Raw genomic sequence first — 53595 nt, forward strand, 5'->3', positions numbered from 1 at the left:
GGGCCTCGATCGACCCGGGGTCGGCCATGTCGAGGGCCAGGCCGACAGCATGGGTGCCGAATTCGGCGGTGAGGCTCTTGGCCGCGTCAGCCGCGGCCTGCTCGTCCCGGCCGGTCAGGAGAACGGTGGCGCCGGCTGCCGCCAGTCGCCGTGCCGTTGCTCTGCCGATGCCCCGGGTGCCGCCGGTGACCAGGGCTGTGCGTCCGTGTAACTCGTCGATGGGCATGCAGAAACCTGCTTTCCGTACACTCGGCCGGTTCGGTCTCAGCGCGGACAGCGAAGCAGCGGATGCCGCTGGTTTCAGGAAAGCATGCGGCGGCGGTCACGCCAAGTAGCCCTCCGGACGCGGTCGGAGAGCATGTCCCGAGGGACGGCGGCGCGAGCTGCTGTGGTTACCTGGTCCTGGAAGTGCCTGATTGGGGAAGGGGGTGGCCATGAGCGACGGATCAGCGGAAGAGGAGTACCGGATTTCGGCACGGGCGCACTGGGAGCAGGCCATGGAGGCGGCCGCCGAGGCGCGCAAGCTGCTGACACCGCCCGCGGGCGGTTCGGTCAGCGAGGAGCGGCGGGCGGAGGCGGAGTCGTTGATGCGGATGGCGGAGTCCTACACCAGGCTGACGGAACTCGCGCTGCGGCTGGGGGGAGCGGAGCTGGAGGGCTGACCCCGGCTGCCGCCCCCGCTGACATCTCCTACCCGTAGGTCGGGTGCTGCGGCCAGCCGGGAGGAGAGTCCTCCCAGTCCTCCTGGCGGCCGTACGGGGTCAGGTCGGCGACGCTGTTGCTGAAGACCAGCCGGTCCACCCCTCGGGAGGTGGTGCTGTAGGTCCGGTAGACGTCCTCGCCGTCACGCAGGAACACGCTCAGCATGAACCCGCCGCCGGCGCCGCAGTCGTCCGCGAACGAGGTGCCGCGGGAGGACACGAAGGGCAGCGTCCAGCCCTTCTGCTTCTTGTAGCCCTCGATCTGGGCGAGCGGCATGTTCGAGACGTTCACCCAGCTGACGCCGTGGTCGGCCAGCCCGGTGAGCCCGCCCTCGGGGAGGTTGGCCGTGAAGCCGGTGCAGCCGGGACAGTAGTGCTCCGGACCGTTGTCCATGAATTGATAGACGACCAGCTGCCCCCGGCCGTCGAACAGCTCGACCAGGGATTTGGGGCCGGCGGACGTGTCGAACGCATACGGGCCCGGGAACGCGACCATCGGCAGACGGCGGCGCCGCGCGGCGAGGGCGTCCTGGGCGCGGGTGGCTTCCTTCTCGGCGACGAGCAGCTCGTCGCGGGCCAGCTGCCATTCCTCGGCTGAAACGATCTGAGGCTTTTCCATGCCCCTGATTGTCTCCCCGAACACTGACAATCGGCCTGCGCGGGGGCCTCAGCGCAGCGAGTCGGTGCCGGCTTCCGTCGTTGCCGATGCCGCCGCTGATGCCGCCGCCGCTTGGCGGAGGGCGACCGGGCGGCAGGAGACCGGTCGTCGCAGGACCTGCCGTGAGCTGGTGGCCAGCATGCGGACCTCGAAGCGGTCGCTGATCTCGGCGCGCACGATCCCGCTGATGTCGCTGTAGATCGGGTGGCCGCCCGGGCCCAGCATGTCCAGGCGGCGCAGGACCACCGTTTCGGGCTTGGCGGACACCGCACCTCGCAGCCCCGCCGCGAATTTCAACTCGAACGCCGTCTCCACGTCACTGGCCATGCGCACCGTCCTTGTGCTGAAGTCTGCTTCCCATCATCACCCCCGGTTGCTACGGGCGTGCGTCCGGAATGTGTCCAGGCGCCCACAGTCCGCAGGCGAAGGGGCGTTGCGTCATAGACTCAGTCGCCACCCACCCACCCACCCACCCACCAGCTCAGTGAAGGCAGCCCCCGTGCTCGACGCCGATGACGTCCGCCGTATCGCCCTGTCCCTGCCGCAGACGGTGGAGAAGGAACTGTGGAGCCATCCCACCTTCCACGTCGCCGGGCGCATGTTCGTCACCGTCCCCGACGACGGGACGTCCTTCGCCGTGCGCTGTCCCAAGCAGGACCGGTTCGAGCTGATCGCCTCCGAGCCGGCCAAGTTCTGGGTGCCGCCGCACGAGGCCAACTCCTCCTGGGTACGGGCCAGGCTGGCGGCTCTGGACGGGCTGGACGAGCTGCGTGACATCCTGGTCGACTCCTGGCGCCAGGCCGCCCCCGAGCATCTCGGGGACAGCCTCCCCGCTGCGGGGACGGATTGACGCGTCGGCACTTTGACGCAACCACGCATTGAGGTGGAGATAGGAATCGAACCCATCTGTACGGCCTTGCGGGCCGCTGCCTGACCACTCGGCCACTCCACCGGGCAACAACTCGACCATATGAATCGCCACCGCGTCCGCGAAGCCGACGCACTGGTGCACGGTTCAGGTTCATCCGTTCGGACCCCTGCCACCTTCGGCACATCGCCGGGGGTTCGGCACATCGCTGGACGTTCCGCCGATTGCCGGGGGCGGCAGCGATGAGTTCGTGCCGTGGCGGCGGTCAACCCTGCGTAGACACTGACGCTCGAACAGGGAGAACCGCCATGGCTCAGACATCCACCGCACCCGCCGCCACTGCCTTCGTCAGCACCACCGTCGCCACCAGGGTGGTCTGGACGCTGCAGATCCTGATCGCGCTGTTCTTCGCGGTGGCGAGTGCGCTGCCCAAGCTGCTCGCCCTGTCCTCGGCCGTCTCCTCCTTCGACACGATCGGGGCGGGCAGCTGGTTCATGTACCTGACCGGGGCCCTGGAGCTGTCCGGGGCGGTCGCCCTGGTGCTGCGGCCGCTGGCGGGCTCCGCCGCGCTGGCGCTGATCGGGTTGCTGGTGGGGGCGTTCATCACCCAGATGGTGGCCTTCCACGGCGACAACGCGGCGTTTCCGGTGATCCTGATGGTGCCGCTGGCGGTCATCGCCTGGAGCCGTCGCCGACAGACCGCGACCCTGGTCTCAGGACTGCTCCGACTCAACCGCTAGGGTCTGCGGGATGATGGCTGCTGAAGAGGTGCTGTCCCTGCTGGCGCTGCTGCGGGGGGCCGGTGCCGAGGTCTGGGTCGGCGGGGGCTGGGGCATCGACGCGCTGGTGGGGCGGCAGACCCGGCCGCATCGAGACCTGGATCTGATGCACCGCCAGGAGCAGGAGGGGGCCCTGGTCGAGGCCCTCGCCGGGGCCGGCTTCGCCGAGACCCTCAGCTGGCGGCCGGTGCGGTTCGTGGTCACCCACCCGGCGGGCCAGGAGATCGACTGCCATCCGCTGGCCTTCGCGCCGGACGGCTCCGCGGTGCAGTCCTCGCTGGACCCCGGCCAGCCCTTCGTCTACCCGGCCGAGTGCTTTGTGACGGGGACGATCGGCGGGGTGGCGGTGCCCTGCCTGTCGGCCGCGCAGCAGGTGTACTTCCACCAGGGCTACGACCCGGCCGACCACGACCGCCAGGACATGGCCCAGCTCCGTCAGGCCTTCGGCATCGCCACACACTTCTGACGCCTCGTCCGGGCCAACGTCCGGGGCTTCGGCGGGAAAACCGGGGGGCGGGGCGGGTGGTCGGGTCGGTAGCCTCGCGGTATGGACGAGGGGGAGCCTGCGGGCCGGGGCGGCGTTGTGGTGATGATGTGCGGGCTGCCGGGGTCGGGGAAGAGCACCTACGCGCGCGGCCTGGAGCGGCGCGGGTATGCGCGGTTGTCCATCGACGAGGTGGTCTGGGAACGGATCGGCCGGGACGCGGCGGAGCTCGACCCCGATGAGTACGAGCGGCTCAGGGCCGCGGTCGAGCAGGAGCTGTGGCAGGAGCTGATCCGGCTGATGGAGGCGCGGCGGCCGGTGGTGATCGACTACAGCTTCTGGAGCCGGGCCAACCGCGACCGCTACAAGGCGCTGATCGAGAGCCACGGCTGTCGCTGGGAGCTCGTCCGGCTCCAGGCGGACCGGGAGACCCTGCGCCGTCGGCTGGCGGTCCGCAACGGTCAGCAGGGTGCCAACAGCGTCACCGTCTCCGAGGAACTGCTGGACCGCTACGCGGCCGCCTTCGAGGAACCGGTCGGTGAGGGCGAGCAGGTCATCGTGCAGGAGGGCGTCACCGGCCGGGGTTGAGCAGCGCCTGTTCCTCCTCGGCGGTGAAGCCGTGCCGCAGCGGCGGCTCGCCGCGGGCGCGGTCCCAGGCCAGGACGTCGGCCGCAGTCACCTCCAGCGGGGTGGCTGGCATGCCCGCGGCCCGGGCGCGGGCCGGGCTGCGCTGCTGGGTGGGCCAGTTCGTCCGCACCAGCGGGAACATCGGCGGCGCCGACTCGGGCGGGACCGGGACGACCTCGACCTCGGTGCCCGCCACCCGCGCGCAGGTCTCGATGAGGTCGCCGAGGGTGGTCGGCTCGGCCGGCCCCACCGCGTGGAACGCGCCGGGGCGGTCGTCCGCCAGCAGTTGCACCACGAGCCGGGCCAGGTCGCGGGAGTCGATGATCTGCACCGGCTGCAAGGGGTCGGCGGGCAGCGCCACCCGTCCGCCGCGGGCGGCCCGGCGCACCCAGTAGGTGAACATGTCCGAGGGGTCGTGCGGGCCGGCCACCTTTCCGGGGCGCACGATCGTGGCGCGGGCGCCGTACCGGGTCGTGACGTCGTCCTCACAGGCCACCTTGGCCGGCCCGTAGGTGTCGTTGTCCAGTTCCTCGGTGTCGCGTCGGCCCGGACGGCGCGGCGTGTCCTCGTCCGAGCCCGGTGCCACGTCGGTGAGCTGGTAGACGGCGTGGCTGGAGAGGAAGAGATAGCGGCCGACCCGTTCGTCCAGCGCGTGCATCGCCTGCCTGACGTGGCGCGGGACATAGCCGCTGACGTCCACGACCGCGTCCCAGCCGCCCGCGCGGCCGGCCTCGCGCAGCGCCGCGTAGTCGCCGGTGTCGCGATCGCCGATGAGCCGGGTCAGCCCGGGGAACAGTTCCGTCCCGGTCTTCCCCCGTCCGAACAGGGTCACCTCGGCACCGGTGTGCAGGGCGTCCTCGACGATGGCCCGGCCGACGAAGGAGGTACCGCCGAGAACAAGAATGTGCATGGTGCACACACTAGTCCCGGCCACTTGGGGGGTTTGCTGTCGGCTGTCCACCTGCTTAGCTTGTAATATATGCGTACCAATAGTGACCATTACCTGATCCGCACCGGACCTCCCTCCGTGGAGACCTGTCTGCGGTTGCGTTCCGTCTCCGGCTTGCCGCACACCTGGCACGGGGTGGTGGTGCTGGACGGGGACGAGCCGGTCGGGGAACTCGACCGCCGGGCGCCGGCCGGGGCCTATGTCTCCCTGATCGCCGACGGGGAGGCCGGATTCCTCTACGAGAAGTTCGGCTTCCGGCAGACGGCGCCCGCGTCCGTCGGTATGTACCGCGTGGTCTGACGCGCTCTCAGCGACAGCTCTCCCGGATGGCAGCAGCCGGAGATCTGAGTGACGATCAGAAATCTGAACACCATTGATCCAGCAGCCGGAGAAGCACGATGTCCGATGAGCCCATGCCCGCGCGATCGTCCCGCATGTCCCGCCGGAGGCCCCGCGGGCTGCGGCGGGTGATCGTGTGGGGGTCAGCGGCGATCTGCACGGCCGCGCTGGTGGCGGTCGGGGTGCCGGTGATGCGGCACTACGAGATCCCGCCGTTCAGCCAGAAGGGCGACCCGATCACCTACGGCGCCCCCCTCGCCCCCGCCGCGGCCGGCAGCGGCGGCAGCAGTGCCGGCAGCGGGGACGGCAAGACCACCTCCTCGGACTCCGGGACGCTGCTGCCCACCGGTCCGCAGGCGGCGTTCAAGGTCGCGCACACCCTGGACGACGGCACCCACATCGGCGTGGTCACCCTGCACGGGAAGAAGTCCGGCTACACCGGCAAGGTCTGGGTCTGGGCCCCCAAGGCCTACGACGACCCCAAGTTCGCCGAGAGCGGCTTCCCGGTGCTGATCGCGCTGCCCGGGGGCCCCGGCTACCAGGACAACTACTGGATGGACCCCAGCCTCAAGCTGGAGCAGAGCATCAGCAGCTGGTACAAGTCCGGCAAGAGCAAGCCGTTCCTGCTGGCCATGCCGGTGCTCAACCCCGGTCCCGACGACCACGGCATCTACTGGGACGGCAGCGACATCCCCGGCCAGCCCAAGATGGGCACCTGGCTGACCAGCGACGTCCCCGACCTGATGCGGGCGAACTTCCGCACCCTGAAGTCCCGCGACGGCTGGGGCTTCCTCGGCTCCTCCAGCGGGGGCTTCGCCGGTCTGAAGGCCGTGCTCAAGTACCCGGACCGGTTCAAGGCGGTGCTCGCCTCCGGCCCGGACATCGTGCCGGACTCGCCGCTGTGGAAGGGCCACGAGAAGCAGGAGCAGGCGAACAACCCGAAGCTGCTCGCCAGCCAGCTGATCGCCCGCAAGGGGCCGGACGTGTATCTGGCCTTCCAGGTCGGCACCCGGGAGAACCCGGAGACCGTCGCCGCGGTGAAGAACTTCGTCGCGACCTACACCAAGGGCCCGATCCACACCGACCTCAACCTGATCCAGGGCGGCAAGCACGACGCCTACACCTACGTCCCGGCCATGGGCGACGGCCCGATCGAGTGGCTCAGCGAGCACCTCGCGGGCCCCACTCCCGCACCCGCGCCTCCGTCCTCCTCGCGCGGGGTACGGCCGTGACCCAGTCCCCGGCCGTGAGCCTGCCTGCGGCCCTGAGCGGTTCGTCGAGCCGGTGCCGACCGGGCGGCAGCGGATACGCTGGTCGGGACTCCGGCCGGAGCGTCCGGGCGGCGTGAAGGAGCAGCAGATGAGCCAACGGGTCGTCGTCACCGGAGGCAGCGGGAAGCTGGGCCGGGCCGTGGTCCGGGACCTGGTCGCGCACGACTGGCAGGTGGTCAACCTGGACGCGGTCCCGCCGGCCGAGCAGGTCTGCCCCTTCGTCAAGGTCGACCTCACCGACTTCGGCCAGGTCGTCGCCGCGCTCACGGCGGTGGACGACCGCTACCCCCGGGTGGACGCGGTGGTGCACCTCGCCGCGATCCCCGCGCCGGGCCTGCGGCCCAATCCGGTGACCTTCGCCAACAACGTCCCGGCCACGTACAACGTCTTCGCCGCCGCACGCCTGGCCGGCATCCGCAATGTGGTCTGGGCCTCCAGCGAGACCGTGCTCGGCCTGCCCTTCGACACGCCGCCGCCGTATGTGCCGGCCGACGAGGAGTACCCGCCGAGCCCGGAGAGCACCTACTCCCTCGGCAAGCACCTGGAGGAGCAGATGGCGGCCCAGTTCTGCCGCTGGGATCCAGAGCTGAAGCTGATCGGACTGCGCTTCTCCAATGTGATGGACGTGGCGGACTACGCGGACTTCCCCTCCTACGACGCCGACCCGACGCTGCGCAGCTGGAACCTGTGGGGCTACATCGACGCCCGCGACGGGGCCCAGGCCGTGCGCCGGGCCCTGGACCACCAGGGCAGCGGCTTCGACGTCTTTGTCATCGCCAGCCCCGACACGGTGATGTCGCGACCCAACGAGGAACTGCTCAAGGCGGTGTATCCGGAGGTGCCGCTGCGCCGTGAGGTGGGGCCGCACGAGACGCTGCTGTCCATCGACAAGGCCCGGCGGGTGCTGGGCTATCGTCCGGTCCACAGCTGGCGCGACGAGCAGGACGGGCCGGACGGGCCAAGGGCAACATGAGAGCGGGGGCGGCCATGGAGCAGCAGGCGGAGCAGCAGCCGGAGAAACAGGCACAGACCACGATCATGACCGTGGACGACGATCCGGCGGTGTCCCGGGCCGTCGCCCGGGACCTGCGGCGGCGCTACGGCGCCGAGCACCGGGTGGTGCGCGCCGAGTCGGGCGAGTCCGCCCTGGAGGCGCTGCGGGAGATGCGGCTGCGCGGCGAGCAGGTGGCGGTGATCCTGGCCGACCACCGGATGCCGCAGATGAACGGCATCGAGTTCCTGGAACAGGCGATGGACGTCTACCCGCAGGCCAAACGGGTGCTGCTGACCGCCTACGCGGACACCGACGCCGCCATCGACGCGATCAAACGTGGTCGACCTGGACCACTACCTGCTCAAGCCCTGGGATCCGCCGGAGGAGAAGTTCTACCCGGTGCTGGACGCGCTGCTGGACGCCTGGCGGGCGTCCTGCGTGCGCCCGGTGTACGAGACCAAGGTGCTGGGGCACCGCTGGTCGGCCCGCTCCTCCGAGGTCCGGGAGTTCCTGGCGCGCAACCAGGTGCCGTACCGCTGGTACACCCCGGACGACCCGGAGGGGCAGCAGCTGCTCACCGCTGCGGGGCTGGACGGCCGGCGGCTGCCGGTGGTGGTCACCGCCGACGGGACGGCGCTGGTCGAGCCCGACAACGAGGAGCTGGCCCAGCGGGTCGGCCTCTCCACCACCCCGGCCGCCGACTTCTACGACCTGATCGTGATCGGCGGCGGCCCGGCCGGTCTCGGCGCGGCCGTCTACGGCGCCTCCGAGGGGCTGCGCACCGTCCTGATCGAGCGCACCGCGACCGGCGGCCAGGCCGGGCAGAGCTCGCGGATCGAGAACTACCTGGGCTTCCCCGACGGGGTCTCCGGCGCCCAACTGGCCGACCGGGCCCGGCGCCAGGCCGCCAAGTTCGGCGCGGAGATGCTCACCGCCCGCGAGGTGACCGGCTTCGAGGTCAACGGCTCGGCCCGGTCGGTGCGCTTCGCGGACGGGTCGTCCATCGCCGCGCACACCGTGATCCTGGCCACCGGGGTCTCCTACCGCCAGCTCACCGCCCCGGGCGCGGCGGAACTGGTCGGCCGCGGGGTCTTCTACGGCTCGGCCCTCACCGAGGCGGCCGGCTGCGACGGCGAGGACGTCTGCATCGTCGGCGGCGCCAACTCGGCCGGGCAGGCCGCGGTCTTCCTGGCCCGAGGGGCCAAGTCGGTGACCATCCTGGTCCGGGGCGAGTCGCTGGCCGCGTCCATGTCGCACTATCTGATCCAGCAGGTCGAGGGGAACCCGGCGATCCGGGTCAGGACCGGCACCGAGGTGGTCGCGGTGCACGGCGAGGACCGGCTCAGCGGGGTGACCCTGCGCGACTCCGCCACCGGGCAGACCGAGGAGCTGGACACCCAGTGGCTGTTCGTCTTCATCGGCGCGGCCCCGCTGACGGACTGGCTGGACGGGGTGGTGCTGCGTGACGGCCACGGCTTCGTGCTGGCAGGACCCGACCTGGCGGCCGGGGGCCGGCGGCCCGACGGCTGGCCGCTGGAGCGCCTGCCGTACCACCTGGAGACCAGCGTGCCGGGGGTGTTCGTGGCCGGGGACGTCCGCTCCGAGTCGGCCAAACGGGTCGCCTCGGCGGTCGGCGAGGGTGCGATGGCGGTGATGTTCGTGCACCGCTACCTGGACAAGTCATGACCGGGCTGCCGCTGTGCGACCCGGAGCAGCTGCGGAAGCTGTTCCTGTTCGAGCACCTGGAACAGGAACAGCTGGAGTGGCTCTGCCGCTCCGGCCGGGTCGAGGAGCACCCGGCCGGCACCGTCTACACCCAGGGCGAGCCGGCCACGCGCTTCTATGTGCTGCTCAGCGGCACGGTGGTGATGTCGCACCGGGTCGGGCCCGATGACGTCGAGGTGACCCGCACCTCCAGCCCCGGGGTGTACGGGGGCGCGTTCCAGGCCTACATCGGCGACCGGGTGCCGCAGATCTACACCAACACACTGCGGGTGCCGGTCGCGTCCCGGTTCTTCACCCTGTCGGCGGAGGACTTCGCCTGGCTGATGAACGAGTGGTTCCCGATGCCGGTCCACCTGCTCGAAGGGCTGTTCTTCGGCGGCCGGGCCACCCAGCAGGCGGTGCGCCAACGGGAGCGGCTGCTGGCCCTGGGCACGCTCTCGGCCGGGCTGACCCATGAGCTGAACAACCCGGCCGCGGCGGCGGTCCGGGCCACCTCGGCGCTGCGCGAGCGGGTCGCCGGGATGCACGGGGCGCTCGGCGCGCTGGCCGGTGCCGGAACCGGGGACGGGGCGGTGGAGCACGCCGCCGCGCTGGAGTGCCTGGTCCGGCTGCAGGTGAAGGCCGTGAAGCTGATCGCCGAGGCCCCGGTGCTCGGCGTCCTCGAAACCGCCGACCGGGAGGACGAGGTCGCCGACTGGCTGGACGGACACGGCGTCAGCGACGGCTGGGAGCTGGCCCCGGTGCTGGTCCAGGCCGGCCTGGACACCCGCTGGCTGGAGCAGGTCGCCGCGGTCACCCCGGAGGCCACCCTGCCGAAGGCCCTGCGCTGGCTCGGCCACAGCATCGAGACGGAGCTGCTGCTCGGCGAGATCGAGAGCGCGACCTCCCGGATCTCGTCCCTGGTCGGGGCCGCCAAACAGTACTCGCAACTGGACCGGGCCCCGTACGGGCGGGTCGACGTCCATGAGCTGCTGGACAGCACCCTGACGATGCTTCAGGGCAAGGTGGCGGCGGGGGTGCGGGTGGTCAAGGAGTACGACCGGACCCTGCCGCGGATCCCCGCCTTCGCGGCGGAGCTCAACCAGGTGTGGACCAACCTGATCGACAACGCGCTCTACGCCATGGGCGGCGCGGAGGGGTCGGGCGTGCTCACCGTCCGCACCGGTCTGGACCGGGAGCGGGTGGTGGTGTCCTTCCACGACACCGGGTCCGGGGTGCCGGAGGACATCCGGGAGCGGATCTTCGAACCGTTCTTCACCAGCAAGCCGGTCGGCGACGGCACCGGGCTCGGGCTCGACATCTCCTGGCGGATCGTGGTGCAGCGGCACCACGGGGATCTGACGGTGGAGTCGGCGCCGGGGGACACCACCTTCCGGGTCGGCCTGCCGCTGACGGCGCCCGAACCGGACGACACTGAAGTTGAGAACCCGAACGCAACTGAGAACTCGCCGGCAGCTGAGAACTGAGGAGAGCAAGATGACAGGCAACGCGTCCATCGATCCCACCGTCCCGCCCAGTGGCCACGGCTGTGTGGAGTGCGACAGCACCGGGGGCTGGTGGTTCCACCTGCGCCGCTGCGTCGAGTGCGGGCACATCGGCTGTTGCGACAGCTCGCCCTCGCAGCATGCCAGCGCCCACGCGGCGTCCGAGGGCCACCCGCTGATCCGCAGCTTCGAGCCGGGCGAGGAGTGGTTCTGGAGCTACCCGGAGAAGCAGATGTTCGAGCGCGGACCGGCCCTGGCCGAACCGCAGCACCACCCGCTGGACCAGCCCACGCCCGGCCCCGAGGGCCGCGTCCCGGCGGACTGGACCGAGCACCTCAACGCCTGAGGCGCTTGTGCGGGTGGGGGAAAGTCAGTCGGTCAGGCCGGTGGTGCGCATGGTGATGTTCAGGCGCCCACCGGCCAGGCCGCAGGCCGGATCGGCGGTGCCGGGGGAGACCTTGGGCACGCCGTGGTGGGCGAAGCGGGACGGGCCGCCGAAGACGAAGAGATCCCCTGAGGCCAGCTCGATATCGGTGTAGGGGCGGTTGCGGTGCTCGGTGTTGCCGAAGCGGAAGGTGCAGCTGTCGCCGATGCTGAGCGAGACCACCGGGGCGCTCGACCGCTCGTCCTTGTCCTGGTGCATGCCGAGCTTCGCGTCGCCGTCGTAGAAGTTGATCAGCGCGGTGTCCGGGGTGTAGCCCTCGGCAGTAAGTGGATCCTGGTAGGCGTCGGCCAGGGCGCGGCGGCCCAGGGCGACCAGCCAGTCGGGGAACGGCGCGACCCGGCGGCCGTTCACGTCGCCCGCGGTGCGGGTGTAGCGGTAGGGCTGCCAGTGCCAGCCGATGCACACCGTCTGCACGGACATCACCCCGCCCCGGGGCAGCGCGGTGTGCCGGATCGGCACCGGGCCGGTGGCCCAGGCACGGCAGGCGGCGACCAACTCGCGCTGCTGCTCCAGGCTGAGCCAGTCGGGGACGTGGACGGCCCCGGGGGCCGGACTGAGTCGCGGGCGGGGGATCAGCGCGCTCACCGGCCGGCTCCGGTCACTGCGGGTCGCCGGTTGCCCCAGGCCACGGTCACTGTGGGCCACCGGTCACTGCGGGTCGCCGGTCCAGGAGGCTTCGGCGAGCGGGTCGCCGGAGGCGTTGACGTCGCGCCAGACCCGGACGGTCACCCGCTGCGGCACCGGGCCGTCGCCCGCGGTGTGCGCCGGGGCCAGGGACTGCAGCAGCCGCTCGGCGATCTGCTCCGCCGTCTCGTCGGAGACGTAGGGATTGGGGAAGGTCGCGTCCTCCACCGGGGCGCTGTGACCTCGGCTGTCGGTGACCTCCACGGTCCACACATGCTGCGCCGACATGGCACTCCTCCTCGCTCGAACGGCCTGCCTGACCACCGGGTATCCCTCCCCGCCCGAGGTGATCCCACACCACATGATCCCTTGGGCGGCCCGCCGGCGCACACCGCCGGATCCCGGCGGGTGAGGCGTCCGTGGCAGGGGTCTGGATCTGAGATCATCGGGGCATGGTCGAACGAGTCATCGCTGCGTGTGACGGAGCAGCAAAAGGCAACCCTGGCCCAGCTGCCTGGGCCTTCGTGGTCGCGGACAGTACCGGGACCCCGCAGCGCTGGCAGGCCGGTCCGCTGGGGCACAGCACCAACAACATCGGTGAGCTGACCGCGTTGGAGCAGCTGCTCGAGGCGACCGACCCGGCCGCCGCGCTGGAGGTCCGGCTGGACTCGACCTACACCCGCGACGCGGTCACCAAGTGGCTGACGGCCTGGAAGCGCAACGGCTGGAAGACAGCGGGCGGCAAGCCGGTGGCGAACCGTGAGCTGATCCAGCGGATCGACGGGCTGCTCACCGGTCGGGACGTCACCTTCGTGTATGTGCCGGCGCACCAGGTGGACGGGGATCCGCTGAACGCGATCGCCGACGCGGCGGCCAGCGACGCCGCCCGGACCCAGGAGGCCGCCGGCGGTACCGGCGCGGACCTGCCGGTGCCTGCTCCGTCGAGGACCGCGCCGGCCCGGGCGGCCCGGCGTTCCGGCGGTGCGGGTGGTGGCGCCGCTGCCTCCAAGAGCGCGGGTGCGGGCGCGGCGCCGGCTTCGGGGCGGACTCGGACCATCGCCGCTCGGTTCCCGGGGACCTGTCCGTGCGGGCGCTCCTATCCCAAGGGGGATCCGATCACCAAGGTCGGCAAGGGCTGGGGCCACCCGGAGTGCGCGACTGCGGCCTCGGCTTCTGCCGCGTCCGCACCTGGGTCCCAACCTGGGTCCGATGTCTGACCAGCCCGCCAGCCCCTTTGACGGGGTCGACGCACTGCTGGCGGCCGTCGCGTCCGGCCAGATCCTGCCGCCGCCGGCCGAGCGGGCCCGGCTGCGCGAGGCCGCCGGGCTGACCCAGGCCGCGGTCGCCCAGGCGCTGGGGGTCAGGGTGCCGAGCCTGCAGGCATGGGAGGAGGGCCGCTCCGAGCCCGCCGAACCCCGCCGCGAGGCCTACCGGCGGTTGCTGGACGGCCTCGCGGCCCGCTACCCGGCGCCTTCGCCTTCGCCTTCGCCGCATGGCTCCGCGCTCGCGCATGGCTCCGCGCCTGCTTCCGCCCCCGCCCCCGGCCCGACCTCGCCTCAGGCCCCCGCCGCGGCTGCTGCGCCCCCGCACCCGGCGCAACCCCCGCACCCCCGCCCCGTCGCCGATCGGCGGATCGTCCCCCGCAGGGGCGTGGAAGCCCCCAGGGCCGCGGCCGCCGAGGCCGATCCGCGCTTTGCGCACGGGCCGCTGCTGGTGCTGGACGGGGACGGCAGCGCCTACGGCCTCGGCGGTCTGGTCCTGGACTGTCCGGCCAAGACCGTCCCCGCCCTGGTGGAGTGGACGCTGGCAACAGCGCAACTCGGCTCGCCGCGGCTGCACCCGTCCGGCAAGGAAGGCGACCCGCTGGTGGTGCTGACCGCGAGCGCGGCCGAGCGGCTCGGGCTGCCGCCGGCGCTGGAGGACCGGGCCGGTCTGCGGCTGCCCGACAACCACCCGGTCGTCAAGCAGCTGCTGAAGGCCAAGTGGCAGCTGCCCAAGCGCGGCTTCGGGCCCTGGCCGCGGATCTACCGCCCGGCCACCGGCGGCCTGCGCCGCTGCGTCCAGCTGGCGGTACTGCCCTGGGGCGCGCTGGACGCCCGCACCTGGGGCGGCGCCGACCAGTTGCCCGCGCCGGAGCTGGCCAAGCTGCTGACCGACTTCGCCACCCGGGTGATCACCCCGCGCGGGGCGATGGCGGTCACCGGCCAGGAGCTGATGTCCGCGCTGCGGCCGCCGACCCGGGCGGTCCGTGACGAGCAGGGGGTGTGGCGGCCGGGGCCGATGCCGGGCTCCCTCGTCCTCGCGGTGGATCCGGCGCCCCCGGAGGCGCCGATCAAGCACCCGCTGGTCGCCCCGCTGTATCCGCGGGCCCACAAGCCCACCCCGGACGAGTTCCTGTTCGAGGAGGCGTACGAGTGGATCCGCGACGCCGAGCAGCTCACCGACGCTGAGTGCGCGCTGCCGATGTGCGTGGGCCTCGACGTGAACATGGCCTTCGCCGCGGCGACCAACCGGCTCACGGTGGGCCTGGGCGAGGCCGTGCACGTGCCGCGTCCGCGGGGGTTCGACAAGAAGCTGCCGGGGAGCTGGCTCTACGACCTGTCGGCGATTCGGCTCGACCCCCGGCTCCCCTCGCCGTTCACCCCGCACGGCGACACCCCCACCGGCCCGGCCTGGTACGCCACCCCCACCATTGCCTACGCCCATGAGTTGGTCGACACGCTGGGCCTGCGGGTGGAACTGTTGCCGCTGGAGGCCTGGGTGCGCCCCAACGCCCAGCAGCTCGGGCAGCTGGGCGTCCCGGTGCCGCCCGCCCCGTGGGAGGGCGGTGACCTGGCGCAGCTGACCCGGCTCGGGCTGGCGGAGCGGTCCCCGGATCGGTCGGCAGACCCGTCGCCCGAGCGGGAGGCGTTCCTGCGGACGGTGCCGCGCTTCGACAACGGCGCCTACCTGGATCCCTGGTACACCCGGCTGCGGGACGCCTACCTGGCCACCATGGCCGAGCTGGGGGTGACCTCGGACCTGGCCCCGCCCGCGTTCCTGGCCGCGATGGAGCGCCACAAGCAGGTCGATCCGGCCCAGGCCGCACTGCTGTCCGCGATCAAGGCGGTGGTCAAGGGGGGCGTGGGCAAGCTGCGCGAGGGCCCGCAGGGCGCCTCGCACGCCCCCGGCGATCCCTGGCCCGCGCTGGCCCGGCCGCTGTGGCGGCCGGACATCCGAGCGGCGATCATCTCCGCGGCCCGGGTGAACATGCACCGCAAGATGTTGTCCTGGGCGGTCAAGGCCGACCTGTGGCCGATCGCGGTGCTCTCGGACTGCGCCGTCTATGCCTCGGCCGGCCCGTCACCGCTGGACTTCATGCCGTTCACCGAGGACCGCAAGCCGCTGCCGGGGGGTTTCCGGCTCGGCGTCTCCCCGGGCATGGTGAAGCTCGAGGGCACCCAGACCTTCCTCTGGGCGGCGCAACTGCTCGACCAGGGCCTCAACCCGGCCAGGCACATCAAGGGCGGCGACGCCGTCGCCGACGGAGAGTAGGAGCGGATGGCGGGGAAGATCGGGGACAGCCTGCGGCGGGCGGCGGAGGCGACCTTCACCAGGAAGCCGCCGGTGTCCACCCGGGCCCGGGCCCAGTTCCTGGTGCAGCAGCTCAGGGGCACCAGGGCCGTCGCCGCGCTGCTGGGGGTCTCCCAGCGCACGGTGGAGCGCTACCTGGACGGCACCCGCAAGACCCCGCCCAAGGGTGTGGCCGAGGCACTCGACCGGGAGGTCAAGGCCCGTTGGCAGCCGGTGGTCCGGGCCCGGGCGGAGAAGCGGGCGACCGAGTCCCGCGGCATCACCGTGGAGACCCGGGCCCAGTTCGGCTACAACGCGGCCGTCGGCAGCACCGACGACAGCCGCGAGCGCCGCATCACCGAGAACCTGCCCGCCGCGTACGCCGCCCGGCTCTTCGAGGCCCGGCAGGCCGGCGGCAGCGAGGAGGACCTCCAGGCGATCATCGCCGAGGGCCTGCAGGAGACCTACTTCAAGGACGGCGGCCGCCGCGCCAACGGCCTGCAGGTGACCTTCACCAGCATCGACTACATCGAGGTCGACTACCACTGACCGCCACTGACCGCGGTGGCCTGTTGACATCATGCAGGTAATTGCCTGCATAATTGGGCATGAGCCTGGAAGCGAGCGCGCTGGACGCGGCTTTCAAAGCGTTGGCCGACCCTACCCGACGACTCCTGCTGGACCGTCTGCACGAGCACAACGGCCAGACGCTGCGCGAACTGTGCGAACGCCTGGACATGGCGCGCCAGTCGGCGACACAGCACCTCGACGTCCTGGAGAAGGCCAACCTGGTCACCGTCGTCCGGCGCGGACGGGAACGGCTGCACTACCTCAATCCGGCGCCGATCCACGAGATCGAGGAGCGCTGGATCTCGGGGTTCGACAGGCCCCGCCTCCAGGCGATCCATGCCATCAAGCAGCAGGCCGAGGAGTACGCGATGACCAACGACCCCACACCCGTGCCGACCTACGTCTATGTCACCTACATCCGCGCCGGCGCGGAGCAGGTGTGGCAGGCCCTGACCGACGCGGACCTCACCGCGCGCTACTGGGGGCACGCCAACGTCTCGGACTGGCAGCCGGGCTCGACGTGGGAGCACCGACGCGCCGACGGGTCAGGCGTCGTCGACGTCGTCGGCAAGGTGCTCAAGGCCGAGCCCCCGACGCGCCTGGTCATCACCTTCGACGACGCCCCTGACCCCGAATCGCCGCGGGAGCCGTCGGTGGTGACCTTCCTGGTCGAACCGCACCAGGACATCGTCCGGCTCACCGTGACCCACGAGAATCTCGCGAACCTGGAGATGCTCGGCGGCATTTCGCACGGCTGGCCGGCCGTGCTGGCGAACCTCAAGTCGCTGCTGGAGACCGGTGAGATCCTTCCGCAGGCGCCGTGGGAGATGTCCCCCAACGCGCACGCCTGAGCCGGCAGCGTCCGCAGCCCGTCCCCTCCTCACTCCGCCCCACTCCGCGTACCACCGCACAGGGAAGAGAGCGCCATGGACACCACTCCGCTTCGGGACGCCTACCGCGCACTGCTGGACGCGGCGACCGCTGTGGCCGACCGCGGTGACCTGAACCCGGCTCCGCCGACCGGCGAGTGGAACGCCGACCAGATCCTCGCACACGTCGCCCTCATCAACGCCACGACCATCGCCACCGTCTCCGCCGTCGCCGCGGGAGCGATGGCGGCGTACGACAACCGCCCGGCGCTCGACACCTGGACCATCGACCGTGTCACCGCGCGCGCCGGCGGCAACAAGGGACTGCGGGAACGCATCCGTGTGCAGGGAGACGCCCTGTGCGCACTCGGCGGGCCGATGCTGAGCGAGGCCGAACTCGACACACCGGTGCCGACTCTGCTCCTGTCCAACGGCACGCTGCTGGTCGACCAGCCCGTGCCGTTGCGTGATCTCCTCACCGGCCTCGCGGACGTGGAGCTGCCCGGTCACACCAAGCAACTCCTGGCCCTGCTAACGCGAGGCGCCGAGGTCTAGGCCACCACCTGATCCTCCCGCGTGCCACGGGTGACGTGGTGTCAGATGGTGACTGGCGGCAGGAGGGGGGCCTCCAGGTGATCATTGCCGAGGGGCCTGTAGGTGACCCTTCGGAGCCGGCACCGTTCTGAGCTCTCTTGGTGCGGATACACACAGAGTTTCGAGATGGGCCCACTGGTGCGGGAGGTGACTGATACGTTCCTGACAGGACATTGCTTATCCGGGGGGTGCGGCCACATGGGATCCGCTGCGAGTCGACGGGACGGCCAGGTCAGCCACTACCGGATGGGCCAGGGCGGGTTGGCCAGGCCGCAGGGATCGGGTGCCACGGGCACCGGAGCGCAAGCTAGGCCGGGGAGATGACGCAGACGCAGGTGGGACGGCGGTTGAAGCGGCGGCGCAGGGCCGGGGGAGTGCTGGCGGGGTGTGTCGCGATCGCTTCCCTGCTGGCGGTATTGGCGATACGCCTCGACCATCCGGTCGTTGCGCCGGATTTTCGTTCGCTTGCCTTCTCCTGGGGCTGGTGGCTGGGAACTCCGCTTGCCCTGACCGCTGCCGCAGTACTGATTCCCGCGCTGCGGTGGCAACTGCCGCCAGCGGTGCGCTGGCCACTGTCCGTAGCACTGGCTGGGGCTGCCGGCTATGCCCTTTCCATCGACCTCACGGGTGGGCCTCTTTTCCCTTCCGGAGGCACCGGGATCGCAGAGCGGGCATTGCTGCTCGTCGCGGCGGCCGGCATGGCCTCTCTAGCTTCGCACCTTTGGGCTTCGCCGGTATCGAGGGACTACTAGTCGGCCATTGAGTCGAGAAGGGGGTTGGTGACGTGGAATCCATCGTTCAGGGCTTGGAAGCCCTTCAGTCCCATATGAAAGCAATGCAGGAGGTCCTGGCCGAAGCCCGGCAGACGGCTCCGCAAAGGGTCGAGGGGAGGGACCACAGCGGTTCGGTCACGGTGGCCGTGGGGCCGGACGGCCTGCCTGACACGGTCACCGTTGCTGCGGGATGGCAACGGCGTATTCGACCATCTGATCTCGGTGCAGCGGTGCGCGAGGCGTGCGGAGCCGCAGACGAGAAGCGGTTGGCCGACTGGGCGGTCGCGTTCTCCCAGGTGGACGTGCCCTCGCGACTCGCGGCACGGCAGTCGGCCGCCCAGGTTGTCAGCGAAGGCCCGAACCTGCTGGTCGGCGGGCTCGGGCAGTCGCGGCAGGATCCGCCGCGGGCACTCGATCTGGTCGTAGAGGATGCGCTGACCGTGCTCGACACGGTCACTGGTGATGTCGCTCAGGTCCCGCAGGTTCCCCAGGGCGGGGGATCGGACAGTCTCGGCAAGGTCTCAGTGGTCCTGGCACAACACGGTTTTGTCTCCTGCGAGGTGGATGAGCAGTGGGCGGCGCAGGCAGGCGAGGGGCGTATCGGTGGTGCCCTCAACGAAGCCTTCGCCGTCGAGCGGTCGACGACCTGAGCGACGACGGAGTCGTTCGCCGCAGTGATCATCTGGAAAATCCCGGAATTGAGTCGCCCCAGGCTGAGAAATCCCGCCTCAGTGGCGATCGTGCGCATCTGTCCAGCCTGCTGACCCCAGAGCCGTCCTTCGGCGCGTAGGGTGTCGACGGTCGACAACACCGCCTTCCCCGGTGCTCACTGGCCGAAGGCGACTGGGGTTTAGCCTGGTCTCGAGGTTCCTGGCGGTCCGTTGGTTCTCAGCCGGGCCGGTTCGGCTTGTCGGGGCCATGGTGGGCATACCGATGCCATGTTCCTGTCGCGGATCGAGCGGCAGTTGCTGGACACGGGGGCTGGAGCGGCTTTGCTGGAAGCGCTGATCACGACCGCTGCCGGAGCGGTATCGGCGACCGTGGGAGTGGCTGGTCGGTGGGATCGTCACCAGGCGGGGCCAGGACCAGCAGTGGTCGCGGGGGAAAACCCGTTGAACGCTCTGCCTGCCTCGGGCATGATCCGCCCCGTGGACATTTACCTGGAGACCGAGCGGCTGACCCTGCGCCAATTCACGGCCGACGACGCGGACCTGCTGATCGAGTTGGACAGCGACCCGGCGGTGATGCGCTACCTGACCGGGGGCGAGGCGACCGCTCCGGAGGTTGTCCGAAACGGCTACATACCGCACATCATCGGCGGATACGAGAAGTGGGACGGGAGGCTCGGGCTGTTCGCCGCGCAGGAGAGGGACGGTGGCGCGTTCATCGGCTGGTTCTGCCTGCGTCCCGAGCCTGACGGCCCGCGGGACGAGGCCGAACTCGGCTACCGGCTGCGGCAGGCGTCCTGGGGCAAGGGCTATGCCACCGAGGGCTCGCAGGCTCTGCTGCGCAAGGGGTTCACCGAGCTCGGCGTGCGCACGGTCTGGGCGGAGACGATGGTGGTGAACCGCGCTTCGCGTCACGTCATGGAGAAGCTCGCCATGAGCTTCGCGGGCAGCCTCCCCACTCCTCCCGATATGGAGATGGTCGAGGGTTCCGAGCACGGGGGCGTACGGTACGAGATCACCCAGGAGCAATGGGCGGCGCAGCGTTGACCGTGTCCCCGGCGCTGATGTTGGGGACTCCGCGGTGTCGTCAATCAACCGGCCCGGTACGGGCGTAGCGGCCCGGGGTGACGCCGACGACGCGTTTGAAGTGCCGGGTGAGGTGGGACTGGTCGTAGAAGCCGGCGGCGGTCGCGACCCCGCTCGGCGGCTGGCCGTCCAGTAGCAGGCGGCGGGCCAGGTCGACCCGGCGGGACATCAGGTACTGGTGCGGGGCGATGCCGAAGGCGCCGCTGAAGGCTCGGACCAGATGCGTGGGGTGGGCGTGGACCAAGCGGGCGGCCTCTTCCAGGGCGATGCCTTCCAGCAGCCGCTCGTCCAGGAGGTCGCGCAGGCTCTGCGCGATGCCGGGGTCGGGCCGCACGCTGTCGACGGCGGCCCCCGCGCCGCCGCCGCCGACCGCCCTGGGCCGCAGGTGCGTACGCAGTTGCTCGCTGATCAGGGCCAGCCGGCTCTCCGCCTCGAACTCGTCGCCCCGGTTCGCGAGGGCCGCGTGCAGCTGGTCCACGCGCCTGCGCAGCAGGGGCTCGGCGAGGTCGGGGCCGTCCACCGCCGGACCGATGAAGGTCTCGTCCAACTGGGTCAGGTCGAGGTAGAGCACGCGCTTGTGGAAGCCCTGCGGGGTGGCCGGTGAGCCGTTGTGCGGGACCTGCGGCGGGAGCAGGCTGACCGTGTCGCCCGGGGTGCCGCGCTCATGGCGGTCCAGGTCGTAGCGGACCGCGCCGTCGTCGACGATCAGCAGGGTCCAGGCGTCGTGCACATGCATGGGGTACGTGTGCTCGGTGAAGTGGGCGTGGAAGACCTCCACGACACCCGCGACCGGCGGGCGCCAGGCGAAGATCTTCTGCTGCGGCGTCACGCAAAGAACGTACAAGACCGGGACGGCGGGCACGGGGAGTCTCGAAGCATGAGAACTGACGATGCGCCTGTGCGATTCGACAACAAGATCGCCGTTCTGCTCCGCGACGACCTGGAGCCCTGGCAGCGGCTGAATGTGACGGCTTTCCTGGTCAGCGGGCTCGGCGCGGCCGCGCCCGAGGTGATCGGCGAGCCCTATGCGGACGCCGACGGCACCGCGTATCTGCCGATGTTCCGGCAGCCGGTGCTGGTCTTCCAGGGGACCAAGGAGCTGCTGACCACCGCGCACGGCCGTGCGCTCTCCCGCTCGCTGCCGAGGGCCGTGTTCACCTCCGACCTGTTCGGCACCGGCAACGACCAGGACAACCGGGCGGCGGTGCGGGCCGTGCCCGGCGACCAGCTCGATCTGGTCGGCATCGCCGTCTACGGGCCGCGCAACGCGGTGGACAAGGTGCTCAAGGGCGCGCAGATGCACCCCTGAGCGACAGGACAGGCGACTCACCGACAAATTTTCCTGTCTTGACAATTATTTTGGTCCGAGCGATCCTGGAGTGGTGCTGGACATCGCTGTGATCGAAGAACCCTCCGCGGCCGCGGCATCCCTGGACCCGATACGGTCCCGGATCCTGGCCGCCCTGGCCGAGCCCGGCTCGGCCTCCATGCTGGCCGTCCGGCTGGGCCTGCCCCGGCAGAAGGTCAACTACCACCTGAAGGAGCTGGAGCGGCACGGGCTGGTCGAGCTCGCCGAGGAGCGTCGCAAGGGCAATGTCACCGAACGGGTGTACCGCGCCACCGCGGGCTCCTATGTGATCTCCCCCAGCGCGCTGGCCGCGGTCAGCCCCGACCCCTCCCGGGCGCCCGACCAGCTCTCCGCCGGTTGGCTGCTGGCGCTGGGCGCCCGGCTGGTGCAGGAGGTCGGGGCGCTGCTGACCGGAGCCACCCGGGCCGGGCGGAAGCTCGCCACCCTCGGCATCGACGCCGAGGTCCGGTTCGCCACCGCGGCCGACCGGACCGCCTTCGCCGACGAACTGGCCCGGGCCGTGGCGGATCTGGTCGGCCGCTATCACGACGAGGCCGCCCCCGGCGGGAGGAGCCATCGGGTGGTGGTCGGCCTCCACCAGATCCCCAGCGGGGTCCGCGCGACCGAAACCGACGCAGGACAGGAGCCCCGAGGATGACGCACCCCTTCGAGATCGAGCAGGAGCTGACCCTCCAGGCGAGCCCGGAGCAGGTCTGGGCGGCGATCGCGACCGGACCGGGGATCGACTCCTGGTTCATGGGACGCAACGCGGTCGAGCCGCGCGAGGGCGGCGTCGCCGCCATGGAGACCGGAGGCCACCGGGAGGAGGCGGTGATCACCGCCTTCGACCCCGGCGAGACCTTCGCCACCCGCACGGCCGCCGCCGAGGACGGCCGGTTCATGGCCTTCGAGTACCTGCTCGAGGGACGGGACGGCGGCAGCACCGTGCTCCGGGTCGTCCACAGCGGTCTGCTCGGCGACGACTGGCAGGACGAGTACGACGCCCTGCGTCGCGGCTGGCCCTTCCACCTGCACACGCTCCGCGAGTACCTGGCCCACTTCCCCGGACGCACGGCGGTCCCGGTCTTCGCCTTCGCGCCGGCGCAGGGCCGTTCGGCGCGGGAGATTCGGGCGGCACTCACCGCTGGGCTGTCGCTGCCGACCCCGGTCGCCGTCGGCGACCGGGCCCACGCCCAGCCGGCCGGGCTGCCGCCGCTGGACGGCGCGGTGGTCTGGTCGGACGACGAGCGCATCGGGGTCCGAACCGCCGACGCGCTCTACACCTTCCACCAGGGCCCCGGCGTCGCCCTGATGTTCCATCACCTGTTCGGTCCTGATACGTCCGAAGCAGAGGCCGCCTGGCAGCAGTGGCTGACCGGTCTTTTCAGCTGACCCCCACCACACACCACACACCCAAGGAAACCACCATGCGTACTCTGATCAGCTCCGCCTTCCTCTCGCTCGACGGCGTCATGGAGGGCCCGGGCGGCGAGCCCGGCTACCGCAACTCCGGATGGACCTTCAAGGACGTCGAGTTCCTCCCCGAGGCCTACGACATCAAGGGGCGGGAGCAGGAGGAGTCCACCGCCGTCCTGCTGGGCCGGGCCAGCTACCAGGCGTTCAGCCCGGTGTGGCCGGACATGGTGGAGTTCGCCCAGTACAAGACGATGCCCAAGTACGTCGTCTCCACCACCCTGACCGACGACGAGCTCGTCCCCCACTGGGGCGAGACCACGATCCTGCGCTCGCTCGACGAGGTCTCCGCCCTCAAGGAGACCGACGGCGGGCCGATCATCGTCCACGGCAGCGTCGGCCTCAACCACAGCCTCGCCGACGCCGGCCTGATCGACCGCTACCACCTCCTCGTCTACCCGCTGCTGCTCGGAGCGGGCAAGCGGCTGTTCCCCGCCACCGACCAGGACACCCGGAAGCTCACGCTGGTCGAGCACGCCGTCTACGGCAACGGCCTGCAGTTGAACGTCCTCGACGTGGTCCGCTGACCGGCCGCCGCCGTCCACACGAAGGGCGCCGGAAAGGAATGCCCGTGTTCGGCTGAATACTGTGCGCTGCGCTGCATTGTGCGGAAAGTGATTTCGGCAGCCCCGGTGAAATGCGTCGACGGTGAAAGAGGTGGGCGAGGGGTTCCCTTTATTACCGTGCCGTGGTTTCTTGCATGCATGGACAATCGCAACAGTGCGGAACGCCCGCGGCGCGTCACCATCAACGACATCGCGGCGGCCACGGGTTTCGCCGCGTCCACCGTGTCCCGTGCGCTGTCGCGGCCGGGCCGGGTGAACGTGGTGACCAGGGAACGCATCGAGGCAGTGGCCCGGGAATTGTCCTATGTGCCCAACACGCACGCTCGTGCGCTGACCTCGGGCCGCACCGAAACTGTCGCGGTCCTGGTCTCCGACGTCACTAACCCGTTCTATTTCGGACTGATCCGGGGGACCCAGCACCAACTCAAAGCCGCAGGGTATGCCAATCTGCTCATTGACAGCGAGAATTCCAGCGAGCTGGAGTTGCACCTGCTGTCCAAGGTGCTGCAATCGGTCGACGGGGCGATCCTCGCCGCCTCCAGGCTGACCGGGGTGCAGCTGGTGCACCTGGACGCGCAACTGCCGCTGGTGGTGATCAACCGCAGGGTGCGCGGCGTCCATAGTGTGGTGATCGACTCTCCGTTCGGGGTGGTGCAGGCGGCCGAGCATCTGATCTCGCTGGGGCACCGCGAGATCGTCTATATGTCGGGCCCGCAGAACTCCTGGGCCAATGAGGCCCGTTGGCGTTCGCTGGTCGAGGCGGCCGGCCGGCACGGGCTGCCGGTGCGTCGGCTCGGACCGTTCCCGGTCGGCCGGAAGTCCGGTTCCGCTGCCGCCGACGCGCTGATCAACACCCGGGTCACGGCCTGCATCACCTTCAACGACCTGCTTGCCATCGGCATGCTGAGCCGCCTCCGCGAACGGGGCGTCAGCGTGCCCGGCGAGATCAGCATCGTCGGCTGCGACGACATCTTCGGGGCGGACTTCTGCCACCCCGCCCTCACCACGCTCACCGCCCCGATCGAGCAGGCCGGGAAGGTGGCGGTGTCGATGCTGCTGGCACGCCTGACCGGGAACGCGTCGGCAACACGGCAGACCACCGTGTTGCCGACGCACCTGGTCGTGCGGGAGTCGACTGGACCCGCACCGCGCCAGGCCTGACGACCGGTCGAATAATGGCTGGTCAGACCGACCGGAGGGCAGATCTCAGGGGTAGCTGACGATCGGCACCGGAGTGACGCTGGTGCCGGTCGAGCCGCCGGTGTTGTTGATGACGTGCGCGATGGAGCCCTTGCCCAGCGAGATGGTGAAGATGTCGTGGAACTTCACGTTGGGGTTGTCGGGCGCCTCGAAGCCGCGATCGGCCACGATGCTCGGATCGGTGGTGAACAGGCTGTAGGAGCCCAGGCCCCAGGCCTCGTGGGAGGTGACCGTGTCGGCCACCTTGTAGGCCGCGTACCCGCCCGCGTCACTGCGCCAGGCGGCCTGGCTCGGCGGGTCGTAGGGCATCTCGTTCTGGAAGAAGATCGTGCGGCCGCCCTGTCCGTTCCAGACCACCTCGTACTTCTCGAAGTGCTCGACGAACAGGCCGTACGCGGAGACGTTCGCCCCGTTGACGATCAGTCCGGTGTCGGAGGGGTTGACCGTCCAGCCGACCCCGGAGCCGTGGTCGGCGCGCCAGGCCCAGATGTCGTCGATGATGGTGTTGGCGCTGTTGACGACCAGTGCGGTGGTGACCTTGCCGGGACCCGCTCCGCCGACGCGGAAGAACACGTCCTGGACGGTGGTGGGGTCCGCGGCGTGGCTGATGGTCGCACCGGCCGGCCCGACCTGCAGCAGGTTCGGCGAGTTGACCGGGCCCGCGTCGAACAGCAGCCCGGCGAGTTTGACCCCGTCCACATCGGCGGTGTTCATCGCGCTGACGCCGTTGTCCGGGATCAGCGTCGGGTAGCCGATGCCGAGCACGATGGTGTCGGGCCTGGTCACGTTGAGGGTCTGGCTCAGGTGGTAGACGCCCGGGCTGAACAGCAGGTTCAGGCCGCAGGCCAGCGCGTTGTTGAGGGTGGCGGCCGAGTCGGCGGGCTTGGCGACGTAGAACTGGCTCAGCGGCACCGAGGTGCCCGGGGTCGAACCGCCCGCCCAGGTCGTGCCGGAGGCGTTGGTCCGCAGGTTCGGCACGAAGACGTTGTAGTCGTTGCCGTTGAGGTAGAGGTAGGGCTTGTCCCGCACGACCGGGGTGGTCGGCAGGGTGGTGTACGCGGGCTTGGGGAAACTGGTGGCCGGGGCGCCCTTCACGCCGGAGAAGGTCATGTTCCACACGCCGTTGCCCCAGCCGCCGATCTGGCTGTCCCGGGTGTACCACTGCTGCTGGGAGTACGGGTCGACCGAGCCGTCGACCTTGCTGTCGGCGATGTAGCCGCCGCTGGCCCAACCGTAGCCGCTGGGCGCCAGGTTGAGGTCGCCGTGGATGTCCACCCGGCGCATCGGCGCGCCCTGCGCCACCGCCCAGCGGTCGGCGGTGTGGCTGGGCGTGATCGCCAGGTTCTCGATCGAACGCCAGAAGTTCTGGGTGGCGTTGCCCTTGAGCCAGCCCGCGTCGACGGTCACGTCACCGTTGATGGTGACGTCGTCGGGGTTGCGGCCCAGGCCCATCACCGAGGTGTAGAAGCCGGTGTTGACGTTTGATGTCGTGGTAGGTGCCGGCCTTGAACATCACCGCGTAGCGGTAGTCGCCGAACTGGTCGGTCTCGGTCTGGGCGAAGATGGCGTCCAGTTTGCTCTGGATGGACGCGCTGGACATCGACGGATCGAAGACCACGACGTTTCGGCCCGAGGTCCTGGGAGACCGGCGGGGGAGTCTGGCAGGTACCGCCGCCGCCTCCGCCTGTGCCGTTCGCGCTGTGGACGACCAGTTCCTTGATGGAGTCGCCGTAGCCGTTGTTGCGCTGGGTGGCGTACATCCGCAGGTAGCGGCCGGTGCCGGTGGCGTTGACGGTCTGCACGCCGCCGGTGTTCGCGGTGGTGGAGTAGAGCGGGTTCCAGGTGCTGCCGTCGTCGGACAGCTCCAGCCGGAACGACTTGGCGTAGGAGCTCTGCCAGTTGATGACCACCTGGCAGACCGCGGTGCCGGCGCCGAGGTCGACCTGCAGCCACTGCGGGTCGCTGGCCTGGCTCGACCAGCGGGTGCCGAGGTCGCCGTCGACGGCTTTGGCGGGCTGGTAGTTGTTGCCCTGGACCGAGGAGGCGGTCGCGGGCTTGTTGAGGGCGACATCGGTGGCGGTGTCGCAGCTGGCCGCGTGCGCGGGGGTGGCGGCGGCGGTGACGGACAGGCCGGTGGCGGCGAGTGCCGCGGTGAGGAGGCCGGGCAGGAGCCGGCGTCGGAAGAACGGGACGCGCATGGTGTCTCCCTGACGGGGTGGGTGGGGCGACGCCCGGAGGGCGGGGCGCCGCCGTCGGAGGGCACACGGCTGAGACCGGTCGGCCTAAGGGTTCTTGGTGTCCACGCCGTAGCCGTTGCACTGGCGCCCGCCGTTGATGCAGTAGCTCACCAGGGAGGCCTGGCGGGCCGCGTTCCAGCCGTTCATGAAGTCGAAGTGGAACGTGTAGCCGGGGCCGGAGGCCAGGGCCAGCCCGCTGGTGTTCCCGTTCGCCAAGGGGTAGGGGATCTTGGCTTCGAGCATCGGCAGCGGCACCGGGTGGTCGGCCGGGCAGACCCCCTTGACCGGCCACGCCATGTAGGACTTGTGGTCGGCGGAGTCCAGGTGGACGCCGTCCCAGCAGCTCGGCGCCTGCAGCCGGACGACCAGGGAGGTGCCGCTCGGGCAGGACGCGGGGAAGTTGGTGCCGGTGAAGCCGGGGCACTTCCAGTTGCCGGTGAAGTTCGCCGGGACCATGTTGTGGGCGTCGCCGACCAGGAGCTTGAAACCGGCCGGGAACGGCTGGACGGTGCGGTAGTCCTTGACCCCGGACTTGTAGTAGATCACCGGCTTGTCCGGGATCAGCGGGACGCCGTTCTGCAGCAGCGTCGGGAACCAGTAGCCCGAGGCGTCCAGCGGGTCCTCGCAGGACGTCGCCCCGCCGACCAGCGAGTCCGGCGTGGAGAACGCGTTGGTGGCCGGGTTGCCGATGAACGAGTGGTTGTGCGAGGCGCCGGGCTGCCCGGGGAACACGATCGGGTCGTCCGACAGCAGGTGGTTGACGGTGCAGTCCGCGTGCATCTCCTGGTACTGCGCGGGCGGCGGGGTGTCGGCCGCGTCGGCCGACTGCAGGTAACCGGCTGTGCCTAAGGTCAGGGCGACCGCAGCGGCTGCGATCGCGCGGAAACGAGTACTCATGGACGCCTCCCGGGCGACTGATTGAGTATCGGTGGACGGGTGGAATCCGGACTGTAATCTCGCACCGGAGCGCTGGAAAGCGCTTGCCAAAAGTTGCCAAGGCCGGGGTCGGCGCCGGTCCAGCAGCAGCGCGAGGCTAGCGTCGGGGGGAGACCCGGCGGCCGCCGTCGACCAGGAGGTCGGTGCCGGTGACCCAGGCGGCGGCGGGGGAGAGCAGCCAGAGGACGGCTTCGGCGATGTCCTCGGGGGCGCCCAGGCGCTGCAGCGGGATCGCGGCGGAGAGCCGCTCCTGGTCCGGTTCCCAGTAGTGGCGGGCCAGTTCGGTGCGGACCAGGCCGGGGGAGACCGAGTTGACCCGTACCCCGGGGGCCAGTTCGGCGGCCAGATGGCGGGTCAGCTGCAGCAGCGCCGCCTTGCTGGTCTCGTACGCCGCCAGGTTCGGGCCCGCGCCGTGGACGCCCTCGGTGACGATATTGACCACCGCGCCGCCGTGCTCGCGCATCCAGGCCTGCCAGGCCGCACGGACCAGGGCCAGCGGGCCGTGCACATTCACCGCGAAGGTGTCCAGCCAGGTGTCGGGGTCGCCGTCGACGGCCGGGCTCAGCGGCTGGTTCGCCCCGGCGTTGTTCACCACGAAGTCGACCGAGCCGAAGAGGTCCAGGCAGGTGTCGACCCATTCGGCGGTGGCGAGCGGGTCGCCGGCCGAGCCGCTGCGGTGCGCCACCTGGCCGCCGCCCGCGCGCCGCTCCTGGCGCAGCCGCGCCACCGCCTCCTGCAGGCCGCGCCCGTCCCGCGCGGTGACCAGCACATTGGCGCCGGCCGCCAGCAGCCCGCCGGCCACGGCCAGCCCGATCCCGCGGGAGCCCCCGGTGACGATGGCCGTGCGTCCGCTCAGTCGCATGGGAAGAGAGTGGGCCGCCGACCGGCCGAAGTGAAGAGCTCTTTCCTGTTCTTGCTCGTGTTTCCTGTTCTTCCTCGTGCCTCTCCGGTGCCGGGGGAAATCGGGGGCAGATTGAGGGGCGGAGCCCGTCGTGGCGGCGGGCGGGCTGAAAGGTGTGGGCGGCTGTATGCAGGAGGCGACACGGCTACCGCTGCTCAGGAGGTGGCGGGGGGTCAGGGAAGGGCTGTGGGACCGGTTCAGCGCGTCCGATCCGGGACTGATCCGGCTCAGCAGCGCGCTGACCACGGTCGGTGCGGTGGTGGTGACGCTGGCGGTGCTGGCCGCGCTGCACACGGCGGTGCCGCTGCTGGTGGTCGGGGCGATGTGCGCCATGGTCGCGTCGTTCGCGATCAGCGACCCGCAGCCGCGCGACCAGGCCGTCACCCTGGCGCTCGCGGTGCCCACGGCCTTCGCGGTGATCACCCTGGGCGCCGAGCTGGCCCGCTACCGGGTGGCCGCCGACCTGGTGTTCCTGCTGCTGATCTTCACGGCGGTGTATGTCCGCCGGTTCGGCCCGCGCGGTACCGGGCTGGGGCTGATCGCCTTCCAGCTCTTCTTCGTCTCGCAGTTCGCACGGGTCACCCCGTCGATGCTCCCGCACATCTACGGCATCTTCGGCATCGCCTTCGGGGTGGCCGCGCTGGTGCGCTTCGGCCTGGTCCGGGCGACCCCGGAGCGCACCCTGGGCCGGTTGCGGCGGGCGTTCCGGGCCCGGCTCGCGGATGTCGTGGACGCCCTGGAGGCCGTGGGCGAGGCCGGGGTCGGAACTCCGGCCGCCCAGCGCGCGGAGGGTGAGCTGCGGCGGGGCACCGCCAGGCTGCACGCGTGCGCGCTGATGATCCAGGCCCGGCTGGAGAGCGGCATGCCCGATCCGTATGCGGCTTCGGTGCTGCAGCGCCGCATCGCGGAGGCGGAGATCGCGGCGGAACGCCTGGGCCTGCTGCTGCTCCGGGCGGTGCGGACCAGTGGCGGCGGCGATCTGGACCAGGGCATGACCCTCGCGCTGCACCTTCCCGAGCTGAACCGTCCCGCTCGCCGCCTTCCCGCGCTTCATCAGCCTGAGCCGCAGACGCCTGCCGGTGCGCAGCCCGCCCCGTCCGATCCGGACCTGGTGCGGCTGGGCGGCGAGCTGCACCGGCTCCGGCTCCTGGTGGCACGGTCGGCGACCGGCCCGGAGGCCCCGGGCGCCCCGGCCGGCACCGGTCTCGCCGCCGTCCGCGACCGGCTGCTCGACTACCGCGACGACGAGCGGATCCCCGATGTCGGCGACGCGGTCCGGGACGTCTACCGGGCGGTCGGCGACCTCGCCCGGGCCATGCTCGGGCTGCGGCTGGCCTTCGGCGCCGAGCCGGACGCCGCCGAGGACGGCAGCCCCGAGGACTCCCGCTCCCGCGAGGAACTGGGGGTGGAGGAGCTGCTGCTGGCAGCCGAGGACGAGAAGGCGCCGGAGCAGACCGGGCTGGACCGGCCCACCACCCGAGCCGCCTGGCAGGTCACCACCGGCTCGGCGCTGGCCGTCCTCGGCGGGGAACTGCTGTCCAGCCAGCGCTGGTACTGGGCGGTGCTGACCTGCTGGGTGGTGTTCCTCAACACCTCGTCCCTCGGCGAGATCCTGGTGAAGGGCTACCGCCGACTGCTCGGCACGGTGGTCGGCGTGCTGGCCGGGGTCGGCCTGGCCGCGCTGGTCGGGAACGACACCTGGACCGCCTTCACGCTGGTGGTGCTGTGCATCTTCGGCATGTTCTTCACCGCGCCGCTGTCCTACACCCTGATGTCGTTCTTCGTCACCGCGATGATCGGCCTGCTCTACACCCTGCTGCACACCTACAGCGCGGCCGTGCTGGTGCTGCGGATCGAGGAGACCGCGCTGGGCGCGGCCTGCGGACTGGTCGCCGCGGTGCTGGTGCTGCCGGTGCACACCCGGCGCCGGACCGACGAGCAGCTGGTGACCGTCCTGCTGCGGCTGCGGCAGGCGCTGAGCCTGTCGGTGGCGCAGCTGGCCGGCGCGCCGGCCGCCGACCTGCTCGACGCCACCCGTGAGCTGGACACCGCGCTGGACGCGTTCCGCTCCTCGATCCAGCCGCTGACCCACCCGGCCAGTCCGCTGCGCGACCGGCGCCGTCGCGCCCGGTACGTGCTGGGCCTGCTGGAGACCTGCGCCTACCACTCGCGGAGCCTGGCCGCGACGGCCGGGCTCGTCCCGGGCAGCCTCGGCGTCAGCGCCGACCCGCGGCTGGCCGAGGCCGGGCGTCGACTGGCCCGCAACATCGACACGCTGATCGGGTTCCTGCGCGACGGGGGACGGGGCTCGCCGGCGCTGGAGACGGGGCCGAGCATGTCGGCCCTGGTCCGCGCCGCCCCCGCGGCCGGCACCGCGGCCGACACCGACACCGGCACCGGCACCGGCCGCGACCGCGACCGGACGGTCGGGCTGCGGGTGGTGCGGCATCTGCAGCGGCTCGACGAGGGCGTGCTCACCCTGGCCCGGGTGCTCGGCCTGCGGGAGGCGGAGGAGCGTCCACGGGAGCCCGTCCCGGCCGCGGACTGAAGCTTCGAACATGTTCGCGGCCCGGGGTGTCCGCCTACCGGCGCGGGCTCTGGGCAGGCTCCCGGTATGAGACTTGTTACGGCCATGGGCGGCCCCGCCGCGGGCCTGAGCCGCACCAGCACGGGCCGCACCAGCACCGACCGCAGCGGCGTGGTCATCGGTCCGGCCGCCGGCCTCGCCGGACTGATCGGGCTTTCGCTCCTCCTGCTTCTGCTGCTGCGAGCACGGCGCAGCTGATCGGTCTGCTGCCGCCGTCACGTCGGCCTCTTACCTGGCTCTGCCATGATCACCGGCAGATCACAGGAGAGGCATATGCACGACACAGACAATCCCGGCGCGAGCGCGACGCCCCGCCGGACCTGGGCCGTCGTGCGTCGGCACCATCTGCTGCTCGGGCTGTGGGCCCTGATCTGGTTCGCCGTGGTCGCCCGGCACGGCGGGGTGTCCTGGCACTTCGTCAGGACCGGCGGCCAACTGCTGGTCGGGGACGCCCCCGGCGGCGGTCTGGCCCTGTACGCCAACCATCCGGAGCTGCAGATGGGCCCGGTCAGCTTTCTGACCGCGGCCCTGTTCGCGCCCCTGCCGGCACCGATCGGCGAACTCGCCGCCGAGGCGCTGATGTCCGGGCTCGGCCTGTACATCCTGGTGCTGGTCGGCCGGAGCGCGGCCGACCACCAGCGGGGGAGCGGGACCAACCACCGGCGGCTGCAGCAGCGGGTGCTGATAGCGGGCGCGGCGTTCATCCCGATGTGGACCGAGGTCGCGGTCCGTTTCGCGCACCTCGACGACGTGCTCGCGCTGTTCTTCACCACCCTGGCGGTGCGGACCCTGGTCCAGCAGCGGCCGGTCGCCACCGCGGTGCTGCTGGCGCTGGCGATCGACTCCAAGCCCTGGGCGCTGAACTTCCTGCCGCTGCTGCTGGCGCTGCCCAGGGCCTCCTGGCGTCCCGCCTTGCTGAGCCTGGCCGCCGTGGTCGGCGTGGCCTGGCTGCCGTTCTACCTCGGCAATCTGGAATCCCTGGCCGCGGCCCGCTTCACCATCCCCAACCAGCCGGCCTCGGCGCTGCGCTGGCTCGGGGTGAACAGCGCGACCACCCCGTGGTGGGACCGTCCGGCCCAGACCGTCCTCGGGCTGGTGCTGGGCACCTGGGCGGTGCTGCGGGACGCTGGGCCGCCGTGGTCCTGCTCGGCGCGGACGCCCGGATCCTGCTGGACCCCAGCGTCTACACGTACTACACCGCCGCGATCCTGCTGGGCACGCTGCTCTGGGACACCGTCGGCCAGCGCCGGCTGGTCCCGTGGTGGAGCTGGACCGCGCTGGCCAGCCTCTACGGGACCGCGCTGCTGGTCGACTCACCGTCGATCCAGGGACTGATCCGACTCGCCTTCGTCGTGGTCTCCGCGGCCTCGATCCTGCTCGCTCCGGCCCGCCGGGAGCGGGCCGGGCCCCGGGGCCGCGTCCCCGGCCCGGCCGCGGCGCCGGACGACGTCCAGCTTTCCGACCCCTGTGCACGGCAGGTTGTGGCGCACGGCGGGTGGTCCGTCGTGGACACTGCACCCTATGACTGAACGTCGCCCTCTCGGGCTCCCCGCCTTCGCCTTTGCCTTCTCCGAGCCTGCCGAGGGCGCCGAGCCCGCCGACCTGCCCGCCGCCGGGGCCCCGGCCGGGGACAGCCGCAGGCCGCTCCCGATCGGACGGCCGGCCTTCCAGAGCCCCCCGTCCGACGCGGTGGAACCGGTGCCCCCGGCCCGCCGCAGCCTGGCGCTGGGAGGCATGGTCTTCTCCGACCCCGTCAACTGACCCGCGCGGGACCGGGCGTGCGGGACCGGTTGTGCGGGACCGGGTCAGGCGACCCGGTCCCCGTGGACGGCGAGGGTCTGTTCGACAGCCGCCTTCACTGCCTCGAAGGCCGGCTGCTGGGCCTGGTTGAAGGTCGCCGCGCAGCCGTACTCGACCGCACCGGCGAGGGTGAACTGGAGGAACCCGGTGCTCAGCCTCCCAGCGGCGCGCCAGCGGATGCTGGTGACCTGGCCGACCGGGATGACCTGGGTGCCCCGGCCGGCGCTGCCGAGGCGGTTGTGGACGATGGTGACGCGGTGGCCGTCGTAGGAGACGGATGACCGCTTTCCCTGGGCTTCGCAGGTATCTCGCATCATGGCCCTCCGGTGTCGGTGCCCGTGGCGGTACGCGGGTGGCTCCGGCCCCGTGGCGGAGTCGCGGTGCGGAGTCGCGGTGCGGACCGTTGTTGATCAGTATGGCTGGAAGGAGGGCCGGGTCGCGACGCAGGAGGCCGTAGGGATGAGCAGTTCGAACGAGGTAGTGCGCGGCTACGGCGGCCGGGGCGGGGGAGCACGTCGGGAGGAGCTCCGGCGGCGGACCGGGCCGCGGGCGCAGGCCCGGTCGGTGCGGCGGATGGAGCCCACCGCCCAGGCGCAGCTGGGTCCCTTGGGGCTGGTGGGGTTCATCGTGGTCACCACCATCGCGACCGGCCTCGACGCCGGGGTGTTCCCGGAGAGCGTGTCCGCCGAGGTGGTCCCGGTGGGCTTCTTCATCGGTGGCCTGGCGCAGCTCATCGCCGGGCTGTTCCAGGCCCATCGCGGTGACACCTGGCATGCGACGGTGTTCGGCGGATTCGGGCTGTTCTGGTGCGCCAAGGCGGTGATGCTGCGGTGGGTGCTGCCGGGCCTGGACCCGTCGGTGCGCGGCACCGCCGCCGGGGTGTTCACTCTTCCGTGGGTATTTGTGGTCTTTGTCCTGTGGCTGGCCGCGTTCCGGATCCACTACGCCCTGCTGACCACCTTCAGCTGTGTGCTGGTGGTGTTCGTCGCGATGACGGTCTTCGGCTTCACCGGGGTGACCGTGTGGAACCGGATCGCGGGCTGGAGCGGACTCGCGGCGGCGGCGGGAGCGCTGTACCTGTTGGCGGGTCAGGTGCTGGCCAGCACCTGGGGGCGCCCGGTGCTGCCGATGGGGAAGCTCGGCACCACCGCCGACTGAGGGCGGGCCTCAACCGGGCGCGGGGACGTCCTGCCCGGCGGGAACGGGGTAGGAGCGGGGGCACGGGCCAGCACGGGAGCAGGCACGGGGGCGGGGGCGGTGCGGGCGGCCGGGTTATGGGCCGCCGCCGCGGCGGGCTGCTCGTGGTCCGCGCCGCAGCCGCCGCAGGGCGTCGGGCCCAGCCGCGGGGGTCGGGCCTGGGGCCAGGTGATCATCAGTCCTCCACCCGTGATTCCGTTCGGCGATCTGGCACCGTTGCCAGAAAACGGATCAAGAAGAGGCACTATGCCATGACGACCGCTCCTTGCCGAGGGTCCGGGCACAGGGCCCGTTGACCGTACGATGTGGTGCTCTGGAACGGGGCATTGGGCGGGACATGGGACATGCCAGGGAGGCAGCAGGTGGGCACGGACGGTGGGAGCGCGCCCGCACCCCTCTCGGGGCCGGAGCGGCTGCTGGCCCTGCGTGAGACCGGCCTGACCGCGGCGCCGGATCCGGACATGGAGCGGTTCGCCCGGCTGGTGGCCCGGATCGTGGACGTGCCGGTGGCCCTGGTGTCGCTGGTCGAGCCGGACCGGCAGGTCTTCCCCGGCATGGTCGGCCTGGCGGCGGACCCCTGGGCCACCCAGCGGCAGACCCCGCTGTCGCACTCGCTGTGCCAGCACGTGGTGGCCACCGGCAGCCCGCTGGTCCTGGACGACGCCCGGGCCGACGCCCTGACCTGCGCCAGCATGGCGATCCCGGACCTGGGCGTGGTGGCCTACGCGGGGATGCCGCTGACCGACGCCGAGGGGCATGTGCTGGGATCGCTGTGCGCGATCGACACCGGGGTCCGCGCCTGGACCGACCGCGAGCTGGCCGATCTGGCGGACCTGGCCGCGGCCTGCTCGGCCGAACTGCGGCTGCGGATCGCCTCGCTGCACGCCACCACCGCGCAGCAGAGCGCCCAGGACCTGGCCGGGCAGGCCCGGCAGGCCCTGGCCAGCGCCGAGCTGCTGCTGCGCGCGGCCCAGGAACTGACCGGGACCTGGAGCGTGGACCAGGTCCGGATGCGGGTCAGGGATCTGGTCAGCGGCGATCTCAAGCCCTCCTACGTCGGCCTGCAGCTGCTGGAGGGCGACCTGCTGCGCCGGGTGCCGGACACCCGTACCCCCCGGGTGGTCGAGACGGACGACGAGTTCACCCGGGTCAGCGCCGACTTCGCCGCGGCCCGGGCCCTGCGCGAGCGCCGGATGGTCACCGTCCCGGACCGGGAGCACCTGGCCGCCGAGTACGGGCCCGCCGCGGTGGCGGCGTTCGACGCGCTGGGCATCGCCTCGGCCGTGTGCCTGCCGCTGACCGGCGCCCGCGGTCCGGTCGGCGTGCTGGCCCTGGGCTGGAACACCCCGCACCAGGTGGACCTGACCGAGGCCTCGGTGCTGACCAGCATCGCCGGGTACACCGCGCAGGCCCTGGAGCGCGCGGTCTTCCTCGACGAGCGGATCCAGGTCGCGCACCAGCTGCAGCGGGCCATGCTCAGCGCGCTGCCGGTGGTGCCGGGGCTGGAGCTGGCGGCCCTGTACCGGGCCGCGTCCAGCGCCGACATGGTCGGCGGCGACTGGTACGACGCCTTTCCGCTGCCGCACGCCACCGCTGACCGTCCGTCGGGCCTGGCGATCACGGTCGGTGACATCACCGGCCACGACATCCACGCCGCCGCGCTGATGGGGCAGATCCGCAGCATGCTGCGGCAGGCCGCCCTGATCCACAACGGCCACGGCCCCGCCGCGGCGCTGACCGCCCTGGAACACGCCTGCCGCACCCTGCCCCTGGAGGCCTCCGGGACGCTGGTGCACGCCCATCTGCACCCCGACCCGGCCGGCCGGGGCTGGGACCTGACCTGGACCAACGCCGGACACCCGCCACCGCTGCTGCTGCGGCCCGACGGCACGGTACGCCGGCTGAACGACCACGGGGTGCTGCTGCACTACGGGTTCCACCCGGGGACCCGGCGGGACCACCGGCTGCTGCTGGCCCCGGGCTCCACGCTGCTGCTCTACACCGACGGCCTGATCGAACGCCGCGGCCAGGACCTGGACATCGCCATCACCCGCACCGCCGAGCTGCTGGCCGGCGCCGACCCGGCCGTCCCGCTGCCCGAGCTGCTCGGGCAGCTCGCCGACCGGATCACCGCCCCCGAGTCCGACGACGACGTCGTACTGCTCGCGCTGCGGATCCCCGACCCCCGCTAGCGCGACAGCGAACCCCGCTGGCGCGACAGCAAACCCCGCTGGCGCGACAGCGGCCAGCAGAGCTCTGTGCGCCATTCGCTCCGGTCGGGCGTGTCGAGCGGGCCGGTGAGGTAGTGCTCGCGCACCGGCCCGGCGGCGTCGCGACCGCTCTGCGCGGCGTAGGTGCCGAGCGCGGCGTAGACCCGGTCGGCTTCGGAGTGGGGGCCGTCGTAGCCGGCGACTGCGTACCGTCCCGCCGGCAGATCGAAGAGGCACTCCGAGCCGGAGGCCCGCGCGATGTCCTGGACGGGCAGGTAGACCCGCGCCCTGCCCCGGTCGTCGGTGAACAGGCTGTCCTCGTACACGCCGCCGGCCGGACCGGCCGCCTGAATGCCGGCCTCCGCCGCGACGGCGAGCAGTCCTCGCAGACCCGCGCGCCACCAGGCGCCGAGATCGGCCCGGGCGACGTCAGCCGAGACCGAGAGGGTCAGGGCGGCCGCCAGCTCCCGCTCCGCGACCTGGATGGGGCGCGGCGATCCGTCCAACATGCTCCGCAGCGAGTCGACCGCGGCTTCGGTCTGGCGCAACTGCTGACGGAGCCGGTCCAGGTGCCTGGCCAGTATCCGGTCGCGGGCGGCCTGATCGGGCGCGGCCAGGGCGGCCTTGACATCAGCGACGGGCATCTCCAGATCGCGGAGGCGCCGTACCAACTGCGCCGTCTCGGCCTGGCCCGTCAGGTAATAGCGATATCCACTGACCGAGTCCACCGCGGCCGGTTCCAGGAGACCGATCTCGTGGTAGTAGCGCAACGTCTTGACGCTGAGATGAGTCAGCCTGGAGAAGGCTCCGATCTGCAAACGGTTCACGACAACCAGCATCGACCCTCCCCCGCCGGGAGAGTCAAGTCGACGGCGACAACCACAAGCGGGCTTGACTCTCCCCTGGCGGGAGACGCGAGGGTGGCTGGACACACCACCGTGCGAGTGAATGGAGACGTCATGCAGGCGACGACCCTTGAGGCCAACAGGCAAAGCGTGCGGCAGTTCTTCGATCGCTTCTCAGCCGGAGATGTCGCCGGTGCTGTCGCGCTGTTCCACGATGACGCGACCTTTTGGTATCCGACGACGCGCCAAACGTTGCGGATGCCCGCGTTCGCAGCAGGTCTCGAATGGATCAAAACACGCCTCGACGGCGGAATCAGATTCGAGATCGGCGAGATGGTCGCCGAGGACAACAAGATCGCCGTCCAACTCGAGAGCTTCGCCAGAACTGTCGAGGGAAAAACCTTCAACAATCTCTACCATGTCTACTTCGAATTCGAGGGCGCGAGAATCAGGCGAGGGCGCGAGTACAACGACACCGCCCACGTTTTCAGCACGCTGCGAGCCGGCGGGAACCGGGGCGCCTAGCCGGCGCCGACCCACGGCTGGGCCCGGCTGGACCTGGAGGGCAGGATGCTCCGGCTGTGCGCGGGTAGGCGTGTTCCCGATGACCACAGAAGGGGGAATCGGGCTAATGAGCGAATCGTCCATCAAGGCGACAGGGTGGGCACGGTCCTTCCCGGTGGAGAGCGGGGTCCAGGCAGGCCGGCGTTGGGCGCTGAGCCATCTGGAGACCCTCGGCTGGACGGTGGCAGCGCCGGAGACGGTCGACGACGTGCTGCTGACCGTCAGTGAGCTGATCACCAACGCCCACGTCCACGCGCACAGCAATGCCCAGGTGGTCCTGACCTGGGACCGGACCTGCCTCCATGTCAGTGTCAGCGACTCCTCCACCGACCTGCCCGCTCCGCGTGCCGCCGACGATGAGAGCACGTCCGGGCGGGGCATGGTGATCGTGGACGCCCTGGCCGACCGGTGGGAGGCCCACACCCGGTCGAACGGAAAGACGATCAGCGCCTGCTTCCGTCCGCCCGGTCCTGGCCTTCTTCGCTGCGAACAGGGCAGGCGCGGGGCATGACTGACAACGGAGAGCAGATCGATCTGGGGCACCACCACGCGCACGTCGTCGTCCATCCGCTGGTCCAGGACGATCCGCCGTTCCGCGGCGTCGACATTCTGGGCTTCCCGGTCGGCCAGGCGCATTCCTTCGCCGATGTCGCCGAGATCTGCCGCCGGGCCGGCCTGATGGACCTGGATCTCAAGGCCGACGGCAGCGTGGAGTGGCTGGGCGGGGACGCCAACCACTGGGGGTGACCTCGGATGACCAGGGTGACCGCCGTCGACCGGGTTTCCGCTCCGGCAAGGGGGACAGGTGCCAGTGATCAGCCTGTGATCGATCCCCCGGATGAATGGAGAGCCCGATGGACTGGCGTGACCGAGCGGCCTGCCGTACCGAGGACCCGGAACTCTTCTTCCCGGTCGGCAACACCGGTCCGGCGATGCTCCAGGTGGAGCTGGCCAAGGCGGTCTGCCGTCGCTGTCCGGTGCTGGACACCTGTCGGCAGTGGGCCATGGAGACCAGCCAGGAATCCGGCATCTGGGGCGCCATGACCGAGGAGGACCGCCGCGCGCTCAAGCGCCGCAACCAGCGCGGGGCCCGGGCCCGCAGCGGCAACCACTAGACCCGGAACGGCAGACAGCACGACCCGTTCGCCGGATCGGGCCACCGGGTATGCCTGGACAGACAATGAGGATGTGAGCGAGTGAGCGGGTTCAGGGTGACCACCACCGTGGAGGTCTCGATGGAGCTGGGGGCCTACGGGTCCGAGCGCCAGCCGCTGATCCAGGAAGCACTGGAGCAGCTCTCGGACGAGACGGCGCTGGCCCAGGGGACGATCTACGGCCCCGGTCGGCACGCCGAGCTGCTGCCCGGGATGGTCTTCTCCTGGGTGGTGCTGGAGCAGCCCCGACTGGTGATCGTCTGGCAGATCGCGACCCGCTGAGCGGGCAGAACGTCGAGCGGGGGCCGTCCCATGATGGGACGGCCCCCGCTCGGCCGCCCCGGTGTCAGTCCTGGCCGGCGACGGTGAGCAGGTCGTTCGCCAGCACCACGTCCAGGGCCAGGGTGCGGTAGCCCACGGTCTCGAACAGGACGGTGAGCCGGCCCTCCTCCTCGCTCATCACCGCGCCGCTGCCCCAGTGCCCGTGGGTGACCCGGGCCCCGGGCGCGAACGGGTGCGGGACGCTCGGCGCGGGCGGCGGCGCCATGCTGCTGCCGGTGCCGGCCAGCACATCGGTCAGGTTCCCTGGCCGGCCCTCCTCGGTGAGTTCGGCGGACTCGCACCGGTCGCAGGTCCCGCAGGGGTCGTCCAGGGCCTGGCCGAAGTAGCCCAGCAGGAACCGCCGCCGACACCCCGCGGTCTCCGCGTAGCCGCGCATCATGTCGACCCGGGAGCGCTCCAACTGCTGGCGGGCGTCGCCGAGCTGGACCGCCTCCTTGGCGGCGCGCTGGGCGCTGATGCCGCTGACCGACTCCAGGTCGCCGTCCGCGGTGGTGCTGACCGCGTCCACCTGTTCCAGCAGATTGACGACCGCGGTCAGCCGGCTGGCGGTGAGCTGGGTCTCCTCGCGCAGCTCGGTGGGGGAGACCGGGGTGCGGTGGTTCTTCAGGGTCTGCGCGACCTGGGTCACGGTGTCCGGGTCGGGGCGTCCGGCCGCGAAGAACCGCTGCATGCCGAGGTCCTGGGTGCGGTAGGCGAGGATCGCCCGGGACGGGAGGCCGTCCCGTCCGGCCCGGCCGATCTCCTGGTAGTAGGCGTCCAGCGAGCCGGGCACTGAGGCGTGCAGCACGAAGCGGACGTCCGGCTTGTCGATGCCCATGCCGAAGGCCGAGGTGGCGACCACCACATCGAGACCGCCGGCCAGGAACCGGTCGTGCACCTCGGTGCGCTCGGCCGCGCGCAGGCCCGCGTGGTAGGCGGCGGCGTCCAGGCCCAGCTCCGCCAGTTCCCGGGCGTAGTCCTCGGCGTCGCGGCGGGTGGCGGCGTAGACCAGGCCGGGCTTGGGCTCGGCGGCGGCCCGCTCCAGCACCGCCCGGCGCTTGACCGCGGCGTCCTGGAAGGGGATCACCTCAAGGCTGATGTTGGGCCGGTCGAAACCGGTGACGATCTCGCGGACGTCCCGCATGCCGAGCTGGGCGATGATGTCGGCCCGGACCGGGGCGGCGGCGCTGGCCGTCAGCGCCAGGATCGGCGGGCGTCCGATCCGGTCCACCACATGCCGCAGCTGCAGGTACTCCGGGCGGAAGTCATGCCCCCAGGAGGACACGCACTGGGCCTCGTCGACCACGAACAGGGCCGGACGGGCGGCGGCGAGCTGCTCGATCACCTCGTCCTTGGCCAACTGCTCGGGGGCCAGGAACAGGAAGTCGATGTCCCCCTCGCTGATCCGGTCCCACACCGCCTCGTTCTCGCCGGCGGTCTGGGTGGAGTTCACCGCCGCCGCGTCCGGGCCGTTGCGGCGCAGCAGGCCCAGCACCTGGTCCCGCTGCAGGGCGATCAGCGGCGAGACCACCACGGTCGGCCCCGGCAGCAGCAGCCCCGGCACCTGGTAGACCGCGGACTTGCCCGCGCCGGTGGGCATCACCACCAGGGTGTCCCGCCGCTCCATGACCGCCTTCATGGCCAGCAGCTGCTCGGGCCGCAGCCGCTTCCACCCGAAGGCTTTCCGGGCGCTGCGCTGCAGCCGCCGGGAGACCGTAGTGAACATGACGCTCCGTAAGTGTTCGGCCCGGGGGAGGGCTGTCGGCGGTACCAGTGAGGGGCGACTACCCAGAGCCGGGCCGGATACCGCCGTCCCGGCGACGCTGGACACAGGTGGTCGCGTAGTTGTGCGGAAACGCTGCGGACTGCGGTCCGGGCGGGCCGGGGGGGAGGCTGGAGAGGTACCGCTGAAGACCGGGAGGTTCCCATGTCCACCAGCTCTTTCCTGACCCCGGGCGGCATCCCCGCCAGGGGGCCCGCGCCCACGGAGACGCCGGAGTGCGAGTCGTCCACCGGCCTGAGCATCTCCACCCGGGATCCGCATCCCGCGCACGACGAGTGGTGGACCTGGGCGGGGCTGACAGCTGTCGCCCTGGTCGCCCTCTTCACCGCGGGTTTCATGATCGCGAGGATCTTCGCCGGTTAGACCGACCGGCCATGGCTACACCGACCGGTCAGTGGCTTTCGAGACAAGGAGTGCGCTCATGTTCGAGATGGCATCGGGTTTCACCGAAGCAGGGGCACTGGGCGGTGGCGTCGTGGTCGGCGTGATCGTCGTCGGGGTGCTGATCCTGGCGTTCATCCTGGGGGCGCGGCGCAAGGAGCGGGAGCCCTCGCCCGACGGGATCCTGCTGCCGCCGCGAGACGCGGTGGCGGCCCTGATCGAGCCGCCCGGTCTGCGCCCGGAGGTCGGCCTGCTCGGGCCGGTGGACGGCTCCGCTCCCTGATCGGGCGTCAGAAGTCCGCCGGGCCCGGTCGGCCGAGCTGGGTCACGGCGGAGCGCAGGTCCGTCAGCCGCAGGACGTCGGGGGCCAACGGCACGCCGTGCCAGCCGGGCCCGGCCGCATGGACCCGCAGGCTCCGGCGGGCTCCGGCCGGCCCCCGGAGCCGGGTGGTCAGCTCGGCCAGTTGGCCCGGGTCGGCGGTGGGCCGGTGCTGACTCCAGACGACGACCGCTCGGGTGTCGCAGCGGTCGGCGGCCGAGGCTAGCGCGTCCGCCGGAACGGACGCGCCCAGCATCAGCACCGGGGCGCCGGATTCGAGCAGGGCCGCGTGCAGCGCGTCCAGCGGAAGGGTGTGCAGGTCGGAGGGGCTGCCCGCGAGCAGGACCAGTCCCGGCGGCGGTCCCACGAAGATCTGCGCGGCGGTGGCGGGCCCTGCCCGGTGCAGCGAACGGCTGATGGTGGCCGAGAGCAGGTGCTCGACCTCCACATAGCGGCCGTTGGAACCGGCCCACTTCTTGCCGACCGAGCGCAGCACCGGGGCGGCCAGCTGCTCCCAGGTGTCGACGACACCCCGGTCGGCGAGGCTCTCGGCGAGGATGTGCTCCATCGCGACCGCGTCCAGGCGCACGGCGGCGCGGGCCAGGCCCCGGCACGCGGCGCCACTGCTGTCGGCAGGAACCCGGGGCGGCGCGGCGGCGGGCGTGGCGTCAGGAGCCGCGTCCGGCGGCAGCGGCGCCACGGCGAGCCGAGCGGCCTCGGCGGGCGGGATCCCCTGGGACGTCAGCCGGCACATATGGGCCAGCCGGTCCACATCGCGGTGGTGGTAGCGCCGGTGCTGCCCCGCCCCCCGCCCGGCCGGGCCGATGCCGTAGCGGCGCTCCCAGCTGCGTACGGTGGCCGCGCTGACGCCCAGCAGGCGGGCCACCGCGCCTGTGCTCAGACCGGGGTCCTCGTCCGGCACGGTCCCTCCCTTCGGCATGTGGCGTGGGTGGCGAAGATCTTCCCAACGTACCCAGCCGACCGGGTCACCGCCGCGCGGAGCAGGGCGGGGGATACTCGGACCATGGTCTCCTTGCCCGGACTGCCCCCCTTGCCCTCGATGTCCTCCCTGCCCTCCCTTTCCGCGCTGCCCGGTCTGCCCTACGTCCGGGCGCAGCTCGGGCGGGCGCTGTTCGAACGGGTGGCCGGTCCGACCGGGCCGGACACCCGCAGCCGGATCCATGACACCCCCGGGCCCCGCTGGTTCGCCGCCGACCGGCCGATCAGGACCGTGCACGGGGACGCCTCGATGTTCGTCGGCGGCCTGGCCGCCCTGCTGCTGCAGTCGCTGCACCCGCTGGCGATGGCCGCGGTGGCGGCGCACTCCGGCTATCGCAGCGACCCCTGGGGGCGGCTGCAGCGGACCAGCACCTTCCTGGCGACCACCACCTTCGGCACCGCCGCCGACGCCGAGAGCGTGACCGAGCGGGTGCGCGCGGTCCACGAGAAGGTGCGCGGCACCACCGACGAGGGCCGTCCCTATCACGCGTCCGATCCGCACCTGCTGGAATGGGTGCATGTGGCGGAGGTCGACAGCTTCCTCAGGGCGCACCAGCGCTACGGCGCCGCCCCGCTGGACCGGGCCGGCTGCGACGGCTACGTCGCCGACACCGCGGAGATCGCCGAGCGGCTCGGGGTGAGTGATCCGCCGCGGACCGTGGCCGAGCTGGCCGCGCGGCTGGCGGACTACCGGCCCGAGCTCCAGGCCACCCGCGGCTCGCGGGAGGCCACCCGCTTCCTGCTGCTGCACCCGCCGCTCCCGGTGGTCGCGCTGCCGGCCTATGCGGGCCTGGCGGCGGCGGCCACCGACCTGCTCCCGCGCTGGGCCCGGCAGCCGCTGGGCCTGCCCGGGTGGCCGGTCGAGGCCGTCGCCGCGCCGATCGTGGGGCAGGCGGTCATCCGCACCATCCGCTGGGCGATGCGACCGCCTTCCGACGAGGCGGGACCGGACGTGGACCCGGCTCAGGCCTCCGTCTGAAACAGCCGGTAGGCCCGGGCTGCCGTTCCGCCGAAGACCGCCGCCTGTTCGGCCGGGCTGAGCGTGCTGGTCAGGGCGCGGGCGGTGTCGACGCTCTGCTGGTAGCCGGCGGCGAGGGTGCTGACCGGCCAGTCGGAGCCGAACATCAGCCGGTCGGGGCCGAAGGCGTCCAACGCGGTGTCGGTGTAGGGGCGCAGGTCGGCGAGGGTCCAGTGCGCCCAGTCGGCCTCGGTGAGCAGACCGGAGAGCTTGCAGACCGTGTTCGGCAGGGCGGCCAGGGCCCGCAGTTGCCCCGCCCAGGGCTCCAACTCCCCTGAGCTGACCGGGGGTTTGCCGAGGTGGTCCAGCACGAAGGTCAGCTGCGGCAGCGCGGTGGCCGCGGCGACGGCGGCCGGGAGCTGGTGGGCCTGGACCAGCAGGTCGTAGCTGAGCCCGGCGGCGGCGACCGCGGCCAGCCCGCGCTGGACGTCGGGGCGGCGCAGCCAGTCCGGGTCGGGTTCGCCCTGGACCTGGTGCCGGATGCCCACCAGGTGCTCCCCGCCCGGTAGTCGGCGCAGGGCGGCCAGGGTGTCGGCGACGTCGGGGGCGGTCAGATCGGTCCAGCCCACCACTCCGGCGACCAGGGGGCTGTCCGCGGCCACGGCCAGGAACTCGGGGGTCTCGGCGGCCACGGTGATCGTCTGCACCAGAACGGTGGCCTGGATCCCGGCGGCGGCGGCCTGCGGCTCCAGCTCCGCGAGCGCGAAGCTGCGGCGCAGCGGGGCGAGTTCCGGGCCGGTGATCCAGTCCTGGTCCCGGACCGAGAGGTCCCAGAGGTGGTGGTGCGCGTCGACGGTCGGTGTGCTCATGGCCGGCTCAAGGCTCCTGGCTGGTGGAAGCGGATGTGGGAGCGGATGCGGCGACGATGACCACATGCAGGGTGCGGGGACCGTGCACGCCCTCCACCCGGTCCAGCTCGATGTCGCTGGTGGCGGAGGGGCCGGAGATGAACGTCAGCGGGCGGGCCGGGTCCAGCAGGGCGAGGGCGTCGGGGACGTCGCCGCTGATCTGCTCCTCGCGGATGACGCAGAGGTGGTAGTCCGGCAGCAGGGTCAGCGTGCGCCGGCCCTGTCCGGGGCCGGTGTCCAGGACCAGGGTGCCGGTCACGGCGATGCCCAGGGCGGCGGTGGTCAGCACGGCATCGGCGGCGTCCAGGGCCTGGACGCCGAGCGGGGGCTGGTCCGACAGCTGCTCCCAGTCACCGCCGGGGAGCAGCTCCGGCGGGAAGCCGGGCGGCACCACCAGCGTGCGGACGCCGCGTTCGGCCAGCAGCGCGGCGATGACGGCCTGCGCCTGCTCGGCGTCGGTCCGGACCACCCGGGCCCGGTAGTCGGCGACCCGCTCCGCGAACAGTGACACCACGTCGGAATCGGCGTGGCTGCGCAGATAGCCGCGGGGTACGGCGACATCCGCTGCGGACTCTGCGGACGGCACGTCGCCCAGGGCGGTGCGGATACGGGCCAGGACGGTGTCTCGGGTGCTCATGGCTGCTCTCCCGGGGTGGAGGCCGGGTTGGATGCCGGGGTGGATACCGGGTGGGTGCGGGTCCACCAGGCGCGGAAGGTCTCGGGCGGTGGTTGAGGGGTGTCGCGGGTGGCGGACCAGCCGCTCAGCGGCCCTGGCAGCATCCGCAGCCGGCCGATCCGGCCCTTGCGGGCCAGCAGATGGCTGCCCAGCCTGGCGGCCTTCTGCGCGGTGGCCAGCCGGCCGGGCGTGGCCAGGACGCCGGCCGCGGCGCGCATGACCAGGGCCTCGGGGGTGGGCAGCCGGTGCGCGGCGCGTTTGTGCTCCACCACCTCGGCGCGCAGATGGGCCAGCACCTCGGGGATATTGATCTTCACCGGGCAGGCGTCGTAGCAGGCGCCGCAGAGGGTGGAGGCGAAGGGCAGCGAGGCGGCATGCTCCACACCGACCAGCTGCGGGGTCAGCACGGCGCCGATCGGCCCCGGGTAGACCGAGCCGTAGGCGTGGCCGCCGGTGCGCTCGTAGACCGGGCAGACATTGAGGCAGGCCGAGCAGCGGATGCAGGCCAGCGCCTGGCGGCCGACGGTGTCGGCCAGGGTGGCGGTGCGGCCGTTGTCCAGCAGGATCAGGTGGAAGTCCTGCGGCCCGTCACCGGGGGTGGTGCCGGTCCAGGTGGAGGTGTAGGGGTTCATCCGCTCGCCGGTGGAGGAACGCGGCAGCAGCTGCAGAAAGACTTCCAGGTCTGACCAGTCGGGCAGCACCTTCTCGATGCCCATCACGGTGATCAGGGTCTCCGGCAGGGTCAGGCACATCCGGCCGTTGCCCTCGGACTCGACCACCCCGACGGTGCCGGTGGCGGCGATGGCGAAGTTCGCCCCGGAGACCGCGACCCGGGCGCGGAGGAACTTCTCCCGCAGATGCAGCCGGGCCGCCTCCGCGAGCGCCCGCGGCTCGTCGGTCAGGTCCTTCGGCGCCGGACGGCCCCAACTGCCCATCTCACGCTGGAAGATCTCACGGATCTCGGCCCGGTTGCGGTGGATCGCCGGGACCAGGATGTGTGACGGGCGGTCGTCGCCCAGCTGGACGATCAGCTCGGCCAGGTCGGTCTCATAGGCGGCGATGCCCTCGGCGGCCAGCGCCTCGTTCAGGCCGATCTCCTGGGTGGCCATCGACTTGACCTTGACCACCTCGTCCGCCCCGGTGGCGCGGACCAGGTCGGCCACGATGCGGTTGGCCTCGGCGGCGTCGGCGGCCCAGTGCACCGTCCCGCCGACCCTGGTGACCGACTCCTCCAACTCCAGCAGGTAGCGGTCCAGATGGCGCAGGGTGCGGCGTTTGAGCGCGGCTCCGGCGTCGCGCAGCTGCTCCCAGTCGGACAGTTCGCCGGTGACCGCGAGGCGTTTGTCGCGGATGGTGGCGGTGGCGTGGCGCAGATTGCTGCGCAGCTGGGGGTTGGCCAGCGCGACCTTGGCAGCCTGCGGGAAGGCGGGAGTGTCCAGCCAGACCAGGCCGTTGGGGGTGGTGGTCATACGGGATCGCCCTCCGTCGCGGCGAGGATCTCAGCCAGGTGCAGGGTACGCACACCTGATTGGATCCGGGACAGTCCGCCGCCGATGTGCATCAGGCAGGAGTTGTCGGCGGCGCAGAGGGTCTCCGCCCCGGTGCTCCGCACGCAGGTCATCTTGTCGGCCAGCATCGCCGACGAGGTGTCGGCGTTCTTGAGCGCGAAGGTCCCGCCGAAGCCGCAGCAGGAGTCCGCGTCCGGCAGCTCGACCAGGTCGATCCCCTTGACCGCGCGCAGCAGTTGCAGCGGTTTGTCGCCGACCCGCAGCATCCGCAGCGAGTGGCAGGTCGGGTGGTAGGTGACCCGGTGCGGGTAGTACGCGCCGACGTCGGTCACGCCCAGCACGTCGACCAGGAACTCCGACAGCTCATGGACCTTCGGCGGCTCCACCCCGGTCAGCAGGGCGTGGTTGTCGCGCACCATGCCGGTGCAGGACGCGGACGGGCTGACCACGGCGTCGTAGCCGGCGAAGGCCTCGGCAAAGCCGCGCACCAGGCCCAGCGCCTCGGGCGGTAGCCGGTGTTGAAGTGCATCTGCCCGCAGCAGGTCTGCGCCTGCGGGAACTCCACGGTGTGCCCGAGCCGCTCCAGCAGCCGCACCACCGCCTTGCCGGTGTCCGGGTAGAGGGTGTCGTTGAAGCAGGTGATGAAGAGCGCTACCCGCATACCGGCGCCTCCTGGGCCGTCAGCAGGCCCTCGCCGCGCAGCTCGGCCCACAGGGCGGAGGGAACGGGGTGCTGGAGCATCGCGGCCGCGTCACGGGCCTCGGCGACGGAGCGCATCCCGACCAGCACGCTGCTGACCGCCGGATGCCCGAAGGGGAACTGCAGGGCGGCGGCGCGCAGCGGCACGCCGTGGCGTTCGCAGACCGCCTTGATCCGCAGCGCACGCTGCAGCAGCTCGTCCGGCGCGGCGGCGTAGTCGAAGGTCGCCCCCGGCTTGGGATCGGCCAGCAGACCGGAGTTGAACACCCCGCCGACCACCACCGACACCGACCGCCGCTGGGCCTCGGGCAGCAGCTCGGTCTGGCCGTCCTGGTCCAGCAGGGTGTAGCGGCCGGCCAGCAGCACCACGTCCACGTCCGTCTCCCGGACGAAGCGGGTCAGCAGCGCCGACTGGTTCATGCCCGCCCCGATCGCGCCGACCACGCCCTCGGCGCGCAGCTTCTCCAGCGCCGGGTAGGCCTCGTCCAGCGCCTGGGCGGCGTGGTGGTCCGGGTCGTGCAGATAGACCACGTCGATCCGGTCCAGGCCCAGCCGGTCCAGGCTGTCCTCGACGCTGCGCAGCACACCCTCGGCGCTGAAGTCCCAGACCCGGCGGTGGGTGGCCGGCACCGCGAACCCGTTGGCCAGGTCGTCGCCGCTGACCTCGGCGACCGGTTCCAGCAGGCGGCCGACCTTGGTGGAGAGGGTGTACTCGGCCCGGGGACGCCCGCTCAGCGCCGCCCCGAGCCGGCGCTCGGACAGGCCGAGGCCGTAGTGCGGGGCGGTGTCGAAGGTGCGGACGCCGCTGTCCCAGGCCGCGTCGACGACGGCGGTCGCCTCGTGGTCGCTGACGGGCACATACATATTGCCCAGCGTGGCGCCGCCGAAGGCCAGCCGGGTCACCGGGGTACTGCCGCGGCCCAGGGTCGTGGTCTGCATGGCGGCTATCCTTCCACCGGGCGCAGCCGCAGGCCCTGCATACCGCCGTCGACGGCCAGGGCGGTGCCGGTGACCGAGGCCGCGGCCGGGCTCGCCAGGTAGGCGATCGCGGCGGCGACCTCCTCGGCGGTGACCAGTCGGCCCAGGGGCTGACGGGCGTTCAGGGCGGCGCGCTCGGCCTCCGGGTCGGTGGCGGCGTCCAGCAGCCGGCCCACCCAGGGCGTGTCCGCGGTGCCGGGGTTGACGCAGTTGACCCGGACGCCCTCGCGGACGTGGTCGGCGGCCATGGCCAGGGTCAGCGACAGCACCGCCCCCTTGGTCGCCGAGTAGAGCGCGCGCTGCGGCAGCCCGGCGGTGGCGGCGATGGAGCAGGTGTTGACGATCGCCGCGTGCGCGGAGTTCCGCAGGTGCGGCAGCGCGGCGCGGGTGGTGCGGACGATGCCGAGCAGATTGATGTCCAGCACCCGGTGCCACTGCTCGTCGGGATTGTCCTCGACGGTGCCGATCGCCCCGATCCCGGCGTTGTTGACCAGGATGTCCAGCCCACCGAGCAGTTCCACCGCCTCGCCCACGGCGGCGCGCACCGAGCTGTCGTCGCCGACATCGGCGCGCAGCCCGTGCAGCGGCTTCTCCACGCCGGAGGGGTCGAGGTCGAGCACGGCGACCTCGGCGCCCCGCTCGGCGAGCAGCAGCGCGGTGGCCAGTCCGATGCCGGAGGCACCGCCGGTGACCAGGGCACGCAGTCCGGTGAAGTCGTTTCATACGGCAGCATCCTCCTTCGGAGCGGTCTGGGCGTTCTGAGGGTTCTGAGGGTTCTGAGTGGCGAAGTCCGCGGCCCAGAAGGTGCCGTGGGGGTAGGCGAATTGGACCAGGGTGTCGGGGTGCATCTGGGCGGAGAAGCCGGGGGTTTGGGGGGCTTGGTAGTGGCCGTTGCGGATGGTGGCGGGGGCGAGGAAGTGTTCGTGGAGGTGGTCGACGTATTCGATGACGCGGTCGTGGGTGGTTCCGGAGAGGGCGAGGTAGTCGAACATGGACAGGTGTTGGACCAGTTCGCACAGTCCCACCCCGCCGGCGTGGGGGCAGACGGGGATGTTGTAGTGGGCGGCGAGGAGCAGGATGGCGAGGTTTTCATTGACGCCGCCGACGCGGGCGGCGTCGATCTGCAGGATGTCGATGGCGCCGGCTTGGAGGAGTTGTTTGAAGATGATGCGGTTGTGGACGTGTTCGCCGGTGGCGACGCGGATGGGGGCGATGGCGGTGTGGATGGCGGCGTGGCCCAGGATGTCGTCGGGGCTGGTGGGTTCTTCGATCCAGTAGGGGTCGTGGGGGGCCAGGGCGCGGGTCCATTCGATGGCCTGGTCCACGTCCCAGCGCTGGTTGGCGTCGATCGCGATGCGGATGTGCGGGCCCACGGCGGTGCGGGCGGCGCTGAGGCGGCGGGTGTCGTCGGCCAGGTCGGCGCCGACTTTGAGTTTGATCTGGGTGAAGCCGTCGGTGACGGCTTGTTTGGCCAGGCGGGTGAGTTTGGTGTCGGTGTAGCCCAGCCAGCCGGGGGAGGTGGTGTAGGCGGGGTAGCCGGTTGCCAGGAGGTCCTGTTCGCGTTGGGCGCGTCCGGCTTGGCCGCGTTGGAGCAGGTTCAGGGCTTGGGTGGGGGTGAGGGCGTCGGTGAGGTAGCGGAAGTCGACTTGGGAGACGAGCCAGGCGGGGTCGGCGTCGGCGAGGAGTTTCCACAGGGGTTTGTTCGCGCGTTTGGCGGCCAGGTCCCACACGGCGTTGATGACGGCGCCGATGGCCATGTGCATCACGCCTTTTTCCGGGCCGAGCCAGCGTAGTTGGCTGTCTCCGATCAGGGCCCGGTTCAGGGTGCCGGGGTCTGCGCACAGCTCGGCCACGGGTAGGCCGATGACGTGGGTGCGCAGGGCGTTGATGGCGGCGACCTGGACGTCGTTGCCGCGGCCGATGGTGAAGGTGAAGCCGTGGCCCTGCAGTCCGTCCTCGGCGTCGGTGTGCAGGATCAGGTAGGCGGCGGAGTAGTCGGGGTCGGGGTTCATGGCGTCGGAGCCGTCCAGTTCCCGGGAGGTGGGGAAGCGGATGTCGAAGGTCTGCAGGTCGGTGATGCGCGCGGTGGGGGCGGGCATGCTGGTTCCTCTCATGCCTGCTCGAAGGTCTGGTGCTGGGCGCCGAGGCGGTCGATGGACAGCTCGACCACGTCGCCGGGGCGCAGGTAGGGGTGGTCGGGCAGGCCCAGGGCGACTCCGGCCGGGGTCCCGGTGTTGATGACGTCACCGGGTTCCAGCACCAGGTACTGGCTCAGGTACCAGACCAGGTGGGCGACGTCGAAGACCATGTTCTTGGTGCGCCCGTCCTGGCGCTTGACGCCGTTGACGGACAGGTACAGACCCAGGGCCTGGGGGTCGCCGACCTCCTCGGGGGTGACCAGCCAGGGGCCCAGCGGGTTGAACGTCTCGCAGGACTTCCCCAGATCCCACTGACCCGAGAACTCCAACTGGAACTCCCGCTCCGAGACGTCGTTGCTCACCGCATACCCGGCGATGACGTCCACGGCTGCCGCGGGCGAGTCCAGGTAGCGGGCCTGTTGGCCGATGACGACGGCCAGTTCGACCTCCCAGTCGGTCTTGGCCGAGTTCCGGGGGATCAGCACCCGGTCATGGGGGCCGACCACTGTGCCGGGGTCCTTCATGAACACCACCGGGCGGGGCGGGATCTCCGCGCCGGTCTCCGCCGCGTGGTCGCGGTAGTTGAGGCCGATGCAGACGACCTTCCCGGGCCGGGCCACCGGTGCGCCGATGCGCGGCTGGTCCGCCGGCAGCTCCGGGAGCGTCCCGGCTGCCAGCGCGGCGCGGGCTCGGCCGACGCCGTCGGAGGAGAGGAACGCACCGTCGATGTCACCGGTGACGGAGGAGAGGTCGAGCAGCCGACCGTCCTCGGTGAGCAGCGCGGGGCGCTCGCCCCCGACGGGGCCGACGCGTAGCAGCTTCATGTTTCAGGACTTCCCTCCGCTGGGAGGCATGGTGCCTCCGGGGCGGCCATAGATCGGATGACTGGCCGTACGGCTGCCTCGAACCCTACACAGCAGCTCGCAGGGCCCACAAGTATTCATCCGATGTCTTCAGGGCTTCCGCTGCTCATGTCCCATGAATGCCCAGCTGGCAGCCTTGTCTCCGGCCTTGTGCTGCCCAGTCATCCTCTCTCAACCTGTGGGTGATCCATGTCACGGTTCGGAATCATCGGATGATGCCCTTGCTCTGGGCGGCAACATGCTCGTAATCTCCGTTGCACCCCGAAAGGTGGCCAGTCCTCGGAGGACTGACCACTCGGAGCGCCCTGCAACCCGGCGGCTCCAGGCGCCGGACCTCTCCCGACCTTCCACCCCCCACTGGCACGGCTGATGCTCATGCCCCAGGCAGAGAGAAGAGTGTGCAATGAAGCTCACCCGTACGCGTACCAGCACCGCAGTGGCCACGGCCGCCGTTGTTGTGATGGTGGCGGGACTCGCCACCGGCTGCGGCCGCGGTGGCACCACCACGGCGAGCGGCACCGGTTCGGCAGCCGCCAAGGCGCCCATCGGGATCGACCTGCCGCGTGCCGATTCCGACTTCTGGAACTCCTACGCGCAGTACCTGAAGAAGGACACCGCCGCCGACGGCACCGACACGCTGCCGACCAGCAACTCGCAGAACGACATCACCAAACTGGTCGCCAACGTCCAGGTCTTCGAGAACACCGGCGCCAAGGCCATCATCATGGCCCCGCAGGACACCGGCGCCATCGCCTCCACCCTGGACGCCCTGGCCGCGAAGAAGATCCCGGTCGTCAGCGTCGACACCCGTCCCGACAAGGGCCAGGTCTACATGGTGGTGCGCGCCGACAACCGCGCCTACGGCACCCAGGCCTGCCAGTTCCTCGGCAAGACCCTCAACGGCAAGGGCAAGGTCGCCGAGTTCGAGGGCGATCTGACCTCCATCAACGGCCGGGACCGCTCCGAGGCCTTCGCGGACTGCATGAAGACCAACTTCCCCGGCATCACCGTCTTCCCGCTGATCACCAACTGGGACGGCACCGTCGCCTCCGGCAAGCTGCAGACCCTGCTGGCCCAGCACCCGGACCTGAACGGCCTCTACATGCAGGCCGGCGGCGTCTTCCTGCAACCCACCCTGGCGCTGCTCCAGCAGAAGAACCTGCTCAAGCCGGTCGGCACCCCGGGCCACATCGCCATCATCTCCAACGACGGCATCCCGCAGGAGTTCGACGCGATCCGCAAGGGGCAGAATCGACGCCACGATCTCCCAGCCCGCCGACCTCTACGCCAAGTACGCGCTCTACTATGCCCGAGGCCGCGATCGCCGGCAAGACCTTCAAGCCCGGCCCCACCGACCACAACTCCACCATCATCAGCATCCCCAACGGTCTCGAGGACCAGCTCCCCGCGCCCCTGGTCACCAAGGCCAACGTCGACGACAAGACCCTCTGGGGCAACAACGTCAGCCAGTAGCCGCGGTCGGTGCTGCGGGCGGGTGCCACGACACCGCCCGCAGCCGTGCGGACACCACCCAGCATCCCCATGGAAAGGACGGCAGCCACCATGCCGGACCCAGCGACCGCTGAGGCGGCCGGATCCCCGGTGGTCGAGGTGACCGGTGTCTCCAAACGCTTCGGCGCCACCGTCGCGCTGAGCGACGCCAGGATCACCGTCCATCCGGCCGAGGCGCATGCCCTGGTCGGGCGCAATGGAGCAGGCAAGTCGACGCTGGTCTCGATCCTGACCGGTATTCAGCGGCCCGACACCGGAACCGTGCGCTTTCACGGAGCCGAGGCGCCCGCCTACGGCGACATCGACGCCTGGCGCACCCGCGTGGCCTGCGTCTACCAGCACTCCACCATCATGCCGGACCTCACGGTCACCGAGAATCTGTTCTTGAACCGGCAAAGTGACTCGGCGTTCCGCCCAGTGGCCTGGAAGGCGCTCCGCCGCCGGGCCGCGGACCTGCTCGGCGAGTTCGGCGTG

Annotated in this window: 57 protein-coding genes, 1 tRNA gene and 5 pseudogenes (2 of these 63 running past the window's edge); 40 read left to right on the forward strand and 23 right to left on the reverse strand. The window is 71.4% G+C overall.

All coding sequences use genetic code 11. The features are described from left to right. Nucleotides 1–226, reverse strand: the 5' end (the start) of a protein-coding gene (locus ACXKR8_RS45985; protein ID WP_458270490.1) for an SDR family NAD(P)-dependent oxidoreductase. The gene continues 527 nt to the left of window position 1, outside the view; 226 of the gene's 753 nt are visible here — the first part of the coding sequence; it begins with the start codon at nt 224–226; the stop codon falls past the left edge of the window. Nucleotides 227–434: 208 nt separating this feature from the next. On the opposite strand from ACXKR8_RS45985, the gene ACXKR8_RS45990 reads away from it, so the two are divergent. After that, nucleotides 435–662: a hypothetical protein gene (locus tag ACXKR8_RS45990; RefSeq protein WP_458270491.1), complete on the forward strand. Its 228-nt coding sequence runs from the start codon at nt 435–437 to the stop codon at nt 660–662. A 28-nt stretch (nt 663–690) separates the two neighbouring features. Here the strand turns inward: ACXKR8_RS45990 and ACXKR8_RS45995 are convergent, their stop codons facing one another. Both ACXKR8_RS45995 and ACXKR8_RS46000 read right to left on the reverse strand, forming a co-directional pair. Then, nucleotides 691–1320 carry a DUF899 domain-containing protein gene (locus ACXKR8_RS45995; protein ID WP_458270492.1) on the reverse strand — a complete coding sequence of 210 codons (630 nt, stop codon included), beginning with the start codon at nt 1318–1320 and terminating at the stop codon, nt 691–693. Between the two features lie 48 nt (nt 1321–1368). Next, nucleotides 1369–1686, reverse strand: a complete 318-nt coding sequence (locus ACXKR8_RS46000; RefSeq protein ID WP_458270493.1) for a DUF6296 family protein — start codon at nt 1684–1686, stop codon at nt 1369–1371. 172 nt (nt 1687–1858) lie between these two features. Here ACXKR8_RS46000 and ACXKR8_RS46005 point away from each other — a divergent pair, with 172 nt between their 5' ends. Continuing rightward, nucleotides 1859–2209, forward strand: coding sequence for an MmcQ/YjbR family DNA-binding protein (locus ACXKR8_RS46005; RefSeq protein WP_458270494.1), 351 nt, complete (start codon nt 1859–1861; stop codon nt 2207–2209). Nucleotides 2210–2240: 31 nt separating this feature from the next. On the opposite strand, the gene ACXKR8_RS46010 is transcribed toward ACXKR8_RS46005, so the two are convergent. Continuing rightward, nucleotides 2241–2311 (reverse strand) — tRNA-Cys (locus tag ACXKR8_RS46010). Between the two features lie 224 nt (nt 2312–2535). On the opposite strand from ACXKR8_RS46010, the gene ACXKR8_RS46015 reads away from it, so the two are divergent. The 3 genes from ACXKR8_RS46015 (at nt 2536) to ACXKR8_RS46025 (ending at nt 4078) form a co-directional block, all read left to right on the forward strand. Continuing rightward, the gene (locus ACXKR8_RS46015; RefSeq protein ID WP_458270495.1) at nt 2536–2967 is read left to right on the forward strand and encodes a DoxX family protein; all 432 of its coding nucleotides are present in this window, start codon (nt 2536–2538) and stop codon (nt 2965–2967) included. 13 nt (nt 2968–2980) lie between these two features. Next, nucleotides 2981–3472 (forward strand): nucleotidyltransferase domain-containing protein, encoded by a 492-nt coding sequence (locus ACXKR8_RS46020; protein WP_458275250.1) that lies wholly within the window; start codon nt 2981–2983, stop codon nt 3470–3472. An 81-nt stretch (nt 3473–3553) separates the two neighbouring features. Further along, entirely contained in the window at nt 3554–4078 is a 525-nt protein-coding gene (locus ACXKR8_RS46025; RefSeq protein ID WP_458270496.1) for a P-loop nucleotide/nucleoside kinase family protein, read from the forward strand. Here ACXKR8_RS46025 and ACXKR8_RS46030 read toward each other — a convergent pair. After that, entirely contained in the window at nt 4062–5027 is a 966-nt protein-coding gene (locus tag ACXKR8_RS46030; RefSeq protein ID WP_458270497.1) for an NAD-dependent epimerase/dehydratase family protein, read from the reverse strand. The two genes, ACXKR8_RS46025 and ACXKR8_RS46030, sit on opposite strands and share 17 nt — an antisense overlap. 69 nt (nt 5028–5096) lie before the next feature. Between ACXKR8_RS46030 and ACXKR8_RS46035 the strand changes: the two genes are divergently transcribed. From ACXKR8_RS46035 to ACXKR8_RS46060, 6 genes and pseudogenes are all read left to right on the forward strand, one after another. Next, nucleotides 5097–5366, forward strand: coding sequence for a hypothetical protein (locus ACXKR8_RS46035; protein WP_458270498.1), 270 nt, complete (start codon nt 5097–5099; stop codon nt 5364–5366). A 98-nt stretch (nt 5367–5464) separates the two neighbouring features. Beyond that, on the forward strand, nt 5465–6637 hold the full coding sequence (locus ACXKR8_RS46040) for an alpha/beta hydrolase (protein ID WP_458270499.1): 1173 nt from the start codon (nt 5465–5467) through the stop codon (nt 6635–6637). Nucleotides 6638–6764: 127 nt separating this feature from the next. Continuing rightward, nucleotides 6765–7649, forward strand: a complete 885-nt coding sequence (locus ACXKR8_RS46045; RefSeq protein WP_458270500.1) for an NAD-dependent epimerase/dehydratase family protein — start codon at nt 6765–6767, stop codon at nt 7647–7649. A 14-nt stretch (nt 7650–7663) separates the two neighbouring features. Then, nucleotides 7664–9356, forward strand: a pseudogene (locus ACXKR8_RS46050) (NAD(P)/FAD-dependent oxidoreductase). Further along, the gene (locus tag ACXKR8_RS46055) at nt 9353–10861 is read left to right on the forward strand and encodes an ATP-binding protein (RefSeq protein WP_458270502.1); all 1509 of its coding nucleotides are present in this window, start codon (nt 9353–9355) and stop codon (nt 10859–10861) included. The pseudogene ACXKR8_RS46050 and the gene ACXKR8_RS46055 overlap by 4 nt, the downstream one beginning before the upstream one ends. A gap of 10 nt (nt 10862–10871) precedes the next feature. Continuing rightward, nucleotides 10872–11225, forward strand: a complete 354-nt coding sequence (locus ACXKR8_RS46060) for a UBP-type zinc finger domain-containing protein (protein ID WP_458270503.1) — start codon at nt 10872–10874, stop codon at nt 11223–11225. A 24-nt stretch (nt 11226–11249) separates the two neighbouring features. Here the strand turns inward: ACXKR8_RS46060 and ACXKR8_RS46065 are convergent, their stop codons facing one another. Beyond that, nucleotides 11250–11909, reverse strand: a complete 660-nt coding sequence (locus ACXKR8_RS46065; protein ID WP_458270504.1) for an alpha-ketoglutarate-dependent dioxygenase AlkB family protein — start codon at nt 11907–11909, stop codon at nt 11250–11252. Between the two features lie 63 nt (nt 11910–11972). Then, nucleotides 11973–12236, reverse strand: coding sequence for a hypothetical protein (locus ACXKR8_RS46070; protein ID WP_458270505.1), 264 nt, complete (start codon nt 12234–12236; stop codon nt 11973–11975). A gap of 164 nt (nt 12237–12400) precedes the next feature. Between ACXKR8_RS46070 and ACXKR8_RS46075 the strand changes: the two genes are divergently transcribed. From ACXKR8_RS46075 to ACXKR8_RS46110, 8 genes are all read left to right on the forward strand, one after another. Beyond that, nucleotides 12401–13165 (forward strand): ribonuclease H family protein, encoded by a 765-nt coding sequence (locus ACXKR8_RS46075; protein WP_458270506.1) that lies wholly within the window; start codon nt 12401–12403, stop codon nt 13163–13165. Beyond that, nucleotides 13158–15482 (forward strand): telomere-associated protein Tap, encoded by a 2325-nt coding sequence (gene tap / locus ACXKR8_RS46080; protein ID WP_458270507.1) that lies wholly within the window; start codon nt 13158–13160, stop codon nt 15480–15482. The genes ACXKR8_RS46075 and tap overlap by 8 nt, the downstream gene beginning before the upstream one ends. 6 nt (nt 15483–15488) lie before the next feature. After that, a complete protein-coding gene (gene tpg, locus ACXKR8_RS46085; protein WP_458270508.1) occupies nt 15489–16049 on the forward strand; it encodes a telomere-protecting terminal protein Tpg in 561 nt (186 codons plus the stop codon). Nucleotides 16050–16129: 80 nt separating this feature from the next. Then, complete coding sequence (locus tag ACXKR8_RS46090; RefSeq protein ID WP_458275251.1) at nt 16130–16921, forward strand: ArsR/SmtB family transcription factor; 792 nt, start codon at nt 16130–16132, stop codon at nt 16919–16921. Nucleotides 16922–16996: 75 nt separating this feature from the next. Next, nucleotides 16997–17494: a hypothetical protein gene (locus tag ACXKR8_RS46095; protein WP_458270509.1), complete on the forward strand. Its 498-nt coding sequence runs from the start codon at nt 16997–16999 to the stop codon at nt 17492–17494. Between the two features lie 359 nt (nt 17495–17853). Then, nucleotides 17854–18285: a hypothetical protein gene (locus ACXKR8_RS46100; RefSeq protein ID WP_458270510.1), complete on the forward strand. Its 432-nt coding sequence runs from the start codon at nt 17854–17856 to the stop codon at nt 18283–18285. Between the two features lie 32 nt (nt 18286–18317). Continuing rightward, the gene (locus ACXKR8_RS46105) at nt 18318–18956 is read left to right on the forward strand and encodes a hypothetical protein (RefSeq protein ID WP_458270511.1); all 639 of its coding nucleotides are present in this window, start codon (nt 18318–18320) and stop codon (nt 18954–18956) included. A gap of 288 nt (nt 18957–19244) precedes the next feature. Continuing rightward, complete coding sequence (locus ACXKR8_RS46110) at nt 19245–20021, forward strand: GNAT family N-acetyltransferase (RefSeq protein WP_462100130.1); 777 nt, start codon at nt 19245–19247, stop codon at nt 20019–20021. Nucleotides 20022–20061: 40 nt separating this feature from the next. Here the strand turns inward: ACXKR8_RS46110 and ACXKR8_RS46115 are convergent, their stop codons facing one another. After that, nucleotides 20062–20889 carry a helix-turn-helix transcriptional regulator gene (locus tag ACXKR8_RS46115; protein WP_458270513.1) on the reverse strand — a complete coding sequence of 276 codons (828 nt, stop codon included), beginning with the start codon at nt 20887–20889 and terminating at the stop codon, nt 20062–20064. Nucleotides 20890–20937: 48 nt separating this feature from the next. Here ACXKR8_RS46115 and ACXKR8_RS46120 point away from each other — a divergent pair, with 48 nt between their 5' ends. The 5 genes from ACXKR8_RS46120 to ACXKR8_RS46140 all read left to right on the forward strand — a co-directional run bounded on the left by ACXKR8_RS46120 (nt 20938) and on the right by ACXKR8_RS46140 (nt 24608). Further along, nucleotides 20938–21369 (forward strand): DUF2000 family protein, encoded by a 432-nt coding sequence (locus tag ACXKR8_RS46120; protein WP_458270514.1) that lies wholly within the window; start codon nt 20938–20940, stop codon nt 21367–21369. A 73-nt stretch (nt 21370–21442) separates the two neighbouring features. Then, the gene (locus ACXKR8_RS46125; protein WP_458270515.1) at nt 21443–22066 is read left to right on the forward strand and encodes an ArsR/SmtB family transcription factor; all 624 of its coding nucleotides are present in this window, start codon (nt 21443–21445) and stop codon (nt 22064–22066) included. After that, nucleotides 22063–22800 (forward strand): SRPBCC family protein, encoded by a 738-nt coding sequence (locus tag ACXKR8_RS46130; RefSeq protein ID WP_458270516.1) that lies wholly within the window; start codon nt 22063–22065, stop codon nt 22798–22800. Before ACXKR8_RS46125 ends, ACXKR8_RS46130 begins: the two co-directional genes overlap by 4 nt. 35 nt (nt 22801–22835) lie before the next feature. Further along, entirely contained in the window at nt 22836–23408 is a 573-nt protein-coding gene (locus ACXKR8_RS46135; RefSeq protein WP_458270517.1) for a dihydrofolate reductase family protein, read from the forward strand. A gap of 87 nt (nt 23409–23495) precedes the next feature. Beyond that, complete coding sequence (locus tag ACXKR8_RS46140; protein WP_458270518.1) at nt 23496–24608, forward strand: LacI family DNA-binding transcriptional regulator; 1113 nt, start codon at nt 23496–23498, stop codon at nt 24606–24608. A 45-nt stretch (nt 24609–24653) separates the two neighbouring features. Here ACXKR8_RS46140 and ACXKR8_RS46145 read toward each other — a convergent pair. From ACXKR8_RS46145 to ACXKR8_RS46155, 3 genes and pseudogenes are all read right to left on the reverse strand, one after another. Further along, nucleotides 24654–26845, reverse strand: a pseudogene (locus ACXKR8_RS46145) (discoidin domain-containing protein). Between the two features lie 84 nt (nt 26846–26929). Beyond that, entirely contained in the window at nt 26930–27781 is an 852-nt protein-coding gene (locus ACXKR8_RS46150) for a DUF1996 domain-containing protein (RefSeq protein WP_458270520.1), read from the reverse strand. Nucleotides 27782–27917: 136 nt separating this feature from the next. Next, nucleotides 27918–28682 (reverse strand): SDR family oxidoreductase, encoded by a 765-nt coding sequence (locus tag ACXKR8_RS46155; protein ID WP_458270521.1) that lies wholly within the window; start codon nt 28680–28682, stop codon nt 27918–27920. Between the two features lie 166 nt (nt 28683–28848). Here ACXKR8_RS46155 and ACXKR8_RS46160 point away from each other — a divergent pair, with 166 nt between their 5' ends. From ACXKR8_RS46160 to ACXKR8_RS46175, 4 genes are all read left to right on the forward strand, one after another. Further along, nucleotides 28849–31269 carry an FUSC family protein gene (locus ACXKR8_RS46160; RefSeq protein ID WP_458270522.1) on the forward strand — a complete coding sequence of 807 codons (2421 nt, stop codon included), beginning with the start codon at nt 28849–28851 and terminating at the stop codon, nt 31267–31269. Nucleotides 31270–31335: 66 nt separating this feature from the next. Further along, the gene (locus tag ACXKR8_RS46165; protein ID WP_458270523.1) at nt 31336–31506 is read left to right on the forward strand and encodes a hypothetical protein; all 171 of its coding nucleotides are present in this window, start codon (nt 31336–31338) and stop codon (nt 31504–31506) included. A 75-nt stretch (nt 31507–31581) separates the two neighbouring features. Beyond that, entirely contained in the window at nt 31582–32643 is a 1062-nt protein-coding gene (locus tag ACXKR8_RS46170) for a hypothetical protein (protein ID WP_462100131.1), read from the forward strand. A 186-nt stretch (nt 32644–32829) separates the two neighbouring features. Further along, entirely contained in the window at nt 32830–33069 is a 240-nt protein-coding gene (locus tag ACXKR8_RS46175; RefSeq protein WP_458270525.1) for a hypothetical protein, read from the forward strand. A 44-nt stretch (nt 33070–33113) separates the two neighbouring features. On the opposite strand, the gene ACXKR8_RS46180 is transcribed toward ACXKR8_RS46175, so the two are convergent. Continuing rightward, on the reverse strand, nt 33114–33425 hold the full coding sequence (locus ACXKR8_RS46180) for a DUF4429 domain-containing protein (protein ID WP_458270526.1): 312 nt from the start codon (nt 33423–33425) through the stop codon (nt 33114–33116). Between the two features lie 142 nt (nt 33426–33567). On the opposite strand from ACXKR8_RS46180, the gene ACXKR8_RS46185 reads away from it, so the two are divergent. Both ACXKR8_RS46185 and ACXKR8_RS46190 read left to right on the forward strand, forming a co-directional pair. Further along, nucleotides 33568–34266 carry an acetate uptake transporter gene (locus tag ACXKR8_RS46185; protein ID WP_458270527.1) on the forward strand — a complete coding sequence of 233 codons (699 nt, stop codon included), beginning with the start codon at nt 33568–33570 and terminating at the stop codon, nt 34264–34266. Nucleotides 34267–34667: 401 nt separating this feature from the next. Then, a complete protein-coding gene (locus tag ACXKR8_RS46190) occupies nt 34668–36497 on the forward strand; it encodes a GAF domain-containing SpoIIE family protein phosphatase (protein ID WP_458270529.1) in 1830 nt (609 codons plus the stop codon). Here ACXKR8_RS46190 and ACXKR8_RS46195 read toward each other — a convergent pair. After that, on the reverse strand, nt 36494–37354 hold the full coding sequence (locus ACXKR8_RS46195; protein ID WP_458270530.1) for a MerR family transcriptional regulator: 861 nt from the start codon (nt 37352–37354) through the stop codon (nt 36494–36496). The two genes, ACXKR8_RS46190 and ACXKR8_RS46195, sit on opposite strands and share 4 nt — an antisense overlap. A 120-nt stretch (nt 37355–37474) precedes the next feature. Between ACXKR8_RS46195 and ACXKR8_RS46200 the strand changes: the two genes are divergently transcribed. The 5 genes from ACXKR8_RS46200 to ACXKR8_RS46220 all read left to right on the forward strand — a co-directional run bounded on the left by ACXKR8_RS46200 (nt 37475) and on the right by ACXKR8_RS46220 (nt 39360). Continuing rightward, the gene (locus tag ACXKR8_RS46200; RefSeq protein WP_458270531.1) at nt 37475–37885 is read left to right on the forward strand and encodes a nuclear transport factor 2 family protein; all 411 of its coding nucleotides are present in this window, start codon (nt 37475–37477) and stop codon (nt 37883–37885) included. A gap of 106 nt (nt 37886–37991) precedes the next feature. Beyond that, nucleotides 37992–38435, forward strand: a complete 444-nt coding sequence (locus ACXKR8_RS46205) for an ATP-binding protein (protein WP_458270532.1) — start codon at nt 37992–37994, stop codon at nt 38433–38435. Further along, nucleotides 38432–38671 (forward strand): hypothetical protein, encoded by a 240-nt coding sequence (locus tag ACXKR8_RS46210; RefSeq protein ID WP_458270533.1) that lies wholly within the window; start codon nt 38432–38434, stop codon nt 38669–38671. The genes ACXKR8_RS46205 and ACXKR8_RS46210 overlap by 4 nt, the downstream gene beginning before the upstream one ends. A 107-nt stretch (nt 38672–38778) precedes the next feature. Then, nucleotides 38779–39039 carry a WhiB family transcriptional regulator gene (locus ACXKR8_RS46215; RefSeq protein ID WP_458270534.1) on the forward strand — a complete coding sequence of 87 codons (261 nt, stop codon included), beginning with the start codon at nt 38779–38781 and terminating at the stop codon, nt 39037–39039. 81 nt (nt 39040–39120) lie between these two features. Continuing rightward, nucleotides 39121–39360 carry a hypothetical protein gene (locus tag ACXKR8_RS46220; protein WP_458270535.1) on the forward strand — a complete coding sequence of 80 codons (240 nt, stop codon included), beginning with the start codon at nt 39121–39123 and terminating at the stop codon, nt 39358–39360. 64 nt (nt 39361–39424) lie between these two features. Here the strand turns inward: ACXKR8_RS46220 and ACXKR8_RS46225 are convergent, their stop codons facing one another. After that, nucleotides 39425–41125, reverse strand: a complete 1701-nt coding sequence (locus ACXKR8_RS46225; RefSeq protein WP_458270536.1) for a RecQ family ATP-dependent DNA helicase — start codon at nt 41123–41125, stop codon at nt 39425–39427. Between the two features lie 201 nt (nt 41126–41326). Between ACXKR8_RS46225 and ACXKR8_RS46230 the strand changes: the two genes are divergently transcribed. Further along, the gene (locus ACXKR8_RS46230; RefSeq protein WP_458270537.1) at nt 41327–41545 is read left to right on the forward strand and encodes a DUF6480 family protein; all 219 of its coding nucleotides are present in this window, start codon (nt 41327–41329) and stop codon (nt 41543–41545) included. Between the two features lie 58 nt (nt 41546–41603). Continuing rightward, a complete protein-coding gene (locus ACXKR8_RS46235; protein WP_458270538.1) occupies nt 41604–41846 on the forward strand; it encodes a DUF6479 family protein in 243 nt (80 codons plus the stop codon). A 7-nt stretch (nt 41847–41853) separates the two neighbouring features. Here ACXKR8_RS46235 and ACXKR8_RS46240 read toward each other — a convergent pair whose 3' ends face one another. Next, complete coding sequence (locus ACXKR8_RS46240; protein ID WP_458270539.1) at nt 41854–42804, reverse strand: MerR family transcriptional regulator; 951 nt, start codon at nt 42802–42804, stop codon at nt 41854–41856. Nucleotides 42805–42942: 138 nt separating this feature from the next. Between ACXKR8_RS46240 and ACXKR8_RS46245 the strand changes: the two genes are divergently transcribed. After that, nucleotides 42943–43860: an oxygenase MpaB family protein gene (locus ACXKR8_RS46245; RefSeq protein ID WP_458275252.1), complete on the forward strand. Its 918-nt coding sequence runs from the start codon at nt 42943–42945 to the stop codon at nt 43858–43860. On the opposite strand, the gene ACXKR8_RS46250 is transcribed toward ACXKR8_RS46245, so the two are convergent. From ACXKR8_RS46250 to ACXKR8_RS46285, 8 genes and pseudogenes are all read right to left on the reverse strand, one after another. Continuing rightward, entirely contained in the window at nt 43845–44708 is an 864-nt protein-coding gene (locus ACXKR8_RS46250) for an amidohydrolase family protein (protein WP_458270540.1), read from the reverse strand. The genes ACXKR8_RS46245 and ACXKR8_RS46250 overlap by 16 nt on opposite strands. 7 nt (nt 44709–44715) lie before the next feature. Continuing rightward, entirely contained in the window at nt 44716–45384 is a 669-nt protein-coding gene (locus tag ACXKR8_RS46255) for a LutC/YkgG family protein (RefSeq protein ID WP_458270541.1), read from the reverse strand. After that, nucleotides 45381–46892, reverse strand: a complete 1512-nt coding sequence (locus tag ACXKR8_RS46260) for a lactate utilization protein B (RefSeq protein WP_458270542.1) — start codon at nt 46890–46892, stop codon at nt 45381–45383. The genes ACXKR8_RS46255 and ACXKR8_RS46260 overlap by 4 nt, the downstream gene beginning before the upstream one ends. Beyond that, nucleotides 46889–47592, reverse strand: a pseudogene (locus tag ACXKR8_RS46265) ((Fe-S)-binding protein). The gene ACXKR8_RS46260 and the pseudogene ACXKR8_RS46265 overlap by 4 nt, the downstream one beginning before the upstream one ends. Then, the gene (locus tag ACXKR8_RS46270; RefSeq protein WP_458270544.1) at nt 47583–48569 is read right to left on the reverse strand and encodes an aldo/keto reductase; all 987 of its coding nucleotides are present in this window, start codon (nt 48567–48569) and stop codon (nt 47583–47585) included. The pseudogene ACXKR8_RS46265 and the gene ACXKR8_RS46270 overlap by 10 nt, the downstream one beginning before the upstream one ends. Nucleotides 48570–48574: 5 nt before the next feature. Beyond that, nucleotides 48575–49312 (reverse strand): SDR family NAD(P)-dependent oxidoreductase, encoded by a 738-nt coding sequence (locus ACXKR8_RS46275; RefSeq protein WP_462100731.1) that lies wholly within the window; start codon nt 49310–49312, stop codon nt 48575–48577. 15 nt (nt 49313–49327) lie between these two features. Beyond that, a complete protein-coding gene (locus ACXKR8_RS46280; RefSeq protein WP_458270546.1) occupies nt 49328–50707 on the reverse strand; it encodes an L-fuconate dehydratase in 1380 nt (459 codons plus the stop codon). Nucleotides 50708–50718: 11 nt separating this feature from the next. Then, a complete protein-coding gene (locus tag ACXKR8_RS46285) occupies nt 50719–51570 on the reverse strand; it encodes a fumarylacetoacetate hydrolase family protein (RefSeq protein ID WP_458270547.1) in 852 nt (283 codons plus the stop codon). 442 nt (nt 51571–52012) lie between these two features. Between ACXKR8_RS46285 and ACXKR8_RS46290 the strand changes: the two are divergent. Both ACXKR8_RS46290 and ACXKR8_RS46295 read left to right on the forward strand, forming a co-directional pair. Continuing rightward, a pseudogene (locus ACXKR8_RS46290) lies at nt 52013–53082 on the forward strand (sugar ABC transporter substrate-binding protein). Nucleotides 53083–53172: 90 nt separating this feature from the next. After that, nucleotides 53173–53595, forward strand: a pseudogene (locus ACXKR8_RS46295) (sugar ABC transporter ATP-binding protein); it runs 1149 nt beyond the window's last position.

It is taken from the genome of Streptacidiphilus sp. PAMC 29251, from assembly GCF_054208735.2.

What these genes read in the sequence shown, in the direction of transcription:
- ACXKR8_RS46285 (WP_458270547.1), bottom strand. Translation starts at nt 51,570, where the DNA reads ATGAAGCTGCTACGCGTCGGCCCCGTCGGGGGCGAGCGCCCCGCGCTG.
- ACXKR8_RS46245 (WP_458275252.1), top strand. Translation starts at nt 42,943, where the DNA reads ATGTCCTCCCTGCCCTCCCTTTCCGCGCTGCCCGGTCTGCCCTACGTC.
- ACXKR8_RS46100 (WP_458270510.1), top strand. Translation starts at nt 17,854, where the DNA reads ATGACGCAGACGCAGGTGGGACGGCGGTTGAAGCGGCGGCGCAGGGCC.
- ACXKR8_RS45990 (WP_458270491.1), top strand. Translation starts at nt 435, where the DNA reads ATGAGCGACGGATCAGCGGAAGAGGAGTACCGGATTTCGGCACGGGCG.
- ACXKR8_RS46040 (WP_458270499.1), top strand. Translation starts at nt 5,465, where the DNA reads ATGTCCGATGAGCCCATGCCCGCGCGATCGTCCCGCATGTCCCGCCGG.
- ACXKR8_RS46255 (WP_458270541.1), bottom strand. Translation starts at nt 45,384, where the DNA reads ATGAGCACCCGAGACACCGTCCTGGCCCGTATCCGCACCGCCCTGGGC.
- ACXKR8_RS46250 (WP_458270540.1), bottom strand. Translation starts at nt 44,708, where the DNA reads ATGAGCACACCGACCGTCGACGCGCACCACCACCTCTGGGACCTCTCG.
- ACXKR8_RS46110 (WP_462100130.1), top strand. Translation starts at nt 19,245, where the DNA reads ATGTTCCTGTCGCGGATCGAGCGGCAGTTGCTGGACACGGGGGCTGGA.
- ACXKR8_RS46095 (WP_458270509.1), top strand. Translation starts at nt 16,997, where the DNA reads ATGGACACCACTCCGCTTCGGGACGCCTACCGCGCACTGCTGGACGCG.
- ACXKR8_RS46045 (WP_458270500.1), top strand. Translation starts at nt 6,765, where the DNA reads ATGAGCCAACGGGTCGTCGTCACCGGAGGCAGCGGGAAGCTGGGCCGG.
- ACXKR8_RS46230 (WP_458270537.1), top strand. Translation starts at nt 41,327, where the DNA reads ATGTCCACCAGCTCTTTCCTGACCCCGGGCGGCATCCCCGCCAGGGGG.
- ACXKR8_RS46215 (WP_458270534.1), top strand. Translation starts at nt 38,779, where the DNA reads ATGGACTGGCGTGACCGAGCGGCCTGCCGTACCGAGGACCCGGAACTC.
- ACXKR8_RS46070 (WP_458270505.1), bottom strand. Translation starts at nt 12,236, where the DNA reads ATGTCGGCGCAGCATGTGTGGACCGTGGAGGTCACCGACAGCCGAGGT.
- ACXKR8_RS46165 (WP_458270523.1), top strand. Translation starts at nt 31,336, where the DNA reads ATGAGACTTGTTACGGCCATGGGCGGCCCCGCCGCGGGCCTGAGCCGC.
- ACXKR8_RS46160 (WP_458270522.1), top strand. Translation starts at nt 28,849, where the DNA reads ATGCAGGAGGCGACACGGCTACCGCTGCTCAGGAGGTGGCGGGGGGTC.
- ACXKR8_RS46030 (WP_458270497.1), bottom strand. Translation starts at nt 5,027, where the DNA reads ATGCACATTCTTGTTCTCGGCGGTACCTCCTTCGTCGGCCGGGCCATC.
- ACXKR8_RS46130 (WP_458270516.1), top strand. Translation starts at nt 22,063, where the DNA reads ATGACGCACCCCTTCGAGATCGAGCAGGAGCTGACCCTCCAGGCGAGC.
- ACXKR8_RS46060 (WP_458270503.1), top strand. Translation starts at nt 10,872, where the DNA reads ATGACAGGCAACGCGTCCATCGATCCCACCGTCCCGCCCAGTGGCCAC.
- ACXKR8_RS46170 (WP_462100131.1), top strand. Translation starts at nt 31,582, where the DNA reads ATGCACGACACAGACAATCCCGGCGCGAGCGCGACGCCCCGCCGGACC.
- ACXKR8_RS46235 (WP_458270538.1), top strand. Translation starts at nt 41,604, where the DNA reads ATGTTCGAGATGGCATCGGGTTTCACCGAAGCAGGGGCACTGGGCGGT.
- ACXKR8_RS46055 (WP_458270502.1), top strand. Translation starts at nt 9,353, where the DNA reads ATGACCGGGCTGCCGCTGTGCGACCCGGAGCAGCTGCGGAAGCTGTTC.
- tpg (WP_458270508.1), top strand. Translation starts at nt 15,489, where the DNA reads ATGGCGGGGAAGATCGGGGACAGCCTGCGGCGGGCGGCGGAGGCGACC.
- ACXKR8_RS46205 (WP_458270532.1), top strand. Translation starts at nt 37,992, where the DNA reads ATGAGCGAATCGTCCATCAAGGCGACAGGGTGGGCACGGTCCTTCCCG.
- ACXKR8_RS46195 (WP_458270530.1), bottom strand. Translation starts at nt 37,354, where the DNA reads ATGCTGGTTGTCGTGAACCGTTTGCAGATCGGAGCCTTCTCCAGGCTG.
- ACXKR8_RS46135 (WP_458270517.1), top strand. Translation starts at nt 22,836, where the DNA reads ATGCGTACTCTGATCAGCTCCGCCTTCCTCTCGCTCGACGGCGTCATG.
- ACXKR8_RS46200 (WP_458270531.1), top strand. Translation starts at nt 37,475, where the DNA reads ATGCAGGCGACGACCCTTGAGGCCAACAGGCAAAGCGTGCGGCAGTTC.
- ACXKR8_RS46210 (WP_458270533.1), top strand. Translation starts at nt 38,432, where the DNA reads ATGACTGACAACGGAGAGCAGATCGATCTGGGGCACCACCACGCGCAC.
- ACXKR8_RS46015 (WP_458270495.1), top strand. Translation starts at nt 2,536, where the DNA reads ATGGCTCAGACATCCACCGCACCCGCCGCCACTGCCTTCGTCAGCACC.
- ACXKR8_RS46175 (WP_458270525.1), top strand. Translation starts at nt 32,830, where the DNA reads ATGACTGAACGTCGCCCTCTCGGGCTCCCCGCCTTCGCCTTTGCCTTC.
- ACXKR8_RS46280 (WP_458270546.1), bottom strand. Translation starts at nt 50,707, where the DNA reads ATGCCCGCCCCCACCGCGCGCATCACCGACCTGCAGACCTTCGACATC.
- ACXKR8_RS46035 (WP_458270498.1), top strand. Translation starts at nt 5,097, where the DNA reads ATGCGTACCAATAGTGACCATTACCTGATCCGCACCGGACCTCCCTCC.
- ACXKR8_RS46225 (WP_458270536.1), bottom strand. Translation starts at nt 41,125, where the DNA reads ATGTTCACTACGGTCTCCCGGCGGCTGCAGCGCAGCGCCCGGAAAGCC.
- ACXKR8_RS46180 (WP_458270526.1), bottom strand. Translation starts at nt 33,425, where the DNA reads ATGATGCGAGATACCTGCGAAGCCCAGGGAAAGCGGTCATCCGTCTCC.
- tap (WP_458270507.1), top strand. Translation starts at nt 13,158, where the DNA reads ATGTCTGACCAGCCCGCCAGCCCCTTTGACGGGGTCGACGCACTGCTG.
- ACXKR8_RS45995 (WP_458270492.1), bottom strand. Translation starts at nt 1,320, where the DNA reads ATGGAAAAGCCTCAGATCGTTTCAGCCGAGGAATGGCAGCTGGCCCGC.
- ACXKR8_RS46150 (WP_458270520.1), bottom strand. Translation starts at nt 27,781, where the DNA reads ATGAGTACTCGTTTCCGCGCGATCGCAGCCGCTGCGGTCGCCCTGACC.
- ACXKR8_RS46155 (WP_458270521.1), bottom strand. Translation starts at nt 28,682, where the DNA reads ATGCGACTGAGCGGACGCACGGCCATCGTCACCGGGGGCTCCCGCGGG.
- ACXKR8_RS46020 (WP_458275250.1), top strand. Translation starts at nt 2,981, where the DNA reads ATGGCTGCTGAAGAGGTGCTGTCCCTGCTGGCGCTGCTGCGGGGGGCC.
- ACXKR8_RS46260 (WP_458270542.1), bottom strand. Translation starts at nt 46,892, where the DNA reads ATGACCACCACCCCCAACGGCCTGGTCTGGCTGGACACTCCCGCCTTC.
- ACXKR8_RS46075 (WP_458270506.1), top strand. Translation starts at nt 12,401, where the DNA reads ATGGTCGAACGAGTCATCGCTGCGTGTGACGGAGCAGCAAAAGGCAAC.
- ACXKR8_RS46000 (WP_458270493.1), bottom strand. Translation starts at nt 1,686, where the DNA reads ATGGCCAGTGACGTGGAGACGGCGTTCGAGTTGAAATTCGCGGCGGGG.
- ACXKR8_RS46025 (WP_458270496.1), top strand. Translation starts at nt 3,554, where the DNA reads ATGGACGAGGGGGAGCCTGCGGGCCGGGGCGGCGTTGTGGTGATGATG.
- ACXKR8_RS46270 (WP_458270544.1), bottom strand. Translation starts at nt 48,569, where the DNA reads ATGCAGACCACGACCCTGGGCCGCGGCAGTACCCCGGTGACCCGGCTG.
- ACXKR8_RS46120 (WP_458270514.1), top strand. Translation starts at nt 20,938, where the DNA reads ATGAGAACTGACGATGCGCCTGTGCGATTCGACAACAAGATCGCCGTT.
- ACXKR8_RS46185 (WP_458270527.1), top strand. Translation starts at nt 33,568, where the DNA reads ATGAGCAGTTCGAACGAGGTAGTGCGCGGCTACGGCGGCCGGGGCGGG.